Here is a 57,671-nt window from a genome sequence, read left to right as displayed (position 1 = left end):
GGGCTGCCTGTGACCGACAGCTCCGTGATGCGACAGGCGCTCGAATACTCCGCTCACTTCGGCTCGTTCGTGATAAATCACAGCGAGGATTGCTCGCTTTGCCACGGCGGCGTGATGAACGAGGGCAAAGTCAGCGCGATCCTCGGTCTAAAGGGGATGGCGAGCGAAAAAGAGGAGATTATGATCGCGCGCGATCTGCTGCTTGCCAAAAAGACGGGCGGGCACATCCACATCGCGCACGTAAGCTCGGCGTGGTCGCTAAAACTCATCGAGCAGGCTAAGCGCGAGGGTATCCGCGTCACCTGCGAGGCTACGCCGCATCACTTCACCTTCGACGAGCGCGAGCTGATGGGATACGATACGAATTTTAAAATGTCGCCGCCGCTTCGCACCCAAAGCGATGTGCAGGCGATCAGAGAGGCGCTTAAAAGCGGTCTGATCGACGCCATCGTGACCGATCACGCTCCGCATAATACCGACGATAAATTCGTAGAATTTGATCACGCGCCGTTTGGAATTTTAGGGCTTCAAACCCTCGTGCCGCTTACGCTGCGGCTCGTAAACGAGGGGGTCATCAGCCTTGAAGACATGGTGCGCCTCTGCTCGTTTAACCCGGCCAAAATTCTAAATTTAAAGGACAAGGGCGAGATCAAAGAGGGCTTTTTGGCCGACGTCGCGATCATCGATCCGCAGATTTCCTACGTTTACGACGAGGCGCTAAATAAGTCCAAATCGCGCAACTCGCCGCTTCTCGGCAAGCAGCTTACGGGCGCTGCGGTTTGCACGATCAAAAGCGGCCGCGTGGTCTATGAGTTTCCAAACGTCGTAGCGTAGCACGCTTTCGGCGTAGAGCTTGCGAGCGGCGACTTGGCGGGCGCAGCTTGCTGACGGGCGGCATTCGTAGCATAAACGGAGCGATTACTTTATTTTAAATTTAGCTAGTTTGGGCGCAACGGCTCGCTTTTAAAATTTTGCGGTGCGATCGGTTCATTTTAAATTTGGTGGCAGCGTAGGCGCGGCGACTTGTCTTTAAAATTTCATAGCGCGTTTTGCTCGGTATCGGCGCGATCTTTGATCCAGTAGTGCGATCGCCTTGCTTAAATTTATCGGTAGCTCGGTGTGGTAACTTGCTTTTAAAATTTCATAGCGCGAGCGCGATTGAAATTTCTTTAAAGCGGTTTGTCATTTTTAAAGTGCGCGTAAATTTAACGCAAGTCGCCTTGTTTGTGGTATTTGTAGATTTCGGCTTCGGAATTTTATCCGTGCCCGTGTGTGAGCTGCTCTAAATTTATAGCGGTACCTTTTTCGATACGGCAGCTGCTTTTAATTTTATGTTCGCGGTGGTTGTGAATTCTATCTTTGCGCAGATTTGTTTTTGCTTCACGCGCAAATTTTATCGTGATTAAATTTGTCGCTAAGGCGCAAAATTTTAAAATTTTGCCGCCGCTAGCTTTTGGTGCGGAGCATAAATAATCCGCCGCATGAACGGCAGCGATCGAAATTAAAGGATATCTATGAACGGCGAAATATATCTCTCGTGCGCGCTGTGCGTCGCGCTAAAATTAGCTCTGCGCGGCAATCCTAAGCCACTCCTGCAAGATCAAAAATATATAAAATATTTAAATTTTGAGTTTGCAAAGGAGCATTTTCGCACCGCAGAGGGCGCGATCCGCGCAGCGTATGGCGGCGTAAACGACGCAAGTAAAGATGCGTACGGCGCAGTGCAGAGCAGTGCGACGGACAAAGTCGCCGAGAGCGGCGATGTAACGGAGCAAAAGCGCGCGAACGGCAAAGAAGCAGTAAATGAAAAAACGGCGGGTAAAAAAGGCGCCGACGAAAGCACGGGCTCGTCGTTTCTGCAAAAAGAGCACAAATTTTTTACCGAGCAAGTCGCGCAAAAAGAGCGCGAGTTTTTCACCGGACGGCTCGCGCAAAAAGGGCGCGAGGACGAGCCGATCTCCGCACGGCGACGTTGGATAGAGCAGTGCCTAAAGCTCGGTCTGAAGGACGCGGGGCTTAGTATTCCAACTTTCGCAAAAGATAGAGCGCTTTTGGGCTTTTCGGGTATGAGCGTAAACGGCATCGTCTGCCGCTTTGAGGACTTTGATGGCGTTTTTACGCCTGATTGGAAATACGATCGCGATAAAAAGGCTTGGCGCGTGAAATACGTCGAGCGCCTTTGGCGCGGGATGCCGCGGGATGCGCTAAGCGCGCGCGATAACAGCGCAGAATTCGAGAATGTTTTAGTGCAAATCAGGGATTTTGCGAGCAAGATAGGCTGCGAAAACTTTGCGCAGACGTTTGATAATGCGCTTAAGACGCTGCGGGGCGAAGTCGCTGTGGGCGAGTATTACGCCGTTTCGTTTGCAGCGCTGCCGCAGCCGAGCTTGAGGGCGTTTGCCGCAGCGGGGATCGCCGATGTATTCGGTGCGATGGGCTCTTGGGATGATGAGCCGCCGTCTATGGCACAAGAAAAGGGGCTCGGGGGCGAATACGACCGCCTCTCGGATGAGCTCTTGGCGCAGAAAAACTTAGCGATTTTGTTTGCGATAAACGGCTGGTAGGGCTTTGGCACAAGAGCTAGAAAGCGCGCTAAACCTCTATCGTCGCGGGCCTATCAAACGCCGTTACGCTCGGTAGTTCGCCTTTAAATTTCTCGATCTGCACCATGCTTGTGTGCGCGGTGTTGCTTTGCGATAGCTGCGAGCTAGGCACATCCTTGGTTAGCACGTTTATGTTGCCGTGCTTGCATAGGTTACGCTCGCCCCAGACGGCGGGATCGTACCACGCGCCTTCGCTTACGATCACGACGTTATCTTGCGCCGTGTCGCTCACCAGCGCGCCGCAGAGGATCTCGCCTCGGTCGTTGTAGATCCTCACTACGTCGCCCGTTTTGATACCGCGCGCCTTTGCCGTGGCGGGGCTAATTAGCGCGGGTTCGCGGTTAGCGATCTCGGCGTAGTTGCGGATGAGCGAGCTGTTTAGCTGCGAGTGGAGCCTAAATTTAGAGTGCGCGCCGCTGATGGCGATAGGATACTTGCTCACGTCGCCGTCCAGCCACTCAAACGGCTCCATCCACGTCGCGTGCGGCGGGCAGTCGCCGTAACCTAGCTTTTCGACCGCTTCGGAGTAGAGTTCGATCTTGCCCGACGGGGTTTTTAGCGCGTTTTTCTCGGGATCGGCGCGGAAGTCCGCGTAGTTTGTGAAGTACCGCTTTTTCTCGTCGATTTTATCAAATTTAACGTAGCCTTTTTGCCAAAACTCCTCAAATTTCGGCATTGCTATGCCCATGCCTTCGGCTTTTTGGACTGCATCGGCGTAGATTTCCTTCACCCACTCAAGCTCCGTTTTACCCTCGCTAAAGGCCTGCTCGTACTCCTCGCCCCACTGAGCGCAGATGAGCCGCGCGATCTCAAAGTCGCTCTTGCTCTCGCCTGCGGGCTTTACTAGCGGCTTAATCGCAAAAAGATACTCGCTAGTCGAATTTGCGAACTCTATATCCGTGCGCTCGCACTCCAGAGCCGACGGCAGCACGATGTCGCTAAGCCTCGCCGTACTCGTCCAAAACGGTTCCGTGGTGATGATCGCTTCGATCTTTTTCATCGCTGCGACCGCGCGGTTGGTGTCCGGGTGGCGGGTGAAGGTCGAGCCGTTGGCGTTAAACATCACGCGAATGTGCGGCATGACGTACTTTTTGCCGTTGCGCTCGATCTCTTTGCCCGGCTCCATGATCGCGTCTATGAGCCTGCTGTTTGGTATCTCGTGATATTTAGCCTTAGCTAGCTTGCCCTGCGGGGCGATGTATTTTTCGTTTACCGCGGGATTAAAAGCCTGAAGCTTTGGCGCGATGAAGCTAATGTCGGCGTTTTTATGCATCTGATCGTTCATCACGTAGCCGCGCCCGGTCTTGCCGATGTCGCCTAGCATCGCCGCTAGCGTGATCAGCGCCCAGTACGCCATCTCGCCGTGGTGCTGGCGCTGTATCGCGTAGCCCGTGACGATGAGCGTGTCTTTTTTGGCCAGCGTATCGGCTAAATTTTTTAACTCCTTTTCGCTCACGCCGCAAATTTTACTCGCCCATTTTAGATCCTTTTTCACGCCGTCTTTCGCGCCCGTGAAATAATCCTTAAATTTATCAAACCCGACCGTGTAGCGCTCGATAAATTCCTTGTCGTAAAGTCCGTTTTCGTAAAGATATTCGCAAAGCCCGATCAGCATCGCCGTATCGGTGCAAGGGCGCACGGCTAGATACTGCGCGCCGAAATACTCCGCCGTTTCGTTGCGGTAAACGTCGACGCTGTAAATTTTCATCTCGCCTTTTTTAAATTTATCCTTCATAATCTCGTAGTAGGCGTAGGAGTTGTGCATCGGTACGCCGATAGCGATCTTGTTTGAAACGACGGGATTCGTGCCCCAAAACACGATCGTTTTGGCTTCCTTTATCACGCCCTCCCAGCGCGTCGGAGCGTGCGTCGGATCGATAGAGCCCGTCACGTGAGGCAAAAACGCCGTCGCCGCGCCGTAAGAGTAGCCGCCAAGCTCGCTCACGTAGCCTCCAAGCGCGTTTAGCATGCGCTTTGCGGTGCGCTGCGAGTGGCCGACCTTACCGAGGCTGCCCCACTGATAAAGCTGTCCGTAAATGGCCTCCGAGCCGTATTTGTCGAAGTTTTCTTTTAAAATTTTAGCGCTTAGCTTTATCGCCTCGTCCCAGCTAACGCGCACGAAGGGCTCTTTGCCGCGAAGCTGCGGCTTTGGATTTGAGGGATCGGCAAGGAAGCTTTTGCGCACATAAGGGTATTTCACGCGCGTTTCGTTTTGGATGTGATCGCTTAGAGCGTTATTTAGCACCGTTGGCATCGCGTCGCCCTCAAACGGCTCTGTGCCCACGACCCTGCCGCCGATGGTTTGGACGTAAAACGCGCCGAATTTATTCGCGCAAAGCCCCATCTGCTCGTCAAATATCGCCTGCGCCGCCGCGCCTAATTGTTTTGCCTGCGCTGAAGCCGCCGCCAGCGCGCCTAGTTTTAGAAAATCTCGTCTTTTCATGGTTGTCTCCGTTAAATTTAAATTTGATGGTTGATTTGGTTTAAATTTAGCGGGATTTATGGGGTTGAACTTTGCATCGTTTGCCTTTAAACGTATTACGCGACCTCGCGTCTTAGCGGTGATTTTACGAAATTTAGGCTTAATTTGCCATTTATCTATGGCGTCGCGATGGAATTCTATTAGAGCTAAGCACTAGACAAATTCCGCCGCGACTATTTGGGTCAAAAGTTATACGTAAGGCTTAGATTGAAGGTGCGCGGATCGCCGTAGATCATTCGATTAGAACCGATACCCTCAAAATAGCGCTTATCGGTTATGTTATCGACGTTTAGCTGCACATCTAGGTTTTTACTCGCTTTGTAGCCTAGCATTACGTTTGCAATCGTGTAGGCTTTCTGCTCGATCCTGCCGTATGGCGAGTCGGAATAAATCTTTGAGCGATACATCGCGCCTGCGCCGATTCTAAATGTGCCGATCTCATATTTTGCAAAAAGATTTGCGCTGGTGCGGGAGGAGTCGTTGGCGTAGATATTGCCGTCAGCATCTTTGGCTTTGTAGTGCGCTAGCCCTATGCTTAGGCTTAGTGCATCGGTAATTTTACCGTTTACATCCGCTTCAAAGCCCCTGCTGGTTACTCCGCGACCCTGCCTGTAAGCGTAGGAATTTGTGCCCGTGATATACTCGTCGGTGCGGATGCCGAGCTTATCTTGGATGATCTTAAAAACGCCCAGGCTTGCTTGCAGATCGCCGTCAAAATACTCGCCTTTGATGCCCGCTTCGTAGTCCTTGCCTTGGATGGGATCAAGATATTTATTGTTTTTGTCCTTGTAGGTTTGAGGTTTAAAAATACTCGTATAACTTGCATAAAGGGTATGATGATCGTCTAAATCATAGGTGATCCCTGCATATGGAGTAATTTCGCGGGTAAAATTTCTATTATCTGCTCCACCTGTAATTTTATATTTATAGTAACTCATCCGCGTTCCTAATAAGAGCTTTAAATCCTCGGTGATTGAGAGTTTATTCGCGGCATAAATTGCTTTTTGAATAGTTCGATCGGCATTATTTTGATCTACATACGGTAAGCGTGGATCTTCAATATGAAGGTCGTTAAAATTTATTCTAGTACGCGCGGCATAAGCAAGGCCTGCCGGAGTGTTTCGACTATTCCAGTAGCTACTTACGTTATCAGATCCTTTTTTGTAAAGATTATACATCACACCAAATACAAATTCATGATCTTGTTCGAAAAATTCATAAGGGATATTCACATAGGCATCGATATTGTGTATATTCTCTTCGCGCTTGTTAGCATAAACGCTAAGATCGGCGACGTTTCCGATGCCGCCAGGGCCTACCCTGCCGCCATAATAGAGCAAATTTGAATCGGTATGAGCGCGACGAAACGAATAACTCAAGCTTAAACTCGCCTCGTTTGAGAAATATTGTTTAAAATCGGCATAAAAATCAAGCGTAGAGATGTCGTATCGCGTCCAAGGCTGAGAGAAAATTTTGTTTTTGCCGAAGTGCGTGCGCGTACCATCCGAGTTAAACGCGGGCATTCCGCCCCAGCGCGTGCCATGTCGGCGTAGAGTCTGATAAAATGAGCCAAAGCTCAGCCTTGAATCGTCTGTTACATCGATATCTAATACGCCATAAACGGCAGTATTGCGACGATTGTAATAGTCCATATAGGAGTGCGATCGTTCATGCATAAACGCTAGGCGTCCGCGCACCGAACCGCTTTGATTGAGTGGGCTTTGCACATCGGTTTTAAGCCCGTATTTGTCGTATGAGCCGCCGTTTAGACTTATATAACCTTTTGGGATGGTGGAATCTGCGTGCTTACGGATAAAATTTAAACTCGCGGCAGGATTTCCTGCGCCTGCTAATAATCCGTTCGCGCCCTTTACGACCTCGACGCGCTCATACGGTAGCAAATTTAGATCGTTCGCCCCGAGGCTAAAACCTCCGAAGCTAGGCATCGAATCAAGCAGATAATAATCTATGCTAAATCCGCGCGCCGTAGGATAGAGCCTCTCATCCCAACGCCCGCTCGTAATGCCCGCGATATTTCGCATCAGCACCTGATAATCGGTTATCCCCATATCTTTTAGCTTGGCTTCGGTCACCACGGTAAGAGACTGGGGCGTTTCTCTCGCCGTAAGATCGAGCCTGGTGGTACTTTTAACGAGCTTTCTAGCCTCATAATCTCTGTCGTCGCGACGGAGCTTTTGGGTATCTTGCACTTCTATGGTGCCTAAGTCCTCCGGGGTGCTCGCAGTGGCGTTATTTTCCGCATAAAGCGAAGTTAGCATATTTAATGCGACTACGAGCGAAAGAGATACTTTCTTCATAACTTTCTCCTTTTAGAATTTCTATTTTTTAGGGTTATGTAAAATCCGCAAATGCTTAAAAATAGGGGCGCAAGCCCCGCTAAAAACCATATAAGCTTCGTTATTGCGCCGTATGAGCCCGCATGGGCGCGACGAAAGCCGTCTTGAAGTTTGTCCGAAAAATCCGCATCGTTTATAAAGTCCGCTTTTAAAATTTCGCCTGTATCTGATATCGTGATACGGCTCGCGTAAGGGCTTTGCAGCGGGTTTTGCCCCGCCTCGAAGCCGTATACGGTAAAAGCGCCGCCCGGACAGAGCGGAAAGGCGATATAGGTGGAGCGAAATTCTTTAAATTTAACCGCTATCCGCGCTAAAGCCTCATCTAGCGTCGCAAGATTTTGCACCGCTTTCATGCTTACCGCCCCGTTTGATGCTGCGACGGTGGAATTTTGCTCGGTCTTAAAATTCTGCAAGACCGCGCCGCATGGATTTGCGAGCGGCTTGTAAGTTACCGCCCTTAGCTCCCACCATGCTCCGCTTATAGCTATAGCAAACATTACGGGAGTGCTCGCGACTCCGATTAGGCGGTGAGTGCCGCGCATAAAATATATGGCCCGATCTAGCCTCAGCGAGAATAAGTTTTGCCAAAATTTTTTGTAGATAAAAAAGCCGCTAATGCCGATAAGTAGCGCGCTAAGCCCCACGATACCCGTAAAAATTCTACCGCCGCGACCTAAAAACAGCTCCGCGTGCAGTTTATTTATCGCGCCGATAAAGCCCTCATCTCGCGGCATGGGCGCGCCTTTAATCTCGCCGCTAAAAGCGTCTAAGTAAATTATGATCCGCTTTTGCAGTTTCTGAGAGGAAAGTCTGATTTTATCGGTCTTTAAAGGATCTTGCGCGATGCTCCAGCCCATGATCGCGTACTCTTTAAATTTGGATTTTATCTCGGATTGCAAAGCGCTGAATTTCATTCTAACGGGGAATTTCGCCACGCTTTCTTGGGTCCTAAACACCTTGTCTTTCAGCAAAGCTTCATCGATCCGCTCCGCATAGACTAAGACCGAGCCGCTTGCGGATACGATTATAAGGGGTATGCAAAATATCAAAGATAGCCACAAATGAAATTTGCGCGAGATTTTGCGAAAGGATTTAGACAAAATTTTCCTTTTTTTTGAAAATTATTTTAATTAAGACGGCGTGATTTTAATGAAAATTGTATTAAAGCATCTTGAAAGTCGTTATAATTTTATAGCTAAAATTTTACGGCGTAAAATTTGCTTGAATGATTTATCTATAGAAATTTTTAAAAGCTATTTTAAAATTTTAAGAGCCGAGCGAATATTAAAATTTTCGCGCACAGGAGAGTTTAAATTTAAAGCAAATTTCGGATTTTAAAATTTCAATATCACGCAGGGTCGTGTTTGGGTTGCAGGCGTGGACGATCAACGACTCAAGTGGCTTGCAAATTCCGCACTCGCCAAAAAAACTCTGCGTTGCAGCGATTTAAATCTTTTATCGCGAAATTTGCAATCACGCGATTAAAAGAATTTACCGATAAGCGCATATCCCCACAGCGCGGCGTTGAGAAATAGGCTCATCATCACGGCCGTGCTTGCGGTATCTTTAGCGCCCTTGGCTAGCGGGTGGATTTCGCTCGTGGCAAGATCGACCGCACGCTCAATGGCGGAGTTTATGCACTCGGTTGTGAGCGTAAAGACCGCGCCGAAGATCAAAAATAGATTTAGTACCGCGCCGAAATTCCAAAAAAATAGCGACAGCAGAAGCGGGACGAACACGCAAAGCTCGAGTCTAAAGCTACGCTCGCTGCACAGCATCTCGGCAAGACCCGCCATCGCGTAGCCCCAGTTGGCAAAAAATCGGTATTTGGGCTGATTGCGCATAATTTTCCTTTAAATTTAGTCAAAATTTCGTATAATCATACCAAAATTTTTGCGCCAAAGGCTAAATTTGAAACTGATTAGTTGGAATGTAAACGGACTGCGCGCAGTGCTCGGCAAAGACGGCTTTGCGTGGCTTGCGGAGCAAAACCCCGATTTTTTGGGCTTGCAAGAGATCAAGGTGAGCGAAAAGGACGCTCCGAAAGGGCTTTATGAGCTCGGATTTTCTCAGATAGATCTAAATTCCGCCGCTCGCGCGGGCTATTCGGGCGTGGCGAGCCTAGCGAAATTTAAAAGCGAGACGAGCAAGGCGCTGTTTTTCCCAGACGACGAAGGGCGCGTGCTGCAGCACCGCTTCGGCGATGTCGTGCTTTTTAATATCTACTTTCCCAACGGCCAAAAGGACGAGGCGCGGCTAGCCTACAAGATGGAATTTTGCGCGAAATTCCTAGCCTACGCGCGCAGCCTCGCGGAGCAGGGGCTCGGAGTGATATTTTGCGGCGACGTAAATACCGCGCACCGCGAGATCGATCTTGCAAACCCAAAAGCAAACTCCAAAACCTCGGGCTTTTTGCCGATCGAGCGGGCGTGGCTCGATGAGGTGGAGGCGGCGGGCTTCGTCGATACCTTCCGTGCCGTGCGCGGCGAGCTGCGGGACGCCTACTCGTGGTGGAGCTACCGCTTTAACGCGCGCGCCAAAAACGTAGGCTGGCGGATCGATTATTTTTTCATCTCGGCAAATTTGCGCTCGCGGCTAAAGGACGCTTTCATCCTAAGCGACGTGATGGGCAGCGACCACTGCCCCGTGGGCATCGAGATCGAAATTTAGCCGGGGCAAATTTCACGCCTGCAAGCTTTGATTTTGCGCGGCTTGTGGGCAAGGTGCGCATAGCAGCGGCTAATGCGCGGATTTAAAGAGGCGGTGCGTAAATACAGCGCGATAAAATTTTAAATTTAAGGAGAGAAAATGTTGAGCGATATCGAAATAGCAAATGCGGCGAGGCCGGATAAAATTTCAAACGTTGCGAAAAATTTGGGGCTTAGCGAGGATGAGATCGAGCTGTACGGCCACTACAAAGCCAAGCTAAACATCAAGCCGCGATCGCGCGCTTCGAAGCTTATTTTGGTCACGGCGACCAATCCGACGCCGTTTGGCGAGGGCAAGACGACGACCTCCATCGGTCTAGCCGACGCGCTAAAGCGTCTAGGCAAAAGCGTCTGCCTTGCGCTGCGCGAGCCGTCGCTGGGGCCGGTTTTTGGTATCAAAGGCGGGGCTGCCGGCGGCGGGTATTCGCAGCTGGTGCCGATGGATGATCTAAATTTGCACTTCAACGGCGATTTTCACGCGATCACCTCCGCGAATAATCTCATTTCGGCGGTTATCGATAACTCGCTGTATCAAGAAAACCCGCTAAAGATCGAGAAAATTTTATGGAAGCGCTGCATGGATATGAACGACCGCGCGCTGCGCCACATCACCGTAGGACAGGGCGGGCGCACTGACGGAGTGCAGCGCGAGGACGGCTTTAATATCACCGCGGCTAGCGAGATAATGGCAGTGCTGTGCCTCTCAAACGATCTTGCCGAGCTTAAGCAAAACATCGCAAACATAATGGTCGCCTACGATACGCAGGGAGAGCCTATATACGTGCGCGATCTGGGCTGCGCGGATGCCGTGGCGATCCTGCTAAAAGACGCGATGAAGCCAAATCTCATCCAAAGCCTTGAGCATACGCCCGCGCTCGTGCACGGAGGACCCTTTGCAAATATCGCGCACGGCTGCAACTCAATAATGGCGAGCAAGTTAGCTCTAAGTCTTGCCGATTACGCCGTGACGGAGGCGGGCTTTGGAAGCGAGCTCGGGGCTGAAAAATTTATCGACATCAAGTGCCGCCGCGCGGGTATCGCTCCGGACGCCGCGGTGTTAGTTAGCACGATCCGCTCGCTTAAATACAACGGCGGCGCGGATAAAGAAAGTATCGCGAGCCCTGATCTTGCCGCGCTTCAAAAAGGCATCGTAAATTTAGGCGGGCATATTGAAATTTTACAAAACTTCGGGCTAAATCCGGTCGTGGCGCTTAATCGCTTTAGCTTCGATAGCGACGAGGAGATCGCTTTCGTGCGCGAGTATTGCAAGCAGCGCGGCGTGCAGATGGCGATTTGCGAAAATTTCGCCAAAGGCGGCGAGGGCGCGCTTGAGCTAGCCCGTCTCGTCATAGATGAATGCGAGCGCGCTAAGGAGCTGAAATTCGCCTACGAGCTTAGCGACGATACGGCGAGCAAGATCGAAAAGATCGCTACTAAAATTTACGGCGCGAGCGAGGTCGTTTTTGAGCCCGAGGCGCAAAAGGCGCTGCAGCACATCAAGGCCTTGGGGCTTGAGCGGCTAAACGTCTGCATCGCAAAGACGCAGTATAGCTTCAGCGACGATGCCAAGGCACTCGGACGGGCGCGCGGCTTTAAACTCAGCGTCAAAGATCTTCAGATCCGCACGGGAGCGGGCTTCATCGTCGCCGTTTGCGGCAAGATAATGCTTATGCCGGGGCTGCCGAAGGCTCCTAACGCGCTAAATATGAGGATCACGAGCGAGGGGCTCATAAGCGGACTGGCGTGATTTTAAAATTTTATTCTTTGCGCCTCCATTTTTTTTGCGCGCTCGCCTTGGGGTTTAAATTTAGCTCCGGTCTAGTCGCGATTTAAGCTTAGCATTCGTAGGTACTAAGATGAGAGTGGAGTAGAGTTACCGATTTGCAAAATTTGGCTGAATTTGCTCGCTTGCGAGTAAATTTTAAGCGCGGGATTTTGCGGATCGGCTTTTATTTTTAAAAATAGAGGCGAATTTGACGTTAGGTTCGTCTTTTAAAATTTGACGAATTGCCCATAATTTCTCGCCAAAGCGGATAAAATTGCTTGCCTTTTTGGCAAATCGCCACTAATCGTAAATTTGAGATTTTTACGTAAAATTTAAGGGGAAATCGACGTAATGTATTTTGGCGTTTTTAATCAAATTTGTTCAAGCAAGCCCAATAATCTAGAGCGCGACGGCGCTAAATTTTCACCTTTTCCCACGGCTCGATTTCGCCTTCGACCTCTTTAAAAATGCTCGCAATTTCTATATTTTTTACGCTTAAATTTCGCTCGTAAGCCTTGATGTCGCGTGATTTTAGCTTCTCTTGCAAAAATGCGAATTCATACTCTATCTGCCCGCGAGTGACGGCTATTTTGGCTAAATTTCGCTCGTCAAATTCGCCAACTTTTCCTGCATCAAATTTATACCCGCGAGCGCAGCTCTGCGCATAAACCTCCGCCAGATACGCATTTATCGCCTCTAGCGCGTTTTCATACGCGTAAAAGCGGTCAAGCTGCGGGTGATTTTTGTAGCCCTTAGTAAGCCCAGCCAGCACGTTTTTGGCTAGCAGCGCCTCACGCCAAAGTGCGACTAGCCCCTTTGCATCGAGATATTTAAAGCTTATCGTCCAAAGCCTCATTTTTACCTTTCGTTAAATTTCGTCGTCAAATTCGGCGCGCTTTGCGCCGCAGCCTGAGCGGCAATAAATTCGCGCCTTAAATTTGGTCGCGCCCTAGATTAGAGGCTAAATTTTATCTCGCCGCACCTTTAAAATTTACCCGCTCATTGCAGCTTGCCTCTGCATAGCACGGGGATCTTTTCTACGACCTCGCCGCCGCTAACGAGGTAGGCGAACTCGTGTAAATTTACGACGGGGCAGATATGGTTCGGATAAATTTCGAGCCGATCTCCCACGCGCACGGCGTCTCGTAGCGCTCTGTCGTAGATGATCGCGTGCTCGTCGTAAACGCCATTTACCCACACCTCCGTACCCTTTATGCGCCCGAGCCCGGGCGTTGCCGTAAAGCCCTCGGTGCGCCTTTGCTGCGTGAGCCCCTTGGCGCCGACGTCGGTGATGATGCGATCCGCCGTAGGTCTGCTGATGACGGTCGTAAGGATGCTCGCGGCGTTCATCGAATAATCGCCGTACGCCTGCGCCTGCGAGGCATCCATAAAGATATATGTGCCCGGGCGGATCTCGGTGACGCCCTTTAAAATTTCAAAATCGTTGATGAGCGATGGCGTCGAGCCGATACTAACGACGCGTGCGGGCAGAGCCAGCTCGCGCGCGATATCCGCAAACTCCAGCGTGCGGCGCTGCGCGGCTAGGTGGATGCGCTCGCATTCGCTCTTATCGGCGGCTTTGTAGGAGTGACCGTCGTGGGAGAACACGCCGCGAAATTCGATATTTTTACAGCCTTTTATAAATTTTATAAACGCCGTGAAATCCTGCTTTTCTACGAAGCCAGAGCGGTTTTCGCCCACTTCGATCTCGGCAAGCACGCAGGCCTTCGTGCCGCTGCGCTCAAAGGCGCGCTCTATCAGGCCCGCCTGCTCTATGCTGTCGACGCCGAAGCTTAAGTTTATCCCCGCGCGCAAAAGCGCGATGATGCGCTGAAATTTTAGCTCGCCCACGATCTCGTTTGCGATAAATATATCTTTCAGCCCGTTTGCCGCCATGATCTCGGCCTCGCCCGTTTTGGCGACCGTGATGCCCACAGCGCCGATACTTTCTTGCAGCTTCGCGAAATAGGGCATTTTGTGCGTTTTGGTGTGCGGACGCAGGCTCACGCCCGCGGCGTTTGCGTAGTTTTGCATCTTTTGCAGGTTGCGAAGCACGATTTCGCGATCAATCAGCAGCGCCGGTGTGTCGATCTCAGATACCCTCATAAGCTCCCTCCTCTTTAAATTTACGAAATTTTAATTCAGCCGAGCTTGGTAGCTGCGCTAGTTTTGTAGCGCCTAAATTTTAAAATTTAGCGCGACTTGCAAAGGGCGAAATTTACGTGCCGCCTGCGAAAGCGGAATTTGCGCGTCGTAAATTTAGCTTCGTCTGCGAAATGCAGTTTGCGCGCCGTGTAAATCGGTGCCCTTCGCGAAGCGTCTGAATTTGGCGAGTAGATTTGCGTTTCCTTGCCGCACAAAGCAGCGCAGGCAAAAGCAATACCGCGCGCCGCATGAAAAAGTCAAAATAAAATTTTAAAATGCGCCGAGTAAAAATCAATATGCGCGCCGTACCGCTAGGCTCACGGAGTTTTCAGCTCCGCTTCACGCCGTTTTATTCCTAGCGCGTCTATTTTTCTTGCGGCGCATATTCGCGTTAAATTTTTCGGCAAGCGATCCGACGCACTAGCCGTTTTGCGCTGTTGTCTCTGTTTCCGTGCCGTCGCCCGCGTTTTTTGCTAAAGCTCGTTTTGCGCCGCGCGCTGCACATCGCCGCCTATTTTCACACCGCCGCTCGTTTAGCAGCGATACTTCATTTCTGGTGCGCCTCTCTTTGTGATTTTCTATTTTTTGTCCTGAAGCACCTTGTCGCGCCACTTTGAGTTTGCTTTATTGTCGGTCGCTACGTCTTTGGATATCTCGGCTGCCGCTTCGAAATTTTTACTTACACCCTCTTTGGAATTCTCGTATTTTAGGGCATTTTCGCTTTTGATGCCGATGCTTTGCGCCTCACTCGCGGCGTCGATATTAGCGCCCAAAAAGATAAACTCCCAGTCGTATTTTTCCTGCTTGTCGCTAATCATCTTCTTAATCTGCGCTTTGGAGTATTCGCGGCTTGAGTTCTCCATCCCGTCGGTGATGATGACGAAAAGCACGCGATTGTTTTTGGCATAGATGTCGGGTACTCGCTCGATACGCGCTATCGTGCTGCCGATCGCATCTAGTAGCGCGGTATTGCCGCCGGCGTAGTACTCTTTGGACGTTAGGTTTTCGACCTTCTTAAGCGGCGTGCGATCATGGATGACATTAAATTTCGTATCGAAAAGCACGGTCGTGACGCTAGCGTCGATCCCCTCTTTGCGCTCCTTTTCTATCATCGAGTTAAATCCGCCGATCGTATCGCTCTCAAGCCCGCTCATCGAGCCCGATTTATCTAGGATCAGCACCAATTCCAGGTGATTTACGCCGTCTTTATGATCGGGCGGCGTGGCGAGCTCTACGCTTTTGGCAAACAATATGCCCGCAAGCGCGGCAACAAGAAGGATGATTTTTTTCATAGGGGCTCCTTTGTTAAAATTTCATTATTTTACTATTGTATCGCTTAAGCAATGAAATTTTATTGCTAAAGCTTCGCCGCACGCCTCTGCTGGGTAAATTTAATACGAAATTTTAACGTATCCTTGCGCACGGCACCGCAAAGTTCGGCGTGACATAGAATTCTGCATGGCGCAGAATTTCGCTGTGGAATTTTAAAGGCGTAGAATTTTATACGGCACGGAATTTCGCGTGTAAATTTTATGTGGTACGGAATTTTATGACGCAAAATTCCACGTGGCATGGAATTTGCGCCGCCGCGAAATCAAGCGCCTGCGGATCTGCTCCGTTTTGCGCTGAGGTAGCTTCCAATCTCACTTATTAAAACGCCAGATAGGATGAGCGCCGCGCCTAAAATTTGCATCACGCTTAGCCTCTCGCCGCCCACGAATACGCCCATGATGCCCGCCGTTACGGGCTCGAGCGTGAAAAACAGAGCGGTTTTGACGGGCGTCGTGTATTTTTGCATCAAGGCCTGCGCAAAAAAGCCAAAAACCGTTCCCAGCAGGCAGATCACCGCCATCGCGACGAAAAAGCTTTTATCCATCACCGGCACGATGCTGACTCTTTCAAAAAAGATCGCCGCGAAGCAGCAAAGCGCGCTTAGGCAGAGGATCTGTACGTAGGCGATGCCCGCTACGTCGCAGCTTTGCACGAAGCGGTTGGTCAGCACGATGTGAAACGAATACGCGCACGCGCAGACTAGCGCCAGCGCTTCACCCTTGCCCAGGCCTAGCTGCGTGTCGCCGATGAGGTAGAGCCCAGCGATCGCAAGCGCGATGCCCGCGTAGGCGTAGGAGTAAATTTTGTGCCTAAACAGCGCCGCGGCGATGAAGGGTACGAGCGCGACGTTTAGGCCGATGATGAACGCCACGGAGGAGCTTTGCGCAAATTTAAAGGCAAAGGTCTGCGACGTAAAGCCCGCAAATAAAAACAGGCTAAGCACCGCGCCGTGCTTGATCTCGCGCAAAGTTATGGCTTTGAGCTTTGGGAAAAATATCGCGCCTGCGATGATGCTCGCGGCGAAAAAGCGCCAAAATAGCAGCACGAAGACGTTGTTGCTCGCAAGCGCCTGCGAGGTGGGCAGATACCCGAGCCCAAAAGCGATCGCAACGAATAGCATTCCGATGTCGGCTCTGAATTCCAAACTTTTATTCATCTGCATCCTTTTTTGTAAATTAAAAATTGTAATTTTACGAATTTTATGTAAAAAATAAGCTAAATTTAGGCGGAGCGATTTAGAATTTCGGATTTTAAAATCGCGAGTTAAATTTTAAGCGTTCGGCTCATCTTTTTTGGGCTTGCGTTGGGCTTGCGTTGGGCTTGCGTTGGGCTTGGCCGCGCGAACATTACATCGCTTTGCTACGGCTTGTCATAAATGCAGCTACTGCTCGTGATCATTACGTCTCTTCGCCGCAACTTGTCATAAATTTTCACAGCTATTGCTCGCGCGTGGCTAAATTTAAAATTTAATCGCCCGCGCCCTCTTTGTCTTTTTTTAGAATTTCTATGTTTGTGCGCTCATTCGCGCCTTTTAAGCTTATAGTTTTTTTGAGCGCGGATTTAAGGGACTCTTGCCTCTTTTGATTTTATCATCTTATAGCGCCTCTTTCTTATCTCTGCTTCAATAAATTTTATATCTTGCTGTGCGTATGGGAATGAGAGCGTGAAATTTTTTCCGCTTTGCCCGTCTTCTACTATCAAAATCGGCATCTCGCCCCTCATCCCTTTCTCCGTAAGGGCGTTTTCTATATCGATCTTTGTGCTAAATTTAAACGATAAAAATCTCCACTCTTTCCTTGCGGTGCGGCTATCTATGATGACGCCCTTTTCGGATAACGGCAGTATGGCAATTAACATCATTGCAAGACCCATTACGATCACGAGTGCGGTCTCGCCGCCGCCTCTTTGCATATACCCGCCTACGCATAAAGGGTCGTTTGCATCAAAGCATGCAACTTTACCTCCGCCTCTTGTTGTTTTTATCCAAGGCTCATCAAACGCCACCAACGAACCCCAGGATAAAAATAGCACGATAAGCATAGTTTTTGCTATGGGGCTAGGAGGTATGAGCCAGGCGCCCTTTTGCACGGTTTTATAAGAGGCTTTGCTTTTAAAAACCATGCTTTTTAAAATAGCAAGCCCAAACAGTAAAAGATTTATGCCGAATATCAAATATAAAAATATCATGCCGCCGCCTTAAATTTAGATATTTTTAGCGTTAAATTAAGCTCAAGTGTTTCGCTCGGCTGCTTCGGCTTTTGAAATTTCAGCTAGCTTTTCTAATATAAAATTTTGCAAAAAATCTATATCTCTTCGTGCATATAAAAATCCCGCTCCGAATTTAACGCCGCTAATTTTGCCTCGTATGCTGATTATTTTTACGCCTCTTATAAACCATGTGGCGTAGTTCATCTCATCAAAGTATATCTTTTCCGTATGCCTAAACGGCAGAACCTCCCATTCTTTGCAGATGCCGCTTTTATCTATTCTGATTCCTTTTTGAATTAGCACGATAAAGGAAAAAATTATGGCGCAGACAGATATGATTTTGCCGAGTATTAGTCTAGGCTCGCTTATTTGCAGATATCCATCCACACATCTGGGATCGCCTTCTTCGAAGCATCTTAAATTTATGCCCGCCGCTTTATACTCTTGCGAGCAAACTTTATCATGGGTGTAAAAGCAGGGTATGGGATTGCCGTTATGTTTTGCTACGTGCGGGCTGGATAGAGTGACTACACCGAAGCTTAGGCATATTATAAACATAGGTATTTTTAAAAGCGGATCGGTTGGGATAAATAATGTCCCGCGATAGACGGTTTTATACGATCTGTTTGTCTGAAGCAATGAAACAAGAAGGCAAAAGCCTATCGTAACATAAAGGATTATCGTAGCAAACTCGACTATACTTTGCGACATAATAATGACCTTGTTTTTGGATTACGCAAGCTCGCGTCTTTGGCAATTTTAGCGCAAAATTTCTAAATTTACGAGATTCTAAGCGCGCTTTTTATAAATCGCGATTAGAATTTTATCTCGCTAGCGTGATCTTGCCGCGCGAAAGGCGGATTAAATTTTTAGCTTTGATATTCTGAAATATGCAGTTTATGACATTACGCGACGTGCCTAGGCGCTCTTGCGATGCCATAACGTGCCTTAAAATTTCGCATCCTAAATCTTAATGATAATTATCTAAATATTTAAAATCGCACAATATAATTGCGAACCTCAATCAAATAAAGATTAAATTTATCTCGCAAGGATCTACAATGAGCTCGCTTTTGAAGCGCAATAAAATTTTGTTTAACGTCCATCTTATTTTGTCGATAGTTTTTTCTATACCGCTGCTTATCATTGGCGTTACGGGTGCGATTTTATCGTATCAGCACGAGTTTGAGGCGCTAATAAACGCGGGCTCTAAAAAGGTCGAAAAAACGGGCGAAATGCAAAGCGTGGAGAAAATCCTGCAAAGCTTTAGCGAGCAAACGGGCGCTAAGCAGCCCGTAAGGCTCGTCGTGCCCAAAAGCGATGACGAAGCCTTCGTCATTTACGCAAACAGAAATGATGCGTATCTGGTCAATCCATACACCGCGCAGATCATCGGCAAGGATCGCGGCACGGGCTTTGTGCTAACGGTGATGTCGCTTCACCGAAATTTAGGACTAGCGCTAAGCGGCAACAAAACCGCGGGCGAGATCGGCAAACAGATCGTAGGCGCGAGCGCCGTGGCGATGATACTGCTCGTAATAAGCGGCGTCTGGCTGTATTTCCCAAGGCTTAGGCGTAAATTTATCGAGGCGATAAGGCCAAATTTTAAACTCAAAAAATACGCTCTTTTTTACAATCTACACACGAGCCTAGGTTCTTTAAGCGCGATAATTTACCTGCTCATCTGTTTAACCGGGCTTAACTGGTCGTATAGCTGGTATAACGATGCCGTGATGAAGCTTTTCGTAAGTTCGCAAAATTTGCCGCAAGCTAGCGCACCTAAAGCCGCCACTTCTAAAGATCACGCCGCCGCACCTGCTAAAGAGGAGGGCAAAAAGCCCGCTACGTATAAATTTAGCGACGCGCAGAGGGCTTATGAGATATTCAGATCAAGTGGCATAGAGTATAAAGAATTTACCCTAATGCTCGCAGCCGGAGATAAGATGAGCATCAGATACTACGAGCCTGATGCGCCTGCCACTGCGCGTCCAAAAGGCGTGAGCGTGAAGCTAAAGGAGGGCAAGGTCGCGGAGCAGAAGCAGGCGGAGGGCATCACCGCAGATGACGTCAAAAACGCGAACTATCAGCTGCATACGGGCTATTTTTTCGGGCTAGCGGGTAAAATTTTATGGTCGTTCATCTCGCTTTGTATGGCGCTTTTTATCTTTAGCGGCTTTTATATGACGGTAAAAAGGGCGTTTAAGTCAGAAAAGCTCGGCTAAATTTTACTTTGGCGATAGAGGTGCGACGAGCGGCGCAAGAGAGCCAAATATCTACGAATCATTGAGATGAAATTTGCCGAAGCGGATCAAGAAAAGCCCTGATTTAACGATATTTGAGGCATACTAAAATTATCGTAGATTAAGTATATGTGAGGTATATTGCGGAAAATTTTAGGAGCGAAATTTGAAAACGAGATATTATCTGTGCTTGGTCTTCATCATAATAATATGCGCTTTGTGCGCGATACTTTCGATTATCGCGGAGTATAAATACCCAAATTCAGCCGAAAAAATTGAAACCGATCCATATGAATGGGTATGCGATCTAGATGGCAATCTTACGGATATACAGCTTAAAGATAGAGCGTTAAAGTGTATGCTTAAAAAGATGCATGAAAGCGAAAACTTTTCTAAAGAAAAAATCGCTAAAAAAATAGATGATATCCGAATGAAATATAAAAATCTTCACATCGAAGAAGATATTGAAGATCTAGAATTAAAAGATTATTTAACACGCGTCCATAGTAAATGTCATGGGGATAAACGCCCCGATGATAAATGCGAATTTTACAAGATAGATAAAAGGCTAAATTTAGATTATCTTATGGATTTGGGCTCAAAAATTTGTAGAAACGGCAAGGCGATACAAGATGCCGAGACCTATATAGATAAAGAAATTTTTAAAACCGAAGTCGTATATCCTTGGGAAGATAAGGAAAGTTTGGTTTTAGAAAACGGGGATCTAAGATACAATCTATATTTTGCTAGCGAAAGCGACATGAATAAAGCAATAATAAATTATGGAGTTTATAAGTATAAGATAGATCTACAAGATCCAAATATAGATATTAATAATATCGAAGCATCGCTCATAATCCCTATAAATTTATTATTTCTTAATTTATATAAACTACTTAATGGTGAAGAAAATGGAAATTTTAAAAATAATTTGGAAGAATTTTGCATGACTTATAAAATTTATGAAAATAGCGATATAGACACTAGCCGCCCATTCAATAAAATAGCTTTCAAATATAGAGATAATTATGCAACATATGATTTTTATATCATATTGATAGATAAGAGCTTTAAATATATCTTGGGCTACAGAAATATGCTTTTGAGTTATATGGGATACTACTACGATGAAAAAGAGAAAACAATAAAACAAATATCGAATAATGAGCGATAAATGAAAGATATAACTAAATTTTACCTTCGCGGCAAGAGCGGTAAATTTATAAAATTTTACCTCGCTAGCGAAGATAATAAAATTTAAATTTACCCGCCGCGCCTGCTTAAAATTTCTTATTTAGCGCTATTTGCTCCTTGCGCCTCGAGTGATCATCAAGGACTGTTCGTAGAAAATTAGCAGCGTTATTGAAACGCCCGTGCCGAGCGCCAGCGAGATCGAGACCGTGGCGAGGGCGTTGTCGAAAAACGAGATGAGGTGGGCGAGCTTCTGCTGCGCGCCCGCGGCTTTGATATAAGAAAACAGCGCTAAAACCGTCTTGTAAGCGTAGATGCCGGGGATCATCGGAAGCAGCGCGGGAAAGGCGATGATCTCTGCGGGCACTTTGAGGCGCTTGGCGCAGAGCATCCCCAAAACGCCGATCAGAAACGACGCAAAAAGCGTCGCGGCGGCGATCGAGAAAATTTGGCTTTGAATCAGCAAAAACCTGCACGAATGCGCAACTGCCGCAAGCAGCGCCGAGAAAATAAGCGTCTTTTTTGGCGGCATGCACGCATACGCAAACCCCAGCCCCGCCGCAGCGGCAAAGCAAGCGTCTTTAAATACCGAAAGCGCTATATCAAACATTTACAAGCCCCAAATTTGATATGCTAAGCGTCAGAAAGAGCCCGATTGCGATGCAGATGATCAAAAGCCCCGTGTTTAGCCCTCTGCTGATGCCTACGAGCATATTTTCGTTTAGGATGTCAAATACCGAGTTGATCAGCCAGACGCCCGGGATCAAAAAGAGTATGCTCGATCCCACGGCGACGTCGGGCGTGGCGCTAAGCCCGTAGCGAGCCCCTAGCGAGACGATGAAGGAGACTGCGAACGAAACTGCGATGTATTGGATTTTTAGGTTGATTTTAAGCTTGCTAAGCAGATAGCGGGCGCAAATTCCAAAAGCTGTAGCCGCAAAAACGAGCGCCATTGCGCCGCCGTCGCCGCCAAAAAGCTCGCAGAATGCGGCATTTGCGACGCTTAGCAAAATAAGAGTTTTGGCAAAGCTTTTCTTCTGCGAGGCTAAAATTTCGGCAAATGAGGCTCTGGCGCGCGCAAGGGGGATTTTTTCGTCGTAAATTTCCCAGCTAAGCGCGCTTAGCTCCGAGATTAGATCGAAGCTGATCTGCGCCGCAGCGCCCGTTTTGACGTAGGTGCGGCGGATAGAGTTGTCCGCAGGATCCATCACGCTGATGATGAAGTGGCGCACAAAGATCATCAGGCTAGCCTCATAGTCGTAAGCGTCCGCTATCCTGCGCACGCAGTGCTCTATACGCGCGGTGTAAGTGCCGATGCTAAGCATCTTGGCGGTGTATTCGCTAAGAAAATTGGTGAGCTCTTGGATTTGCGGTTTCGCCGCTTCTGCTTCTTTTGCTGCCGCCATTTCTGTTGTCATTATTTCCTCCGCTACCCTTGTAATCTCAATATCGTTTTGCGCTGTTTTCGTCGTTTTTACTTCTACGACGCTCGTTGTAGCTTCCTGTTTTTGCGGCGCCCGCCATCGTTTTTGATGTCGCTATGATGTCCGTCGTCGCGGAATTCTTATTTTTAAAATTTAATGCAGTGGCTCCCGTGGCGGAATTCTCGCTATCTAAATTTGACGTAGAGGCAATATCTATGGCGGCAGAGCTTTGACTGTTTAAATTTAACGCCGCCGCAGAGCTTTCATCGTTCAAATTTGAAGTGGCGAAATTCTGCTCTTTTAAAGAATTCTGCTCATCTAAATTTAAATCGCAGCCTGAATTCTGTCCGCTTAAATTTAAACTTTCGGCATCCTCGCAAGATCCGCTAAATTTAGAATTTCCCCTGCCCACGGCTTACCTCAAGCTGATGAGATCGAGCGGGTTGATGTGGTAGTTCTGCTGCGTCACCTCAAAGGTCAGATCCGAGCCGATGCGCCCGATGATGTAGCCCTTTTTGACGTTGGAGCCGACGCGCACGGTAGGCGGGATCTGATTTAGATGCGCGTAGATCGTGTGGATGCCGCCGCTGTGCTCTAGGATCACGACCTTATCGAGCACGGCGGTTTCTTTAGCAAAGACCACTTTGCCCGGCAGCACCGCTTTAACCTGCGTGTCGCCGCTGTTTGAGCCCAGCACGATATTTTCGTTGAAAAGTTTGATGTTATATACGGGATCGTTGTAGTTGCCGAATTTTCTCTTCAAATACGCGCCGTTCAGAGGCGCTGTGGTCTTGGCTCCGCTGTATTTTTTAACGCGCGAGGATTGATAGCTCGAGCCGTACTGCTTGACCTTTTGGTTGATCTTGCTTACGCGCTCATCCGCCGGCTCGCTCACTTCGGGCTCGGGTTCGCTAGGAGGCGCAGGCTCGGGTTTGCCCGCCTTTTTGGCAGCCGCTTTTGCTTTGGCATACTCTTTTTCGCGCGCCTGGCGCTCCTTTTGCTTCTGCGCTTCAAGCTTTGCTTGGCGTGCCGCTTCCTCCTTTTGCGCTTTGGCTTTTTCCTCGGCGTCGTCGATGATCTTAAGCTCCTGCAGGGTCTTAGATATGGCGTCTTGCTCGTCGTTTATCTTCTCTAGGCGCGCGATGTAGTCCTCTTTGTCCTTTTTCATCTGCGCGAGCTTCTCTTTTTGGGTGGTTTGCTTGGCGTCAAGATCGGTTTTTTTCTTGTCATAGCCCGCCATGCTCGCCTGGATCGATTTGATCTTTTTGTTCTGCTCGTTGATAAAATTTTGATTATTTTCGTAGTCTTTGATTAGCCCTTTAAGCTCGTCGTTCATAACGACGCCGAGCCCCTCTAAAATTTCGCTAGCTACGATAGAATCGGGCGTGGTGGTGGAATTTACGTCGGTGATTAGATCAAATGATAACTCTTGCGAGATCACGCTTATGATCTTGCTCTCCAGATCGTTTTGCACGCTAAGAAGCGTGGCGTTTTGGCTATTTAGCTTTTCAAGCTCCTGCGCTTCGGCGGCGTATTGATCCTTTAGATCTTCGATCGTTTCGCTTAGCTGTTTGATCTCGCCCTCGCGCTTTTTAAAGCCCTCCTGCTCCTTTACGATTTGACCTGCAATCTCGTCGATCTTTTGCGAGAGCTGCATCCCCTCCTTTTGCGAGCTTTTGAGCTCTTGACCCGCTTTGGCGATCTTATCTTTCGTGCTCTGCTGCTTTGCGGGCGCGGCATAAATAAAACCCGCGGCAAGCCCCAGCGTAAGAAGCGGCGCTAAAAAAGCTCTTTTCATGCTCGTTTATTTCCGATTTGCAGCATCACAAAACTTACCGCGATGATAGATAGCGCCAAGGCGACACCCAAAAGAATCAGCGCATCGTAAGGCAGCACTATGGCGGTGCGCAGATCGCCGATACCCTTAAGCGTGGTCGAAAACACCTCCCAGCCTGGAAGCGCTATGTAGAAGCAGGTCACGATCAGCGTAGCGATGAAGGAGTCTATTATCGCCATTCGGTAGAGTTTGCCGCTTTTTATCAGAAACGACGCGCCGAAAAGCTCCATGATCTCGATGCGCTCTTTGTGTTCGTAAACCCAGATACGCATCTGGCGGTGAATTAACATCACGCCTAAAAGCACGATCAGAAACGCAAAGCCGTAAACGAGGCTTTTTATAAGCAGTAAAATTTTAAAAATTTCATCGTGGGTCTTTTTAAAAATTTCAACCCGCGTGAGCGAGCCGATCGACTTTAGATCCTGCTCAATCTTGGCAAGCTGCGCGGCGTCGGGGAAGCTTTCGAGCTTGACGCTATAAAATTTAGGCAAATTTTTACTAAGCTCGGCAAAGGCGTTTTGTGAAATTTTACCCTTCAGTCGCTCGGTGATGCCCGCTGTGGAAATTTCGCTAATCGAGCTGATTTTAGGCACCGCTTTTTGCGCGTCTTGCAAGCTGAGCGAGGTTTTGGAGACTAGCACGATGTTATATTCGTTTTGGATCGAGCGCTCGTAGCTTTTGGTCAGATTGCTCATAAAAATTCCAAACTGCACGGAAAAAAGCAGCGCGACGAGCGAAAAGATCACGCCGAAATGGGTTTTAATCGATTTCATTTACTTTAGCGTCCTTAATCTCAAAATGTCGGTGCCTAAAACGCAGCGTGGCGGGCATTTTGTGCGTTACGATGACGACGCAGGCGTTCCACGACTCGCACGCCGAGCGCAGCAAATTCCAAATAATGGCGCTGGAGTAGTCGTCCAAATTTCCCGTAGGCTCGTCGCACAGCAGTAGGCGCGGATTATGCGCCATCGCACGCGCCAAAGCCACGCGCTGCTGCTCGCCGCCGCTAAGCTCGAGCGGATACTTGCCCATCTTATGCCCGAGCTCGACGTGGCGCAGTAGCTTTTTGGCTTGGTCTTGGCAGACCTGCTGATTGTAGCCCATTATCATTAACGGAAGCATTATGTTGCGCTCGATCGTCCATTCGTTGATCAGGCGGTAGTTTTGAAAGATAATGCCGATACGCTGGCGCAGGGTGCGCAGATCGGAGTTTGTGATGCCCTTTAGATCGCACAGGCAGACGTTCAGCTCGCCGCCGATGATGTCGATGCCGCCGTAGAAGGACTTAAGCAGCGTGGATTTGCCGCTGCCGCTCTTGCCCGTGATGATGACGAAGTCCTTCGCGCCGATGCCGAAACTCGCGTCTTGGATGACCGCGCCCGCCTTTTCGTAGCCCAGCGTGAGGCCCGCTGCGGTGATGATGTTGTAATCGTCCGTTATCTCTGCCATTGTGAAAATATCTCCGAAATTTTTTGATGTGCCGCGTGGTTTTCGCGCGTAGGAAGCGGGCGGCGGATGAAGTAGCGCGTGCCGCTTGCGTTTGCGCGGATGAAACACTGCTGCGGAAAGTCGAATGCCCCGAGCGAAAGCAGGATTAGCACGTCCTGCGGCTCGGCGGCGCATGGCTTGCTTTGCCGTTCGTTTTGCTGCTCGGTACAGCTTGGTTCGCTTTGCCATTCGTCTTGCGACTTAACGCAGCTTGGTTTGCCTTGCCATTGCTGCTCGGCACGATTTAATTTGCCTTGGTGTTCGGCTTGTAGCTCGTCATGGCCTGGCTCGCTTCGGCGACCGACTTGCGATTTGATAGAGTTTGACTTATTTTGTAATTCAGCTTGCGATTCATTTTTGCAAGGTACTGCGCTTATGTTTAGCGCCGCGTTTGCTTCGTTTGTGCGGGCTGCTGCGAACGAGCCGTCCGCATTCAACGCATTGCTCGCATCTATTGCATCGATCGTTGTGGGTGTATTGCCTGCCCCTGTCGCGTCGATAGTTGCAGGCGCCCCCTCTGCGCCGATAGAATTTAGCGCGTTGCTTGCGTCGATTGTTGCGAGCGGGTTATTTGCTTTTGGTGTATCGCTTGAGGCGGCTGCGCTGTTTATCTGCGTACCTTGCTTTGTTACGATCTGCTCGCAGGCTAAAGCGCGTTTTTCGCCAGGGGCAGTGCGGCTAAATTTAGCGCTTACCGCGACAGGAACATCGCTTGCTAAATTTACGCCGTTTGCGCTCAAGCGATCCTCGTTTAAATTTACGCCTGTTTCATCCGCGCGGTTTGTATTTGGTAGAACGCTTGCTTTTTTTAGAATTTGCGTAGCGTTCGTGCAAGCTGAAATTTTATCCGCGGGTGTCGTAGCTAAAATTTTGCCGCCGCCTGACGAAATTTCATCCACGCTTGCGCGCTCGGTTAAATTTTTGCCGCGCATTGCGTCCAAATTTGTAGCCTCGTCGTTCATGACTTCGCCCGCGCCGCTTAAATTTACGCCGCGCTCCGCGCAAGCCCCATCCGCGTCCAAGTCTTTCTGCGCGTCAAAGTAAAAAATTTCCTCAAAATGCACGAAAAAATCCTCGCCTTTGAAGGTAGAATTTTTAAAATTTCGCGCGATTGCCGCCGCGTCAAATTTTAAAAATTCCATCTCAAACTGCTGCGGTTCGTCCACGCCCGCGGTTTTGTTCTCGTAGATCAGATCGTAGATGTTTTTGTCCATTTTGCGCCATCTATCCTCGTATTTGCTCGCTACGGCGGCGTCTCGGTTTTTGAAGTGCGAAATTTCGCCCGCTTTGTGCTGAACGTAGGGCGAGAGCTTTTGCATCGCGTAGAGGAAGTACTCCTCGCTGTCGGTGCGAAGCTCGAAGCGGCCGCTGCGCCCGAGCGTGCGTGCGATCTGCGAGGCGAACTCGTCGCTTATGACGCGGCGGTGCGGCGCGTCGTCCCACGGCACGGGGAAGTGCAAAAATACGCGCTGCAGGCAGCCTGCGGGAAGCAGGCTTAGTAAAACCCGTGCGTCGGTGGCAATCAGCGCAATGTTTTGCAGCCCCTCGCGGATCGCTAGCTTTGCGACCTGTTCGATCGCGGGCTTGTAAATTTCGATGCCGATTAGCAGCGCGTCTTGATTTGAGCGCGCTTGATGAAGCAGGTGTCTGCCTGAGCCGAAGCCGATCTCGATGAAAATTTTATTAAATTTAGAGCTTTTTACGAGGGATAAAATTTCATTCTCGTCCAAAATCAGCGGCGTTTTTTCGGTAAGTGAGCTGTCTTTGTAGGCAAACGCCTGCGAGATGATCTGCCCGCAGAAGCGCTCTTTAAAAATTTCGAGCGCTCGTTGCAGATGGCCGATCTTGGCGGGCTTGGTGATCTTTTCGCCCTTTACTATCACTTTGTCGCCGCTGGGCTTAACGATGATAAAAAACTCGCTATCAAAGCTTTTGGTTCGCACGAGCGTTAAATTTCTACCGCGTGCCGTCTCTAAAAACTCGGTCTCGCCGAGCTTAATCGGCAGCCGCGGCAGGCTCACGCTTTGGGTTATGAAATTCGGCAAACTTTATTCTGCCTGCGCTGCGGCAATGACTGCACTAGGCTTGGACAGCTCTCCGTTTTCGGTTTTGACGGTGATGCGGTATTCGTATCCTTCGCCGTAATCGATATTGTCGATATATTCAGCGCTAAGTCTGCCGCGAACCTCTTTAATCGTGCTCCATGACTCGCCTCCCTTAGGACGGCGCTCGATTAGATAGGAGCTTACGCGAAGATCCGGATGCGGGCGCCAGATGATCTTAACGCGGCCCGGAAGCCCGTAGATCGCCTGCGCAAACGGCACGGACTCTAGCATCTTAGCGGTGCTTGCGATAGCGACCGGAGAAGGAGCCGAAACGCCCTTGGCGCCGTATGTGCGCACCGTGTATTTATACGAAGTGCCCGGCTGCAGCCTCGTATCTACGTAGTGAGTGGAGTATGGGTCTGCGATGGTGGCGATCTTTTTGGCTTCGCCGCCGCTTGCAGGTGCTCGGTAGACGACAAAGCCCAACACGGCGGTATTTGAGTCGTATCTAGGCCACTCAAGCCCGATCTCATCGTCGCTCGTGATCGTCCTGATCCCCTCTACGCGCGGCAGGCTCTCGTCGCTTGCACTAGGCGCGCTAGACATAGCGCAGCCACCCGCTAATATCGCTAAAGTAGCGCTCAACGTTAGTCGGTAAAATTTTTTCATAAATTTCATCCTTTACCTTTTGATTTGTCGTAAAATTTAGAAATTCGCTCGGCAAGCCCGCGCATATTTTCACCTCTTTGCCGCTTCGCGGATGGATGAAATAGAGCAAATAGGCATGGAGCAAAATCCTGCTAATTTTAGCGTTTTCGCTCTTAAATCCGTATAAATGATCGCCCAAAATGTGCCGATTTATCGAGCTTAAATGCACGCGGATCTGATGCGTGCGACCCGTGAAGAGCTTTGCCGCGACGAGATTAAAGCTCTTTAGGTTTATCGGCGGCAACTTATAGTTTTGAGCGGGATTTTTAAAATTTAAAAATTTATTCTCGGCGAGACGGGCGGTGCGGGTTTGATCCGCGCTCATTTTGGCGGTTAAAATTTTATCTGCGCTATCTACGAGATTGTTTGGAATTTTACCTGCGTTGCCCGCGCGGCTGCTTGGAATTTTATCTGCGCTTTGGATTGAAATTTTATCCGCGCTCTGCATGCAGCTATTTGAGATTTCGTCCGCGTTGTCCGCGCCTGCATAGTCGTTTAAAATTTCATCCATGCCCGCGCTCTTGCCCGCAGCCGTACTCGCGCCCGTACTTAAAATTTCATCGCACTTCTGGGCGGAGTTTTGAAGCTCCGTTAGTTCTGTGCCGCTTAGAATTTCATAAAACGCGCTCTTTGCGTTGCGCCCGCCGGGTACGATCCCCATTTTTAGGCGGTTTGCTGGGTTGCGAGCGATCGGGCGCTCGATCACGCAGGGTTCTTTCAGCGGCAGATCGATGAGCGCGAGGTATATCCGCCCCATGCTCTTATCGCTTAGCTGTGCCGATAGCGCGGCATGCGCGGCGTTGTTTTTAGCGACGAGCAGGGCGCCGCTGGTAAGCTTATCAAGGCGGTGCACGATGCCTGCGCGAAGCTCGCCGCCGAGCGTGGAAAGCAGATAGCCGCGAGACTTGAGCCAGTCCACGAGCGTGGGTTCTTTGACGCTTGCGGCGGGGTGGACGGTAAGGCCCGCGGGCTTATTTACCACGAGCAGATCATCGTCCTCGTATAAAATTTTAACGTCGAAATTCAGCCGCTCCGCGCTCGTTTGCTGCGGCGCAGGCGCGGGGTAGTCGATGTGCACGAGCTCGCCTGCAGATAGTTTGTAGCCGGGCTTAGTTTGCACCGCGCCGTCCACTCTGACCGCTGCGGATTTGATCAGGCTTGATATTTGGTTGCGCGAAATTCCAAGCTGCGAGCTTAAAAAAACGTCGAGCCTTTCGCTGCATTGTGCTATTAGATTATCCAAATTTATACCTTTTTTGGCTATTCTTACGTCAAAATTTTAATTAGGATTAAGCGTTGTTTAAAATTGACAAAAAGATTTTAGCATATTTTGATTTCATTCAACCTTTTTTGATCGTGCCGATAGTGGTTTTTTCATACGTTTTAATAAGCGAGGCAAACGACGTACTCTCATCGAAACAGGTCGTTTATTTCGGCGTAGGATTTGCCGTTTTTACTCTATTTTTTCTCTTTCCGATACGCAAATTTTTATATCTGATTCCGATATTTTATTGGACAAATATCATATTGCTGCTCAGCGTCGATTTTTTCGGCGTTAGCAAGCTAGGAGCTAGGCGCTGGCTGGAGATCCCTTTCGTGCATTTTACGCTGCAGCCCAGCGAGGTGATGAAGCCCGCGTTTATCCTGATGCTGATGTATCTTATACATAAAAATCCGCCGCCGAAAAACGGCTACGGGCTGAAGGATTTTTTGCGCCTTAGCTTTTACATACTTCTACCTTTCGTTTTGATCGCTAAAGAGCCCGATCTGGGCACCGCCGCGATACTTTTTTTGACCGGATTTGCTATTCTTTTCATCATCGGCGTGGATAAAAAAATTTGGCTTACGCTGATCATCGTTTTTGTGGCCAGCTCGCCGATTTTGTACGAAAACATGCACGATTATCAAAAAAAGCGCATCGCCGATTTTATCAGCGAGGAGCCCAATTACCAGGTCAAGCAGGCGATCATCGCTATCGGAAACGGCGGCATCTACGGCAAGGATAAGGATGAAGCGACGCAGACGCACTTTAAATTCTTGCCGATTGCGACGAGCGATTTTATCTTCGCTTATACGATCGAGCGCTTCGGCTTCGTGGGGGCTGCCGCGCTGATCGCGCTGTATGCGCTGCTGATACTGCATCTGCTGAGCCTGAACTACGATTTTAAAAGCGACTATCTGATACGGGTCTTTACGAGCGCGCTTGCCTCGCTCATTTTCATCTACACGGGCGTTAATATCTCGATGGTGGTGGGTTTCGCGCCCGTCGTAGGCGTGCCGCTGCCGTTTTTCAGCTATGGCGGTAGCAGCTTCATCACCTTTATGATCCTCTTTGGAATTTTGCAAAATTTGCTGACGTTTAGGATGAAGGATAACTACAAAACCTACAAGATAAGGATGTAAATTTGGTTCTCGCACGGATAAATTTTGAAATTCTACAAAATCGCGCAGGACTTGTTTTTAAGTCGGCGGTGAAATTTGAAGTAGGCGCTAAATTAAAACTCGCTACAAAATCACGCCGATACCGAGCGTAAAAACCACCGCGAAAAGGGCGTATGTAAAGGCAAATTCCAAAGTTTGCGAATTAAAAAATCCGTAGTACAAAACGCTCGTGAAAAACCCGCCCACGAAGGCTACGGCAAAGATCCCGATCCGCGCCGCGACGGGCTTTGCGCCGCAAAATTTGTATAGGTAAAAAACCCCGCAGAAGCTGATCGCAAACCAGATCATCGCAGGCACCGGCCCGCTTATGCGTGTCATGCCGAAGAGATTGGCTAAATTTAAAAGCAGCAAAAATATCACTGCAAGCGCGATCAGCGCGGATTTGATCATCTATCGCGCCTTGCGCCGGGCGCGGAATTTTCACCATCCTGATTGAAATTTTGCACGGAATTTTCGTCCGCGCTACCTTCGCCCGCGCCGCCGTTTAAAATTTTAAAATTTTCGTCGGAATTTTCATCAGCGCGATGCGTAGAATTTTCATCGGCGCCGCTCGCGAAATTTTCACCGAGATCGCCACTAGAATTTAAAATTTCATCCTCGCTTTGAGAATTTGAAATTTCGCCACCGCTTTTAAAGTTTAAAATTTCATCCGCCGCGGCGCTTTTATTTTGCAGCTCCTGCGCCTCTTTTGCGCCGCCGAAATCCGCGTCTTTTAAATTTGCGCTCTCATCTAAATTTCTAGAGCCTTCGTTCGCAGAATTTTTATAAGCTTTGTTTGAAAATCTTTTGTGCCTTATCTGCAGATAAAAGACGAAGGCGACGAACGCTGCCGCCGTGATCGCGATGTAGTAGCGGTTTTCGAAGAGCAGCACGCCCTCTACCAGTCCCGAAAACAGCGCCAGTAGCGAGGCGGTAAGAAACGGAAAGCGCACGAGCTCCTTTTCGCCGATCGCTAAGGCGATGAGCGCGACGCCGAAAATCGTGGCGTTTAGTAGTGCGCCTAGGATTTTGATTTCGGCGAAAAGATTTGGATTTACGCGCGAAGTAACATAAAGCGCGAGCGCAACGGCTGCGAAAAGCAGGATCAAAAATACGATTTTTTTCATTTCAGACCTTTTAAATTTTATCTTTAAATTTACGATTCAGCCGCACCTTTAATGCACATAGAGCGCAGGCATCGGCACGCTGTAATTGCCGCGTTCGCAGCATTACGCAAATATTATTGCGCGTCCTGCGGACATAGAGCGAAATTTCAGGACGCCACTGCGCCGTTAAGCGTGGCTTGAGCGATACACATACTCATAACTTAAACGCAATCCTAATTGCGCGGATGCGGTTTGAAACACGACTTGCGTTAGTGCGACAAAATCGCTATTTTCGCGCGGCTTAAATGCGATTCTGTCGGTAAATTTTACCGCCAGTCGCACTATGCTGAGCAAGTGGTGTCAAGTCCGTGCTTTAAAATTTTACGCCGAGCCGCGTTAAAATTCCGCGCCTAAGCCGTATACATCCCTAGCTCGTGGCGCCGCAAGACGCTCCGTAAAATTTACCTGCCCGTAGTAAATATTTGGCATGCGAGCGAATTTTGCATGCAAACGCCGCACGTTTTGCTTTAAATTTAGCGCTGTGGGCTTTAAAATTTTAAATTTACCGCCTCCGCGCTCTGTTTATCGCAAGATCTGTGCCGCTCACCAAACTTATATCCGCGGAGCAAATCTCGCGCCGAAATAAAATTTCATCCTGCTCTCAGAAAGCGCAGCGCGTGAAATTTCATCACTTGTTTTTCTGAAAGTACGCGTCTACGCCGTTTGCGATGCCTTGGGCGATGCGGTCCTGATAGGCGCTTTTGCCTAAATTTTTACCCTCCTGCGGGTGCGTGATGTAGCCCATCTCCACGAGCACCGCGGGCATCGTAGCGCCCACCAACACCCAAAATGGCGCCTCGCGCACGCCTCCGTCTCTGCTTGAGAAGCTCTTTTTGACCGAGCTTAGCATATAGCTTTGAATATCGATGGCAAGCTTGTTTGAAGAGATTATCTTCTCGCGGTTTAAAAAATTTAGGAAGGTCTGCTTCGAGAAGGTATTCATATCCTCCAAATCGCCCCTGTTTTCGAGCGCGGCGGCGTTTTTGCTGCGCTCGCTTCTAGCCGGGCTTAAGAAAAAGGTCTCCACGCCGCTCATTTTAAGTGCTGAGCTAGCGTTAGGAGCGGCGTTTGCGTGGATCGAGATAAACATATCGGCGTTTTTTTTAGCGGCGAAAGCGGTGCGCGACCTTAAATTTATAAAAACGTCGGTGCTGCGCGTATAAAGCACCTTATAGCCGCGTTTCTGAAGCAATGCGCCGAGCTTTTTGGATGTGGCTAGCACGACATTTTTTTCCTTCAGCCCGTTTCCGACCGCGCCCGAATCGCTGCCGCCGTGACCCGGATCAATTACGATGAGCTTGCCCTTGGTCGATTTGTAAATTTTACCGACGGCCACGGACGCGGTTTTGGCACCTTGCGCATCATCTATCGTGCTGATTTGCGGCTCGCTATCTTGCTCGCGTCTGCGATTGCGCCCTGATTTTTGATCCTTGTTTTTTTCTGCGCGCGCGGATTTTGCGGCTTTTAAGCCTTCAGCCGTACTTAAAATCATCATATTGCCGCTAATTTCAACGTTTGCGTTAAATTCTTTCGGGTCGCTAAGTACGATGCGCACGGTCTTGTCGTTGTATTGCGAGACGCGTACATCGCTAACAAAGCTATCTTTAAGCCGCGTTTTTTGTGACTTTTGCCGCGCGCTAAAATCAATCACGAAGCGAAAATTATCGCTACTTGCGATCGTAAAATCTTTATAATCGCCGCGCTTTAGATCGCGGTTAAACTCAAGCACGATCTCATCCCCATCGCCGCGCAGCGATGCTAAAGCGAGTTTGGCATCGGAGGAGGATTTTTTTACGCTGCTTTTGCGAAGCTCAGAATCTAATCGCTCGGTCGCAGTACTACCTGCTGAATTCTGCGCTTGCGAGGAGTCGTTGGCTCCTGCGGGATTTTCGCTTGAGTCGCTGCTATGCGCATCGTCTGTTGAATTTTTTGCGTCGTCCGCGCCGCGGGGCCTAGTGGAGCGTAAAAATTCCAAATCCTCACTAGATAGCGAGCTTAGATCGGCTTCTTCTGGCGCGCGCGTATTTTTGAGATTTTTGGAAGTGGAATATTTTGAATTTTTAGAATTTTTGGAGGCGGAGGCTTTGGGGCTATGCGCTAAATTTGAAGCGTTTTTCTCGTCCGAGCTTTTGGAATTTTTTGCGTTTTCATCTTTGAGTTTTTTAGAATGCGTGCTGCTATCGCTTGCTTTGCCCTGTAATTTGGCTAGCGCAGATTCATAAGGCGAGGAATCAAGCCCTAAATTTTTCGAGCTGTAAACCAGCCTCTTTAGCGCTTTGATGCGGACTTCTTTATCGGACGCGCCTTGGTAGAGCGATTTTAGCTCCTTGTGCAGCGAGCGCTTATAATTCGGCGTCGCTACGATGAAATCCTTGTCGAATTTCGCAAAAAACGCCTCGCTGGAAGCTCCAAACGCCAATACGCAGCTAAAAGCCGCGATTAGAAAAATTTTAACTATCTTCGCCATTTACAAGTTTTTCTATCAATTCCTTCACGGATATTATCTCGTTTAATCGCCATCCGTTCGCGCCGGTGAAAAACAGGCCGCTTTGCGTTTTGCCCAGATATGCGTCGCTTAGGCGGTCGGCGATGCAGTATCCTACGGCGTTAGCGCCTTTGCCGCGCTCGCATGGGCTTACGCAGTTGCTGATACAGCGGATCTTAGGCGCCGTGCCTGCGGCGATCATATCTTGCAGATTGGTATGAATTCCTCGCGCGGGATAGCCTACGGGCGATTTTAGAAGCCGGATGTCCTCTTTTTTGGCATTAAGAAGCACCTGCTTAAATTCCTCCGCGGCGTCGCATTCAAAGGTGCCGATGAAGCGCGTACCCATCTGCACGCCGTCCGCGCCCAAAGATTTCACGCGATCGATGTCGGTTTTATCCCAAATTCCGCCTGCGACAAATAGCGGGAAGCTGCCCCATTGCGAGATTTCCGCTTTTACTTGCGGGATTAGATTATCCAGCGCAAACGCCGGATCGCCGCACTGCTCGTAGGTAAAGCCCTGATGTCCGCCGCTAAGAGGACCCTCCAGCACTACGGCGTCGGGAATTCTGTCGTAGCGCTGCTTCCAGCGTTTGGCGATGATCTTAAGAGCCTTGGCGGAGGAGACGATGGGCACGAGCGCGACGTTCGGGAAATCTGCCGTAAATTCCGGCAGATTGGTAGGAAGTCCCGCGCCGCTTATGATGATGTCGATACCCGCCTCGCACGAATCCCTTACGATGCGCTCGTAGTCGTTCGCCGCACACATTACGTTCATCCCCAAAGGCGCATTGCCGCAAATTTTACGGGCGTTTCGCACTATCGCAAAAAGCGCCTCTTTGCTATAAAAATTCTCGCTTTGATATGGTCTGCCATCGAGCGATTTTTTGGCAAATTTAAGATTTTCGTAATAGCCGGTGCCGACCGAGCTAATGACGCCTAGACAGCCGTTTAGGCTGACATTGCCGGCTAGCTTGTCCCAGCTGATACCAAGTCCCATGCCGCCTTGAATTATCGGGTGCGCAATCTCGTGTTTGCCTATCTTTATACTCATTAATCCACCTTTAATTTAGCGAATTTCTTCTTCCCTACTTGAAGCGTGTATTCGCCCGAGCTAAGCTGAAGCTGCTCATCTAAAATTTTATTTTGATCGATACTGACGGCGTTTGATTTTATCAGCCTGCGCGCATCCGAGCTAGAGACGGCAAGCTTGCAGCTGATGAGCGCCTTTACGATCCATGCAGGCGAGCTTACGTGGTACTCCTTGATCTCGCTAGGAAGCTCGCCGGCGCCATGGACGCGGTCAAATTCCTGCTTGGCTTCAAAGGCGGTATTTTCGTCATAAAATTGCGTGACGATCTCGGAGGCAAGCTCCTCCTTAACCGCCTTAGGATGGATCGAGCCATCCGCCACGAAGCCTTTTATTAGCTCAATATCTTCGCTGCTTTTTTGGCTTAGCAGATTATACCAATCCCACATTAACGCATCGCTGATACTCATCACCTTGCCGTACATATCATGAGGCGTATCGGTTACGCCGATGTAGTTACCCAGGCTCTTGCTCATCTTATTCGTGCCGTCGGTACCTACCAAAAGCGGCATCATCACGACGCTTTGTTCTTTGCCGACATCATAAATTCTTTGCAGCTGGCGACCCATTAAAAGATTAAATTTCTGATCGGTACCGCCGAATTCTATATCGCATTTCATGCAAACGCTGTCGTATCCTTGCAGTAGCGGATACATAAACTCGCTGATGCTGATCGGCTGCTCGGCCTTGTAGCGCTTCTCAAAGTCGTCGCGCTCGAGCATCCGGGCAACATTAAAAGTGCTTGATAGCTCAATCATACCGCTAGCACCCAGGCGGTTGGTCCATTCGGAGTTAAACATCACCTTAGTTTTTGCGGGATTTAGAATTTTAAAGACCTGCTGCTCGTAAGTTTTGGCGTTTTGAAGCACAACTTCGCGCGCTAGCTTTTTGCGAGTCTCGCTCTTGCCCGTAGGATCGCCGATTTGAGCGGTAAAATCGCCGATTAGAAACTGCACGATCGCGCCGTGGTTTTGTAAAAACGCAAGCTTATTTAGCACGACGGCGTGACCTAGGTGCAGATCCGCAGCAGTGGGATCCATGCCGATTTTGACGTAAAAGACCTCGCCGCTGTCGTAATAGCGCCTAATCAGTGCTTCAATCTGCTCCTCGCCGATGATTTCCGCGACGCCGCGCTTAAAATTTTCCATAATGCTTTGAATGTCAGCCATTTGCTCTCCCTTATTTAGTTTTTATATACGTCCGTAAGCGATACGAAATCCACGATTTTAAAGCGGTTTTTGAGTTTGTCTTTAATCTCCGTAGAGTCTAAATTTTCGTTTAGCTCGATGATAATCTCAAAATAATCCGACGTCGTTTCGCTATTTTCGTTGAGGCTTATCGACACTAGATCGACCTCGAGCTTGACTAAATAGTTCAAAAACGTCGCCAGCGAGCCGCGCTTGTTTTCTAAATTTAATATGATCTTGTAGCGGTGCGGCGCATTACGCGTCCATTTTACGAAGATCATCTCATCGGTTTTGATTAGCTCGCTTGCACGTTCGCACAGCTTATGATGCACCGTCACGCCGTGTCCGTTGCGAAAGCCGATGATGTCGTCGCCACGCTTTGGGTTGCAGCAGTAATCAAACTCAACCTCGTCGATTTTAAAATTTGAATACACCACGATGTTGTCAAATTTTTGCTTCTCGATCTCATACTTGCTGCGAAATTTCATATTGAAAAATTTCTCTTTGAGCGGGTATTTTTTCAGCGCGTTTACGACGTCTTTTAAAAATACCGAGTCGTAGGCAGCTTTGCCGATCTTTTTGCTTAAATTTTCTTTTTCAAGCCAGCTTAGAATGCTCTCCTTACTCGTCGTAAAGATCGCGCATAAAATTTTAATCGCTACTTCAAAATTTATATCTCTGATCTTTTGCTTGCAAAACGCCTTTATCGTTGCGCGCGCCTTGCCCGTTTTTACAGAGCTTAGCCAGCTGCAGCGGTAGTGTGGCTCGCTTCCGGTAATGATATGAACGATATCTCCGTTTTTTAGCTCCGTTAATAGCGGCACCTTGACGCGGTTTATAAAGGCCTCGGTCGCTTTTAAGCCCACTTGAGAGTGTATCTCGTAGGCGTAATCAAGCGCCGTAGCGCCGCGCGGCAATGTAAAAATTCCGCCCTTTGGCGAATACACGGCGATATCCTCGACGTAGAGGCTGTCTTTAGCGTATTCGTAAAGATCCTCGGCGTTGGCGTCGTCCTCTTCCTGCATGCCGATATCGTTTAGCCAATCGAGCTTCGGATTGATTGAGCCGCTATATTTATACTTCCAGTGCGCGGCGACGCCGAATTCCGCGGTGTTATGCATATCGAAGGTGCGGATCTGCACCTCTACGATCATACTTTCGTTAAAAACGGTCGTGTGGATCGTCTGGTAGCCGTTTTGCTTCGGAAGCGCGATATAATCCTTAAAGCGCGATATGAGCGGATTAAATTTAGTATGGATTATACCTAGAGCCAAGTAGCAATCCATCGGCTTTTGCACGATGATGCGGATAGCCAAAAGATCGAGCACCTCCTCGATCGAAATTCCTTTGCGCTGCATTTTTAAAAAGATCGAGTAGTAGTGCTTCATCCGCTTTTGGATCTCAAAGCTGCCCTCGCTAAAGCCGTTTGAAAGCATATACTCCTTGATCTTTTCGCTAAATTTGCTCAAGCTCATCTGAAGCTGCTGCTTATGCTCCTCGACGTAATCGGCGATCGCTGCGTATTCTTTAGGCATAACGTATTTGAAGCTAAGATCCTCAAGCACGTTTTTGATCGATGAAATTCCAAGCCTGTGCGCGATCGGCGCATAAACCAAAAGTGTCTCTTCGCCGATGCGTTTTTGTTTATCGGGGCGAAGTGCGTCTAGGGTTAGCATATTGTGCAGCCTATCGCAGAGCTTTACGACTAGGACGCGCTGATCGTTAATGGAGATCATCAGCATCCTGCGGAAGGTAAGCGCCGTGGTGCGTAGCTTGGCGTTACTATCGCTGGATGGGGCTAATTTATCCTCTCTGATGTTTACGATTTTAGTAAGCCCTTCTACGATTTTGGCTACTTCGTCGCCGAATCTTTGTCTAACCTGCTCGATGCTGTAATCTGTATCCTCTACTACGTCGTGTAGTAGCGCAGATATCACCATTGCGTCGTCTCCGCCCATAAAAGATACGAAGCAAGCTACCAAAATCGGATGGATCGCATACGGCTCGCCACTTTTGCGAAACTGCCCGTCGTGCTGCGCGATGCATAAATTTATAGCATCCACCAGTAACGGAGTAGGCTCTTTTAGATTATAAAGCAGCTGCTTGGCGCTTTGAATGTCTTTGGTATCGACGACATCGTCGATGAGACTTTCTAAGAAGTTATCATTAATCCTTGTCAACGATTCCATCTAATGCGATCTTACCTTCGGCTAGTTCCAAGATTGCTATATCGGCAAATTTCATCCTGCGAGTATCTACGTTCTCTATCAGCGGAGGTTCGCCAGCAGCTAGCTGCTCGGCGCGTTTGCTTATCATCAAAGATAGCTTATATCGGTCTCCGCCCGTTACTTTTAAAGCCTTGGCTACAATTTGTTCGGTTCTCATCAATTCTCCTTAAATTTAAAATTTCAGTTTTTTACGATCGAGCAGGAGCTTAGATCTCCGCCCTCGACGATTTTGTATAAATTTCCGCTCTTAAACATATTGCACACGATGATCGGAAGCGCATTGTCTTTAGCAAGCGCGATAGCTGTATCGTCCATCACCCTGATGTTGTCGTGCAGGGCTTGATCGTAAGTGACTTTGGAAAGCAATTTGGCGTCTTTAAATTTTTGCGGATCCTTGTCGTAGATCCCCATTACCTTGGTGGCTTTTATGATAGCGTCGGCTCCGATCTCGATTGCGCGGAGAGTGCCCGCAGTATCGGTTGTGAAGAACGGATTTCCGGTGCCTGCAGCAAAGATCACGACGCGCCCTTTTTCGAGGTGCCTTTTGGCGCGGCCGATGATGAAGGTCTCGCAGATCGCTTCCATCTTTATCGCGCTTTGGACGCGTACGTCCATACCTGCGTATTCTAGCGCCTCTCTCATCGCGATTGCGTTGATGACGGTGGCTAGCATGCCCATATGATCGCCGCTGGTGCGTTTGATGATACCGCTAGCTGCGGCGCTTACGCCTCTTATGATGTTGCCGCCGCCGATTACGATGCCCACTTCGATGCCGCCCTCTACGAGCTGCTTGATCTCTTTAGCGATAAATTTTAAAATTTCGCTGTCGATCCCAAAGCCGTTCTCTCCCGCTAGCGCTTCACCCGAAAATTTTACGAGTATGCGATTGTATTTAGCCATAAATTTAGCTCCTAATAAAATTTTAAAATATTACCCAAAAGTCGTTTAAAAATAACTTTTTAGGCTATTTTAGATGATCTTTAAGGCGGTTTATCCAGATCTTTTTCGGAGCGATTATCTCGCTAGCGCTGCCGTTTACGGCGTGATAGATCAATGTACCGTGCAAGCTCGCGTAGTAGCGGATTATGAGGCGCTGCAAATAGGGCTCGTAGCTCGGCACGAACCAGCCGTTATTGCTGATCGCTACGACGTATTTGGGCGAGCCCTCGTAAAGCTCTGCGCGCGTAGCCTCGTAGCAAACGGCGCTTCTTACGCTTCGCCCGCCAAGCTCGTAGTCGCTAAAGCCGCTAGCTGTGGAAAAATCGGTCGCGCCGCCTAGCAGCACGCGGTTGATGAAATTTCGCGCGAATTCCGGCAGCGGCACCATTTCGCCAAACGGTACCAAAATGTGCTTATCGAAGCGCTTCATTTCTCCGTTCGCAAAAAGATAGGCGCTGTTGTAAAATTTCCCGTTCTCATACGCTTCCGCGCCCGCTACGATAGTAATTGCGCGCGATTTTTCCTTTAGAGCTCCAACTAGCACGTTTTCTAAATTTAGCGGCATCGCAAAGGCGCTCTCGGGCAGTATTATCGCGTCTTGTCCCTCTGCGATCGCATCATCAATCCGAGCCAAATTTGCCAACGCGGCGGATAAAATTTTATCTTTCGTCCAGATGTCATGCTGCGAAATATCGGTGTTTGCGAGTGAAATTTTAATCGGTAGCGGCTCGGGCTCTTTTTGGCCGAATTGCAGCGCGCAGATCAAAAACGCCGCGAAAATCGAGGCGTTAAGCTTAGCTCTGGCGCCTCGTCCGCGTAGATACAAAACTGCGCAAAGTCCCGCTAAAACAAGAGCCAGCGCGCTAAGATCGGCTCTGAAAATTCCATGGCTTAGCAGCAATTCAAAATTTAGCCAATCAAAGCCGAAAGGATGGATAAATTTTAGAATTAAAAGGCATGCAGCGCGCAAAACGGGCGCGTCAAAGATCGCAAAGATGCGGAAAATAAAGGCATAAACGAGACAAATTCCAAGAATTTCAAGCGGGATCAAAAACGCGAGATTAAAATAGATCAGACTGAAGCTGATCCAGTGCATCCACAGCGCGCCGATAAAAAATCCGCACCAAAACCACTCCGCCTTGCTTGCCTTTAGCAGATAATAAAGCGCCGCTATCGCAATTAAAGGCGAGAAAAATTCCGCCGCTAGAGCGATTAAACCGTCAAATTTAGAGCTTAAAATTTCTACGAAAATAAAATTTGAAAGCGCAAGGGCAAGAACAAAGCCTTTATTTATGTAACTTAATGTAAAATAGCTACTTTTTAAATTTCTAATGAAGGAAACACATGGAACAAGGAAACTTCTTTGCATCAATCCTGCCTATCGTCGTAATCTTTGCGATTATGTATTTTTTGATTATCAGACCGCAGCAAAAACAGGCCAAGGATCATAAAGCGATGGTCGATGCGCTCGGCAAAGGCGATAAGATCATAACTAGCGGTGGCATAAAATGCACGGTCGTGAAAACAAACAATGATTTTATCACAGTTAAGCTTAACGATGAGGTCATGGTTGAGCTAGATAAACAATTCGTAGCAAGAAAATTAGATGAGCAGTAAAATTTCATACCGCCTGCTGATCTTTTTGGCTGCGGTAATTTTTTCGGCGATTTTTGCCGCGCCTTCGATCTTTCAGACCGAAAAGGGAAGCAAGATAAACTTGGGTCTGGATCTGCAAGGTGGCCTGCATATGCTTTTGGAAGTTCAAAGCGACGAGGCGGTCGTTTCAAAGATCAAATCGATCGCTGCGAGCGTCAATTACGCCGCCAAGCGCGATGATCTGCTGATGGACGGGCTAAAATTGGAAGGCGATTCGTTTGAGTTTGAAATTTTAGACGCAGACGAGGCTTCTAAATTTGATGCGATTTTGCATAGCGCCGCAAGCGGATTAGACATTCAAAAATCGGGCGAAAAATATCGCGTTACGCTAACGCCCGAGGAGGTCGAAGCGACTAAAAAGTACGCGATCGAACAGGCTGTAGAAACTATCCGAAACCGCTTGGATCAATTCGGACTTGCGGAGCCGACGGTAGCAAAGCAGGGCGAGAGTTATATTTTGGTTGAGCTTCCGGGCGTCAAAAGTGCGGCGGATGAGCAGCGCGCCAAAGATCTGATCGCCAAAGCGGCTCACTTGCAGCTTATGGCGGTGGACGACGTGCGCCAAGACCGCGCGCAGACTATCAGTGCAGCGGATGCCAGAGCTTACGGCGACGTGATCTACCCGGACGTTAAAAATCCGAATTACAAGTATCTCATAAACGAAATTCCGGTGCTTGATGGCGCGATGCTAGTTGATGCGAAGGTAGCTTTCGATCAGCACACCAACCAGCCGATCATAAATTTTACGCTGAACTCTCAAGGCGCTCAAATTTTTGGCGATTTTACCGGCAAAAATGTCGGTAAGCGCCTTGCGATCGTCCTTGATGGCAAGGTTTACTCCGCACCGCGCATTAACGAGCGCATCGGCGGCGGCAGCGGTCAGATCAGCGGCGGATTTAGCGTCGAGGAGGCGCACGACGTAGCGATCGCGCTTAGAAGCGGTGCGCTTTTAGCTCCGGTTAAAGTATCCGAAACGCGCAGCATCGGCCCTAGCCTAGGACAAGATAGCATCGATAAAAGTATGGCGGCGCTTAGTCTTGCAGCGGTTGCGATTTTGATCTTTATGATTTTCTACTACGGCGTAGCGGGGCTTTTTGCCGACATCGCGCTTGTGGTAAATATCTTGTTTTTGATCGCTTGTATGGCGCTTTTTGGTGCAACATTAACGCTTCCTGGAATGGCGGGAATCGTGCTAACTATCGGTATGGCGGTAGATGCGAACGTAATCATTAATGAGCGCGTTAGAGAGGTGCTAAGGACGGGAGTTTCAATCCGCCAAAGTATAAATAAAGGCTATGAAAACGCGATGAGCGCGATCGTGGATTCAAATATCACTACGCTAATTACTTCTGCTGCGCTTTATGCTTACGGCACGGGTCCAGTGAAGGGCTTTGCCGTCACGATGAGTATCGGTATCGTAGCGTCGATGATAACGGCTATTTTAGGCACCCACGGAATGTTTGAGCTAGTAATGGATAAGATGGAAAAGAGCAAAAATACCGCGCTTTGGCTCGGTTATAAAGTAAGAGGAGGCGCAAATGCAAGTGTTTGATAAGGGCAAAATTTATGATTTTATGAAATTTAGATATTTTACTTTTGCGCTTTCTGCTGTTTTGATAATAGGCTCCATTGCGCTGTTTTTCATTAAGGGCATTAATTACGGCATCGATTTTAGCGGCGGTACGCTCATTCAGGTTAAATACGACGCTAAAGCACCGCTTGATGAGATCAGAAAACGCTTCGAGGCGGCAAATTTAGGCAATATCAACGTTACAGAATTCGGCAGCGATCAAGAAGTTACGATTAGATATTCAGGCGCTGCGAGTGAACTGGGCGATAATCCTGCTTTAGCGGCGCAAAAAATTTTGCAAGGCAGCGGAAATTTCGACATTCGCAAGGTCGATATCGTAGGTTCTAAAGTCGGCGAGGAGCTTCGCACAAACGGAATTTTAGCGGTATGCGTGTCGTTTGCGCTCATTTTGGTTTATATCACCCTGCGGTTTGAATGGAGATTTGCGATTGCGGCCGTATTATCGGATCTGCACGACGTCGTAGTTGCCGTAGGTGCGATGATTTTAGCCGGCGTGGATTTCAACCTTGAAATTTTAGCTGCGCTTCTAACTATAATGGGCTACTCGCTTAACGATACCATCGTTGTTTTCGATAGAATTCGAGAAGGTGTAAAAGATAGTAAATCGATTAAGCTTGATGAGGTTATAAACGAATCGATCTCTCACACGCTATCGCGTACGTTGCTTACTTCGCTTACGACTCTCATCGTCATTGTGATTTTATTCGTTTGGGGTGGTGAGATGATCCACGGCTTTAGCTTCGTGATGCTAATAGGCGTCATAGCAGGAACATTCAGCTCTGTATTTGTAGCTGCTCCGATGCTGATTTTGTTTAAATTTAATGTCGAGAAGTACCGCGCGTTTTTAGCCGAAAAACAGCGCCGTATCAAAGAGAAAGAAAAGAATCGCGCCATGTATGAAAAAGGCACGGTGTAAGGATAGAAGATGAACTGGGGAAGGGTAATTTACATATTTTTTGCGCTGATGAGTATGACTACGATAGGCGGGTTTTTGTATGAGAAGAATGAAATTTTACTTTTCATAGCAACCAGCGTGAATGCAGTCTCGACGCTTTTGAAGGTAGGCGTGCGAAATATGCTAGCAGCCGAGCTTTTTGCAAGCTCGCTCGTAGCGGATCTGCATCTCATACCGGCGTTCGTTTTGATTGTAGTAGCGCCGGGAGATCTATCGATCGTGACCTCGCTTGCGATCGGCGCGCTACTTGCAAACTTTTTCTCGCTAATTTTAATAGCGATCGAGTCAGCAAAAACTAAAGACGAATTCTAGGAGCGCAAAATGCCTTACGATAGTAAAAGTATTGAGCTTAAATGGCAGAAAATTTGGGATGAAGAGGGAGTTTTCGAGCCTAAGGACGATTATAGCCTGCCTAAAAAATATATCCTTTCGATGTTTCCTTACCCAAGCGGCCGCATCCACATGGGGCACGTGCGAAACTACAGCATCGGCGACGCGCTAAGCCGCTACTACAGGCTGCGCGGATACAACGTGCTTCAGCCGATCGGCTTTGATAGCTTCGGCATGCCTGCGGAAAATGCGGCGATCAAACACGGCATTCACCCTAAAACTTGGACTTACGAAAATATCGATTATATGAAAAAGGAGCTGCACCGCCTTGGCTTTAGCTTTTCGGCTCGCCGCATGCTCGCTACCTCCGATCCGCTTTATACGCGCTGGGAGCAGGAATTTTTCATCAAACTTTTTGAAAAAGGGCTTATCTATAGAAAAAGCGCCGTGGTAAATTGGTGCGAGCACGATCAGACGGTGCTTGCCAACGAGCAGGTCGAGGAGGGCAGGTGTTGGCGCTGCGGCAACGAGGTCGTGCAAAAGCAAATGCCTGGCTACTACCTAAAAATCACCGCCTACGCGCAGGAGCTTTTGGATTGCCTAAAGCAGCTTGAGGGCAAGTGGCCCGCTCAGGTGCTTACGATGCAGGAAAACTGGATCGGACGCAGCGAGGGTTTGGAATTTAGCTTTAAATTTGACGAGCAAAGCAGCGCCAAACTTGGCGGCATCGAGGGCTTTAAGGTCTTTACGACGCGCCCCGATACGATCTATGGTATGAGCTACGCGGCGCTTGCGCCGGAACACGAGGTCGTAAAGAGACTTTTGGATAATAATTTACTTGACGCCGAAGCTGCGGCGAAGGTGAGAGAAATTTTAAATCAAAGCCCGCGCGAGCGCCAAGCAAGCGATAAAGACGGCGTGAGCCTCGGAATCAGCGTGCTTCATCCGCTAAGCGGCAAAAAAATCCCCGTTTGGACCGCAAATTTCGTCCTAGCAGAATACGGCGGCGGTGCGGTCATGGCGGTGCCTGCGCACGATGAGAGAGACTTCGAGTTTGCAAAGAAATTTAACCTGCCGATCATTCAAAGCATCGCTTCTAAAAGCGGCGATTACGACGCTAGCAAAGCTTACGTCGAGAGCGGAGTTTTGGTAAATTCCCAAGAGTTTAGCGGCATGGATAGCGAGAAGGCAAAAAGCGCCGTCATCTCAAAATTTGAGGAGCTAGGGCTCGGACGCCGCGTGGTAAATTTTAAACTGCGCGATTGGGGAGTGAGCCGCCAGCGCTACTGGGGCGCGCCGATCCCGATGATCCACTGCCCAAAATGCGGGCTGGTAAGCGAGGAAATTTCAAATCTGCCCGTAGAGCTTCCGCAGGATATTAAGATCACCGGCAAGGGCAATCCGCTGGATACGCATCCTAGCTGGAAGTTTTGCAAATGCCCTAAATGCGGCGGCGACGCGGTACGCGAGACCGACACGCTCGATACATTTTTTGAAAGCTCATGGTATTTCGCGCGCTACGCAAGCGACGAACGGACGTGGCAGCAGCGGGCGTTTGACGAGCAAAGCGTGAACTACTGGATGAACGTCGATCAGTATATCGGCGGCATCGAGCACGCGATCTTGCACCTTTTGTATGCGAGATTTTTCCAAAAGGCTCTTCGCGACATAGGCTATCTGCGCGATAGCGAGCCGTTTGAGCGGCTGCTAACTCAGGGTATGGTGCTAAAAGACGGCGCAAAGATGAGTAAAAGCAAAGGAAACACCGTCGATCCGGACGACATCATCGAGACCTACGGCGCCGATACGGCGAGGCTTTTTATACTTTTTGCCGCGCCGCCGCAAAAGGAGCTTGAGTGGAACGACAGCGCGGTAGAGGGCGCGTATAAATTTCTTAGCCGCCTCTACGATCGCGCCGAAAACGCTTATGCTACGGATAAAATTCCGCAGATCGACCACGCCGCTTTAAATAAAGAGGAAAAATACGCCCGCCTCAAAGTTTACGAGGCGCTTAAGAAATCGCAGCAGGTTTATGAGAGCAGTTTTGCTTTTAATACCCTAATCGCCGCGTGTATGGAGGCGCTAAATGCGCTAAATGCGCAGAGCAACAAAGACGTATTTACTGAGGGTTACTTTGTGATTTTAAACCTGCTCGAGCCTATCGTGCCGCATATCTGCGCTGAGCTTAGCGAGAAGCTGTTTAAAAGGCGGAATTTCGGCGAGCTGAGAGTTTGCGAAGAGGTCTTTGAGAGCGATACGATCAAGCTTGCCGTCACGATTAACGGCAAAAAACGCGCCGAGTTTGAAGCGGATGCAGGCCTAAGCGAGGGCGAAATTTTAAGCCTTGCAAAGCAAAACTGCGCCAAATGGCTAGAAGGCAAGAGCATCGTAAAAGAAATTTATGTCAAAAACAAGCTTGTAAATTTGGTGGTAAAGTAGGCGAAGATGAGAAAAGTTTTAACCGTTTTTTGTTTGATTTTTTTAATCAGCTGCGGCTACAAGCCCGTTTCAAGGATCGCGAAAGAGACGATGAGTGGAAGCGTATTTGTGGATGTGATGATGAGCAAAACTGATCCGCAAAACACCGTCGCGATCAAAGATGCGATCAGACAGGGTATAGTCCAGCGCCTAGGGATGAGCCTTGCGGATAAAAACTCGGCGCAGACGATCGTAGTAGCGAGCATAAAAAGCCTAAGCTTTAGCGAGCTTTCATACGATCAGTTCGGCTATGTCACTAGCTACCGCGCAAATCTCATCGTAAATTTTAGCACCAAGCTTAAAAACGGCGAGGTTTTCAGCAAGGATTGCGTGGGCGATTACGATTTTAAAGTTAGCCGCCTAGTCAAAAATAGCTACGATACGAGCTCGATCATTAGCGATAAGGACCGCTACAAGGCGATCGAAAATGCCTCCGCGCAGGCGTTTGACGAGTTTATTTCGGCGCTTGCGATTAGGGGATTCAGACTTGAGCGGGCGCAGCATTAAAGAATTTTTGCAAAATCGCCCGATTTATTACAAAAAAATCGACTACGAGCGCTTCCCGCGGGCATATGCCGCCATTAAAGATAAAATTCCGCTCAGAAATGTCATTCAGATCATCGGCACCAACGGCAAGGGTAGCACCGGGCGGTTTTTGGCTAACGCGATCGCCGCAGCGGGCTTTAGCGTAGGGCACTACACCAGCCCGCACGTTTTTAGGCTCAACGAGCGCATCTATCTAGGCGGACGGATCGCGCAAAACCCCGTTTTTGCGTTGAATTCCGACGCTTCAAATTTTAAAAACGAGCAAAATTCCGCTTTGGCGCCAAATTTTACGGAAAAACAAAATTCCATAAAGATGCAAAATTTTGCGAACAGAGAAAATTCCGCCTCTCAAATTTCTATTTCTAATTTGCAAAATTCCACCACGCAGGATTTTATCACCATGCAGGATTCGCATGGTGAGCAGAATTCTGCCCTGCAGAACTCCGTTTATACCATGCAAAATTTTTGTAGCAAGCATAATTTCATCGCGCAAAATTCTACTTCTACACAAAATTTATGGAATTCTCAAGATCTCAAATCGCCGTCTGAGCAAAATTTAAAATTCTCGCCAGAGCAAAATTTTAAATCTCAGCTAAGATCAAATTTTAAATCCACTCAAAGCTCGCTTCCCATTTCGCTAGGGCGCGATGCTACGGATGAGGAGCTTGATTTCGCGCATGAGTTTTTGCAAGAGAGCTTGCCCGCGGAGTTTAAAGATAGCCTGTCGTATTTCGAGTATCTCACTCTTGCGGCGGCAGTGCTTTTTAGGGATTGCGATTACTGCGTGATCGAGGCTGGGATGGGCGGCGAGTTTGACGCTACGTCGAGCTTTGGACGCACGCTGTCGCTTTTTACACCGATCGGCACCGATCATTTAGGCATGCTAGGACAAAATCTAGAGCAGATCGCCCACACCAAGCTCATTACGATGGATAAGGAGGCGATTTTAAGCGATGAGATGAGCGAGGTTCCGCTTCGTATCGCGCAGCAGATCGCAGAGCAAAAAGGAACTCATTTGAGGTTTGCAGCAGAGCTTTTAAGCAAGAGCGAGCAAGCGCAGATCGCGGAGTTTTGCGCGTGCAATAATCTACCTAAATTTCAAATTTCAAATTTAGCCCTAGCGCTTGCCGCGATGAAATTTTTAAATTTGAAATTTGAAATTTCACAGCTGCCGCCTCTAAATTTACGCGGCAGGATGGAAGTTTTGGCGCCAAATTTATGCGTGGATGTCGGACACAACGAGCTTGCGGCGCAGCAAGTCGCCCGTGAAATTACCGAAATCTACAGGGGCAGAAAGATCGTGCTGATTTACAACGCCTTTGCCGATAAGGACGTAGCTGCTGTGCTGCGGACTTTAGCGCCCGTGGTAGAGCGCGTGGAGATCTTTAACTACGAGGTTGCGGATCGCGAAATGGCGGCAGAGGCGATAACCCGTGCGCTTGACGCGCTTAAAATTCCGCATTCGCCGTTTCGCGGCGAGCTTAGAGCGGACGAGGAGTATTTGGTTTTTGGCTCGTTTCATTTGGTAGAAAATTTCATTTTATGGCTTGAGGCGCGCCGTGGCTAAAACTAAACTTACCCTAAGCGATCACTTTGGCACCAAGACGCTGTATTTTGGCGAAAATTTTAGATTTCAACTTAAAATTTTATCCGCGTTTTTTGTAATTTTTCTGCTTGTTTTGTTTTTTGCGATATTTAAACTCGCGAGCGACCGTTCAAATTTAAAAGAGCTAAACAAAACCCTATACGCCGAAAATCTCGCGCTAAAAGAGCAAAATATCGCGCTTGAGGGCAAAAATGAGGAGGTGCTTGCCAAGCTGGACGGACGCGAAGACGATGGAGGCGGGCTGGATAGTGATATCCAGGTAATGCTTGCGATGAATGAGATGAAAAAGGAGCGCAAAAAGGGCTCCGGCGCGCACATCGCAGCTAGCGAAAAAACGGCGAGCGTGATCCTTAGCGCCGTGCCTAACGGCCTTCCGATGCAGTATCGCGGCGTTACTAGCCCTTTTGGGATGCGCACTCATCCAATCAGTGGCGTTATGAGGATGCACCACGGCATCGACCTGCGAGCGAGCGAGGGCACTCCGGTGTTTGCGACGGCAGAGGGCTTCGTGCAGTTTGCAGGTGGTAGCGGCAGCGGATATGGAATTTTAGTGATTCTATCGCACAATTACGGCTTTGAGACCCGCTACGGCCACCTTAGCTCCGCGGTCGTAACGCCCGGTTCTTGGGTTAAAAAGGGCGATCTCATCGGCTATAGCGGTAACACCGGCTACAGCACCGGTCCGCACTTGCATTACGAAGTTAGGTTTTTGGCTCAAAGCGTTGATCCTGCAAATTTTATGAGCTGGAACGCGCAGAATTTCAAAAATATCTCAACCTTGGAGCCTAACGTATCGTGGCAGGAGATCGCAAATGTCGTGCAACACCAGATCGAAAGGTTTAAATAATGCAAGCCGAGGTTTACGAATACTTTTTGCAAAACCAAAAAGAGCTTTTGATCTGCGAGGACGATAAAGAGGCTGCGGCGTGCGAGCAGGTGCTTAAATTTATGGGCTACGCGACCTTTTGCCTACCCGATTTTAGAGCGAGCTTCGGCGAGGATCTTCGCAGCTACATGGGCGAGCTTGCGGGTATCAGCACCGCTCTTAGCGCGTTTTATAAAACAAGCGACAAAAAAATTTTAATCTCTCCCGTCCGCACGATCCTAAATAAACTCCCCGCCGCAAGCCATCTGCGCCCGCTAAATTTAAAATTTGGCGAAGAGTTAAACTTAAGCGAGCTGAAAGATGAAATTTTGCGCCTGGGATACGACGTGCGCGACATCGTCGAAAGCATGGGCGAGGTTAGCTTCCGTGGCGAGATCATCGATGTTTTTTCGGTAGGGAGCGAAAGCGCGGTTAGAATTCTACTCGACGGCGAGACGGTTGAGAGTATCAGGCGCTTTGACGTCGCGACGCAAAAAAGCGAAAAAGATGAGCTTGCGCAAGCCGAGATAGCGCCGTTTTTAGCAAATTTAAGCGAGGACGAGTTTGAGAGCGTGAGCGAAAAGATATCGCGCGCGGACAGCGACGCGTTAGCTCGCGATCTGGGCTCGCTCGGGTTTTGGTTCATTGAGGACTTCGTCGATTACACGAGCGCGTTTGATTGCATCTTGTTGCACGAGATCAAAAAGGATGAAATTTTTTCCGAGCGCAATTTGGATTTTTTAGACGCGATCGAGGTATTGCCTGCGGCGCGTAAATTTAAAGACCTCGCCGTGACGCCGTCGCAGGAATTTTTTGAATTTCATCGCAGCGAGGCTATCACGCTGATCGCGCGAAACGACGCACTGCTCGCGCCGTTTGATCTTGGCGGATTTAGCAATATCGAAATTTTACGCGAGGATTTCGTCGTAAATTTAATAAGCGCCGAGCGAATCATTCTTTCGCTAAACAAAGCGACGCCTAAAAAGCGCGTGCGAAGATCGAGTCTGGCTCTAGATGAGCTAAACGTGGGTGATTTCGTCGTGCATGAAGATCACGGCATCGCTAAATTTAACGGGCTTGAGCTCATCGAGGTGATGGGGCGCAGCAAGGAGTTCGTATCCCTGCTCTACGAGGGCGGCGACAAACTGCTGCTGCCGGTAGAGTATCTAAATAAGATCGATCGCTACGTCGCAAGCGGCGGCGCCGTGAGCTTGGATCATCTGGGCAGGGCGAGCTTTTCAAAAATTAAAGAGAGAGTGCGCGAAAAGCTCTTCGCGATCGCTTCAAAGATCATCGCGCTGGCGGCAAAGCGCGAGCTGGTGCGGGGGCTCGTCATCAAAAACGAAAGCGCGGATTATGCGAAATTTCTAAGCGCAAGCGGCTTTAACTACACGAGCGATCAGCAAAAGGCGGTGGGCGCGATTTTGGCGGATCTGCAAAGCGGCAAGGTGATGGACCGCCTGCTTAGCGGCGACGTGGGCTTTGGAAAGACCGAGGTTGCGATGAATGCGATCTTTGCTTGCATCCGCAGCGGCCATTCAGTGCTGTTTTTTGTGCCTACGACGCTGCTTAGCTCGCAGCATTACGCTACGCTTAGCGAGCGCTTTAGGGAGTTTGAAATTCCCGTTTTCAAGCTCGATCGCTTTAGCAGCGCGCGACAAAAGAGCGAGATTACAAAGCGCCTGCAAAGCGGCGAGGCGATCGTCGTGGTCGGCACGCACTCGCTTTTAAATTTAAACCCCGCAAATTTAGGGCTCATAATCATCGATGAGGAGCATAAATTCGGCGTTAAGCAAAAGGAGCGGCTCAAAGAGAAAAGCGCCGCCTCGCACCTGCTTAGTATGTCTGCCACGCCGATACCGCGCAGTCTAAATATGGCGCTAAGCTCGATTAAAAGCTACTCCACGCTGCTTAGTCCGCCGCAGGATCGCCTGGACGTGCGCACCTTCGTCAAGCAGTGGGACGAAAAGATCATAAAAGAGGCGATCTCGCGCGAGCTGCGACGCGGCGGGCAGATTTTTTACGTCCACAACCACATCGCGACGATGCAAAACGCCAAAAAGAAACTGCTTGAAATTTTGCCGAGCCTTAAAATTCTAATTTTGCACTCCAAGATCGACGCTAAAACTACGGAGGATGAAATTTTAAAATTTGTAGCAGGCGGATACGATCTGCTACTTTGCACCAGCATCGTAGAAAGCGGCATTCATATGCCGCGCGTAAATACAATCATCGTCGAAAACGCTGATAAATTCGGCATCGCCGATCTGCACCAGCTGCGCGGCCGCGTCGGACGCAGCAACAAACAGGGCTTTTGCTACTTTTTGATCGAGGATAAAACCGCTCTTACGCAGGACGCGCTAAAACGGCTCGTAGCGCTTGAGAGCAACTCGTTTTTGGGCAGCGGCTCGGTGCTAGCGTATCACGATCTAGAGATTCGCGGCGGCGGAAATCTGCTCGGAGAGGCACAGAGCGGGCATATCGAAGCGATCGGCTACTCGCTTTATCTAAAAATGCTCGAAGAGGAGATCGGCAAGCTGCTAAGCAGAAAGAGCGCCGCTGCGAGCGTGGAGCTTAAAATTTCCGTAAACGCCTTTTTAAACTCGGAATTTATCAGAGAGGATCGCCTGCGCCTAGATCTTTACAGGCGGCTTAGCAAGTGCGCCGAGGCGAGCGAAGTGCTTGAAATTTTCGGCGAGATCGAGGACCGCTTCGGGCGTGCGGACGTCTACACCAAGCAATTCATCGACGTGATGATGATTAAGGTTTTGGCTACGAAGCTTGGCTTGCGCGTGATTTCGAGCATGGACGAAAATATCTTGATCACCCTTGCAAACGGCGATAAGGTGCGATTAAAGGCACAGACGCGCGACGATGACGACGTGATAAACGAAATTTTAATCTATCTGCGAAGGGAGCTAAAAAATGCGAACTTGCGATGAAAATATCAAAAAAAGCGCGAGCAAAAGCAGAAGCGAAGGGCTAAATTTAGACTCGGTAAGCGGTTTGAATTTAGCGCCGCAAGCCATCCTAAAAAGTGCGCAGAGCGGCACCGGCGAGCAAATTTATTTCAGCGATTTTAGCGCGATTGATTGGCGCACGGTACAGGTCGCCGTCTTTCGCGCAAATAAAAAGGCGCTAAAGATCGTCCGCGATATCGATTTCACGGGTATTGACGCGCTTGTGGGGCTAGAGAGCCAAAAATCAGCTCTTATAAAAAACACTGACGCCTTCCTGCGTGGCGCGAGCGCCAATCACGCACTACTATGGGGCGAGAGCGGCTGCGGCAAATCAAGCCTTGCGAAGGCGGTTTTTTCTAAATTTATCCCGCAAGGCCTTAAGATCATCGAGATCGGCAGGGACGATCTGGGCTATCTCGTGGATATAATCGACGCGATCCGCGAAACAAATTTTAAATTTATCATCTTTTGCGATGATTTGAGCTTTGAGCTCGGCGAGAGCGGCTACAAGCACCTAAAACCGCTGCTAGAAGGATCCTTAGAGCGCGCGCCGCGCAACGTGCTGATGTATGCGACGTCCAATCGCCGCCACATCGTAGGCGAATGCGCAAGCGATAACGACGCCGCGCAGATCAGTCGCGGCGAGCTGCACCTAAGCGACGCGGCGAACGAGCGAATCAGCCTGAGCGAGCGCTTCGGACTGCAGCTAAGCTTTTACGGCGGGAGCATGCGGGAGTATTTGGGGATCGTAGATGCCTATTTTGCGGCTGCGAAAGGTATGAGCGCGGCGGAATTTCGCTTGAGCTTTGCTGCAAATTTAGACGCGCTGCACGCAAAGGCGAGGGAGTTTGCGATGCTTCGCGCAAGCCGCAGCGGCCGCGCGGCAAAGCAGTTTTTCTTGAGCTTTAGCGAGGAATTTTTTACAAATTTAAAAGGCGGCGGCAGATGAATACGGCGCGAGAATTTCAAAATGTCGTAAGCGAGCTTAGTTGCGGCGTAAAGCGGCTTCTGGAGCGAAGCAGGGCAGCGGCTGCACTAAAATTTAAAGTTGCCGCTACGTGCGCGACGATCGTTAAATTTAAGCCTAGCGGTGCGTCGAAATTCCTTCTCATCGCAGGTGTCTTGCAAGAACAAACCCCGTTTGCGTCTGTTTTTGCAACGCATAAATTTCAAATTTTTATGCGTTGCACGGCACTCTTTAAGCGAAATTTAAAAATTATTTCGGCGTATGCATCGCTTGTCGCAAGATGCGGCGAGGTACGGATTATAGAACCGAAATTTGATGCTCCCAGCGTCCTTGGAGACGGCAGATGAGCGCGACCGAGCTTTTTATCGCGCTTTTTCGCGCCGTGAAAATCAAGGATTTTCGCTGGTGGCCCGGATTTGGAAGCTTTGAGGTGGTCGTGGGGGCGATTTTGATCCAAAATACGGCGTGGCGCAATGCTGATGCGGCACTGCAAAACCTGTGTAGCAAGGGGCTTTTGAGTCTAGATGGGATCGCCGGGCTAGATGAAGCGGAGCTTGCGGAGATCATCAAAGTAAGTGGATTTTATAATCAAAAAGCTAGACGCCTAAGCTTGCTTTGCAAAGCGATAATCGCGGATTTTGGGGATTTTGAGAGCTTTAAATCGGGCGTTAGCCGCGAGTGGCTGCTAGCGCGCAAGGGGATCGGCGCGGAGAGCTGCGATGCGATCTTGTGCTATGCGTGCGAGCGCGCGGTGATGGTCGCGGACAGCTACTCGGCGCGGCTGCTCGGGGCTTTGGGCTATGAGTTTGAAAGTTACGACGAGCTTAGCGCGTGGCTCGGCGAACTGGAATTTGAGCGGATCTATGAGTTTGTAAATTTCGCTAATTTTCCCTGCGATGCGGCGGCAAAAGCAGATAAGCTGGAGAACGAAAACAGCACGTATGTGTTATTTCATGGACTCATCGTGGAATTTTGTAAAGCGCATTTGAAAGGTAAAATTTTCGATGATTTTGCGATGGAATTTTTTGATAATTTAAAATAAATCTTAGCCGTCTTTGAAGCAAAGAACATTCTATACCATCTAAGTAGCGATAAATAGGTGATTTTATGTATTGTTAAGCGCCGATATAGCAAAATTTAATTAAAATCACGGCGATAAATTTGGTTAAAAAATCGATATATAGGGGAGTTTATGACGAAAAGAAAAATTTTGATAGTATTTGGAACGCGCCCGGAGGCCATTAAGATGGCTCTGTTGATAAAGGAATTTCAAAAGCATGCGGAATTTGAAGTGAAGGTTTGCGTTACGGCGCAGCACAGGCAGATGCTCGACCAGGTGCTTGAATTTTTTGAGATCAAGCCGGATTTTGATCTAAATTTAATGAAGCAAGGGCAGGATCTGTACGACATTACGTCAGGCGTTTTGCTTGGTATGCGCGATGTATTTAGCGAATATACCCCGGACATCGTGTTTGTGCATGGAGATACGACTACTACTTATGCCGTTTCTTTAGCGGCGTATTATCAAAAGATCGACGTGGCACATGTCGAAGCTGGACTTAGGACGCATGATATCTATTCGCCGTTTCCTGAAGAGATAAATAGGCAGATGACGGGGCTCATCGCTAAATATCACTTCGCGCCGACTGCCGACGCAAGAGATAATCTATTAAAAGAAGGCAAAGATTCAAAAAATATAATCGTTAGCGGCAACACTGTTATAGACGCGCTTTTGTGGACGATAGATAAAATCGAAAACAACGAGCTGCTAAAAAATAAAATTTTATCCTTTATAAATTCCAAATATAAGCTTAGTGATAGAAAATTTATTCTCGTTACAGGACACAGACGAGAGAATTTCGGAGAAGGCTTTGTTAATATTTGTGAGGCTTTACGTGAAATAGCGCTAAAAAATGAAAATATCGACATCGTTTATCCCGTGCATCTAAATCCAAATGTAAGAAAGCCTGTGGGAGAAATTTTATCGGGCATTTCGAATATATTTTTAATTGATCCGCTAGAGTATGATAGTTTCGTCTATCTTATGAGCAAGTCATATATGATAGTAACAGATAGCGGCGGCATCCAAGAGGAGGCGCCGAGCCTTTGCAAGCCCGTTTTAGTTATCAGAAAAACTACCGAAAGACCTGAAGGGATAAGAGCAGGATGTGTGAAGCTTATCGGCACCAAGCGCGAAAATATCATAAAAGAGGTGCAAAAATTATTAAATTTAAAAGATGAATATGATAAAATGAGTAAAAGTGTAAGCCCGTATGGCGACGGTAAAACTTGCAAAAAAATACTGGAATTTTTAAAAGGAATATTATGAAAAAAGTTTGCATCTTAGGTCTTGGGTATATAGGGCTACCGACAGCAGCACTTTTGGCAAATAGGGGCTATAAAATCCACGGCGTTGATGTAGTGCAGAGCGTCGTAGATACGATCAATGAGGGTAAAATTCATATCGTAGAGCAAGGGCTTGGGGAGCTTGTAAAAAAATCAGTAGAAAGCGGAAATTTAAAAGCAGACGTTAAGCCTGATTTCGCAGACGTTTTTATCATAGCTGTTCCGACGCCGTTTCGAGACGGATACGTGCCAAATATCGATTATGTCATAAGTGCGGCAAAATCTATAATACCATACGTAAAAGACGATAATATGGTCGTTTTAGAATCCACTTCACCGATAGGTACCACCGAAAAGATAGGCGAAATTTTAAAAAATGGCGGTGTTGATATTTCTAAAATTTATATCGCTCACTGCCCTGAGAGAGTTTTGCCCGGTAAAATTTTAAAAGAACTTACGCAAAACGATAGAATCGTGGGTGGAACTACAAAAATTGCTACTAAAAAGATAGCGGAATTTTATAGGGAATTCGTTAGTGGTAGCGTTTTGCAGACGGATTCTAAGACTGCAGAGATGTCAAAGCTTACAGAGAATTCTTTCCGCGACGTAAACATAGCCTTTGCAAACGAACTTAGCATTTTGTGCGATAAATTCGGCATTAACGTCTGGGAGCTTATCTCGCTAGCAAATCGCCATCCGCGAGTTAATATTTTAAGCCCGGGCTGCGGCGTAGGTGGGCACTGCATAGCGGTCGATCCATGGTTTATAGTGCATGCGGGCGGCTACGAAGCGAGGCTGATCAAATCCGCAAGAGAGGTGAATGATCATAAAGCTGATTGGTGTATAGAAAAGATCAAAAAAGCCGCTTTGAAATTTGAGCTGCAAAACGGCAGAAAGCCAAAAGTAGCGTGTATGGGGCTTGCTTTTAAGCCGGATATCGACGATTTGAGAGAGTCGCCAGCGCTAAATATAACCAGGCGCCTGATCGCAGACGGTATCGATGTGATCGCCGTAGAGCCCAACATCAAGGCTCACAAAGATTTTGAGATAGCGGATTATAAAAAGGCTATTGAAATTTCGGACATTATCGTATTTTTGGTCGGACATAAGGAATTTAAAGGGCTGAAAATAGAAAAAGAAGTTTTGGATTTTTGCGGCGTGCGAAATACTAATATTTAATATTTTTCAAGGTATGGTTAATGATACAAGCAATAGTTAAAAAAGGTAAGGTTTTAGCGGAGCAGATCCCCGCTCCGAGCGTTTCAAAGGGATGCGTTCTTATAAAAGTAGTAAATAGCTGCATATCGGCGGGCACCGAGATA

49 protein-coding genes (1 of these 49 running past the window's edge) are annotated in these 57,671 nt (G+C 48.6%); 21 read left to right on the top strand and 28 right to left on the bottom strand.

Annotated features, from left to right (window positions below):
* On the top strand, positions 1 to 834 hold the 3' portion of the coding sequence (locus Q0140_RS01925; protein WP_297961139.1) for a dihydroorotase. The gene continues 447 nt to the left of window position 1, outside the view; 834 of the gene's 1,281 nt are visible here — the last part of the coding sequence; the start codon falls outside the window, past its left edge; it ends in the stop codon at positions 832 to 834.
* A 680-nt stretch (positions 835 to 1,514) separates the two neighbouring features.
* A complete protein-coding gene (locus Q0140_RS01920; RefSeq protein ID WP_297961136.1) occupies positions 1,515 to 2,564 on the top strand; it encodes a hypothetical protein in 1,050 nt (349 codons plus the stop codon).
* A 28-nt stretch (positions 2,565 to 2,592) separates the two neighbouring features.
* Here Q0140_RS01920 and Q0140_RS01915 read toward each other — a convergent pair whose 3' ends face one another.
* From Q0140_RS01915 to Q0140_RS01900, 4 genes are all read right to left on the bottom strand, one after another.
* Positions 2,593 to 5,046, bottom strand: coding sequence for a molybdopterin-dependent oxidoreductase (locus Q0140_RS01915; protein WP_297961133.1), 2,454 nt, complete (start codon positions 5,044 to 5,046; stop codon positions 2,593 to 2,595).
* Between the two features lie 221 nt (positions 5,047 to 5,267).
* Positions 5,268 to 7,403 carry a TonB-dependent siderophore receptor gene (locus Q0140_RS01910; RefSeq protein WP_297961130.1) on the bottom strand — a complete coding sequence of 712 codons (2,136 nt, stop codon included), beginning with the start codon at positions 7,401 to 7,403 and terminating at the stop codon, positions 5,268 to 5,270.
* Positions 7,400 to 8,542: a PepSY-associated TM helix domain-containing protein gene (locus Q0140_RS01905; RefSeq protein WP_297961127.1), complete on the bottom strand. Its 1,143-nt coding sequence runs from the start codon at positions 8,540 to 8,542 to the stop codon at positions 7,400 to 7,402. Before Q0140_RS01905 ends, Q0140_RS01910 begins: the two co-directional genes overlap by 4 nt.
* A 381-nt stretch (positions 8,543 to 8,923) precedes the next feature.
* Positions 8,924 to 9,286 (bottom strand): diacylglycerol kinase, encoded by a 363-nt coding sequence (locus Q0140_RS01900; RefSeq protein ID WP_297961123.1) that lies wholly within the window; start codon positions 9,284 to 9,286, stop codon positions 8,924 to 8,926.
* Positions 9,287 to 9,353: 67 nt separating this feature from the next.
* Between Q0140_RS01900 and Q0140_RS01895 the strand changes: the two genes are divergently transcribed.
* Both Q0140_RS01895 and Q0140_RS01890 read left to right on the top strand, forming a co-directional pair.
* Positions 9,354 to 10,112 carry an exodeoxyribonuclease III gene (locus Q0140_RS01895; protein WP_297961120.1) on the top strand — a complete coding sequence of 253 codons (759 nt, stop codon included), beginning with the start codon at positions 9,354 to 9,356 and terminating at the stop codon, positions 10,110 to 10,112.
* A 138-nt stretch (positions 10,113 to 10,250) separates the two neighbouring features.
* The gene (locus Q0140_RS01890; protein ID WP_297961117.1) at positions 10,251 to 11,897 is read left to right on the top strand and encodes a formate--tetrahydrofolate ligase; all 1,647 of its coding nucleotides are present in this window, start codon (positions 10,251 to 10,253) and stop codon (positions 11,895 to 11,897) included.
* A gap of 433 nt (positions 11,898 to 12,330) precedes the next feature.
* Here Q0140_RS01890 and Q0140_RS01885 read toward each other — a convergent pair whose 3' ends face one another.
* The 6 genes from Q0140_RS01885 to Q0140_RS01860 form a co-directional block, all read right to left on the bottom strand.
* Positions 12,331 to 12,771, bottom strand: coding sequence for a pyrimidine dimer DNA glycosylase/endonuclease V (locus Q0140_RS01885; RefSeq protein WP_297961114.1), 441 nt, complete (start codon positions 12,769 to 12,771; stop codon positions 12,331 to 12,333).
* Positions 12,772 to 12,914: 143 nt separating this feature from the next.
* Positions 12,915 to 14,021 (bottom strand): alanine racemase, encoded by a 1,107-nt coding sequence (locus Q0140_RS01880; RefSeq protein ID WP_297961111.1) that lies wholly within the window; start codon positions 14,019 to 14,021, stop codon positions 12,915 to 12,917.
* A 617-nt stretch (positions 14,022 to 14,638) separates the two neighbouring features.
* Positions 14,639 to 15,352, bottom strand: coding sequence for a vWA domain-containing protein (locus tag Q0140_RS01875; protein ID WP_297961108.1), 714 nt, complete (start codon positions 15,350 to 15,352; stop codon positions 14,639 to 14,641).
* Between the two features lie 302 nt (positions 15,353 to 15,654).
* Positions 15,655 to 16,548 (bottom strand): DMT family transporter, encoded by an 894-nt coding sequence (locus tag Q0140_RS01870; RefSeq protein WP_297961105.1) that lies wholly within the window; start codon positions 16,546 to 16,548, stop codon positions 15,655 to 15,657.
* 404 nt (positions 16,549 to 16,952) lie between these two features.
* Entirely contained in the window at positions 16,953 to 17,579 is a 627-nt protein-coding gene (locus Q0140_RS01865; RefSeq protein ID WP_297961103.1) for a hypothetical protein, read from the bottom strand.
* A gap of 42 nt (positions 17,580 to 17,621) precedes the next feature.
* Positions 17,622 to 18,311: a hypothetical protein gene (locus tag Q0140_RS01860; RefSeq protein WP_297961100.1), complete on the bottom strand. Its 690-nt coding sequence runs from the start codon at positions 18,309 to 18,311 to the stop codon at positions 17,622 to 17,624.
* Positions 18,312 to 18,661: 350 nt separating this feature from the next.
* Here Q0140_RS01860 and Q0140_RS01855 point away from each other — a divergent pair, with 350 nt between their 5' ends.
* Together Q0140_RS01855 and Q0140_RS01850 are read left to right on the top strand one after the other, a co-directional pair.
* Complete coding sequence (locus Q0140_RS01855) at positions 18,662 to 19,822, top strand: PepSY-associated TM helix domain-containing protein (RefSeq protein WP_297961097.1); 1,161 nt, start codon at positions 18,662 to 18,664, stop codon at positions 19,820 to 19,822.
* A gap of 184 nt (positions 19,823 to 20,006) precedes the next feature.
* Positions 20,007 to 21,014 (top strand): hypothetical protein, encoded by a 1,008-nt coding sequence (locus Q0140_RS01850; RefSeq protein WP_297961095.1) that lies wholly within the window; start codon positions 20,007 to 20,009, stop codon positions 21,012 to 21,014.
* 126 nt (positions 21,015 to 21,140) lie between these two features.
* Here Q0140_RS01850 and Q0140_RS01845 read toward each other — a convergent pair whose 3' ends face one another.
* Genes Q0140_RS01845 through Q0140_RS01805 form a run of 9 tightly spaced genes read right to left on the bottom strand, consistent with a single transcriptional unit; the run spans position 21,141 to position 29,797 of the window.
* On the bottom strand, positions 21,141 to 21,632 hold the full coding sequence (locus Q0140_RS01845) for a threonine/serine exporter family protein (RefSeq protein ID WP_297961209.1): 492 nt from the start codon (positions 21,630 to 21,632) through the stop codon (positions 21,141 to 21,143).
* A gap of 1 nt (position 21,633) precedes the next feature.
* Complete coding sequence (locus Q0140_RS01840) at positions 21,634 to 22,449, bottom strand: threonine/serine exporter family protein (RefSeq protein ID WP_297961092.1); 816 nt, start codon at positions 22,447 to 22,449, stop codon at positions 21,634 to 21,636.
* A 25-nt stretch (positions 22,450 to 22,474) separates the two neighbouring features.
* Positions 22,475 to 22,867 carry a hypothetical protein gene (locus Q0140_RS01835; protein ID WP_297961089.1) on the bottom strand — a complete coding sequence of 131 codons (393 nt, stop codon included), beginning with the start codon at positions 22,865 to 22,867 and terminating at the stop codon, positions 22,475 to 22,477.
* Between the two features lie 3 nt (positions 22,868 to 22,870).
* Positions 22,871 to 24,253: a peptidoglycan DD-metalloendopeptidase family protein gene (locus Q0140_RS01830; RefSeq protein WP_297961086.1), complete on the bottom strand. Its 1,383-nt coding sequence runs from the start codon at positions 24,251 to 24,253 to the stop codon at positions 22,871 to 22,873.
* Positions 24,250 to 25,065 (bottom strand): hypothetical protein, encoded by an 816-nt coding sequence (locus Q0140_RS01825; protein WP_297961083.1) that lies wholly within the window; start codon positions 25,063 to 25,065, stop codon positions 24,250 to 24,252. Before Q0140_RS01825 ends, Q0140_RS01830 begins: the two co-directional genes overlap by 4 nt.
* Positions 25,052 to 25,741, bottom strand: coding sequence for an ATP-binding cassette domain-containing protein (locus Q0140_RS01820; RefSeq protein ID WP_295152369.1), 690 nt, complete (start codon positions 25,739 to 25,741; stop codon positions 25,052 to 25,054). Before Q0140_RS01820 ends, Q0140_RS01825 begins: the two co-directional genes overlap by 14 nt.
* Positions 25,729 to 27,825 carry a tRNA (guanosine(46)-N7)-methyltransferase TrmB gene (trmB, locus tag Q0140_RS01815; protein ID WP_297961080.1) on the bottom strand — a complete coding sequence of 699 codons (2,097 nt, stop codon included), beginning with the start codon at positions 27,823 to 27,825 and terminating at the stop codon, positions 25,729 to 25,731. Before trmB ends, Q0140_RS01820 begins: the two co-directional genes overlap by 13 nt.
* Positions 27,826 to 27,828: 3 nt before the next feature.
* Positions 27,829 to 28,494, bottom strand: a complete 666-nt coding sequence (locus Q0140_RS01810; RefSeq protein WP_297941755.1) for a fibronectin type III domain-containing protein — start codon at positions 28,492 to 28,494, stop codon at positions 27,829 to 27,831.
* Positions 28,424 to 29,797, bottom strand: a complete 1,374-nt coding sequence (locus Q0140_RS01805; RefSeq protein ID WP_366112826.1) for an RluA family pseudouridine synthase — start codon at positions 29,795 to 29,797, stop codon at positions 28,424 to 28,426. The genes Q0140_RS01810 and Q0140_RS01805 overlap by 71 nt, the downstream gene beginning before the upstream one ends.
* A 32-nt stretch (positions 29,798 to 29,829) precedes the next feature.
* Here Q0140_RS01805 and Q0140_RS01795 point away from each other — a divergent pair, with 32 nt between their 5' ends.
* On the top strand, positions 29,830 to 30,936 hold the full coding sequence (locus Q0140_RS01795; protein WP_005872296.1) for an FtsW/RodA/SpoVE family cell cycle protein: 1,107 nt from the start codon (positions 29,830 to 29,832) through the stop codon (positions 30,934 to 30,936).
* Between the two features lie 102 nt (positions 30,937 to 31,038).
* Here the strand turns inward: Q0140_RS01795 and Q0140_RS01790 are convergent, their stop codons facing one another.
* From Q0140_RS01790 to Q0140_RS01750, 9 genes are all read right to left on the bottom strand, one after another.
* Positions 31,039 to 31,365, bottom strand: coding sequence for a hypothetical protein (locus Q0140_RS01790; protein WP_297961077.1), 327 nt, complete (start codon positions 31,363 to 31,365; stop codon positions 31,039 to 31,041).
* Entirely contained in the window at positions 31,362 to 32,081 is a 720-nt protein-coding gene (locus Q0140_RS01785; RefSeq protein WP_297961075.1) for a hypothetical protein, read from the bottom strand. Before Q0140_RS01785 ends, Q0140_RS01790 begins: the two co-directional genes overlap by 4 nt.
* A gap of 667 nt (positions 32,082 to 32,748) precedes the next feature.
* Positions 32,749 to 34,587, bottom strand: a complete 1,839-nt coding sequence (locus Q0140_RS01780; RefSeq protein WP_297961072.1) for an N-acetylmuramoyl-L-alanine amidase — start codon at positions 34,585 to 34,587, stop codon at positions 32,749 to 32,751.
* The gene (locus Q0140_RS01775; protein WP_297961069.1) at positions 34,571 to 35,659 is read right to left on the bottom strand and encodes a nitronate monooxygenase; all 1,089 of its coding nucleotides are present in this window, start codon (positions 35,657 to 35,659) and stop codon (positions 34,571 to 34,573) included. The genes Q0140_RS01780 and Q0140_RS01775 overlap by 17 nt, the downstream gene beginning before the upstream one ends.
* A complete protein-coding gene (tyrS, locus tag Q0140_RS01770) occupies positions 35,659 to 36,864 on the bottom strand; it encodes a tyrosine--tRNA ligase (RefSeq protein ID WP_297961066.1) in 1,206 nt (401 codons plus the stop codon). The genes Q0140_RS01775 and tyrS overlap by 1 nt, the downstream gene beginning before the upstream one ends.
* Positions 36,865 to 36,878: 14 nt before the next feature.
* Positions 36,879 to 39,071, bottom strand: a complete 2,193-nt coding sequence (locus Q0140_RS01765) for a RelA/SpoT family protein (RefSeq protein ID WP_297961063.1) — start codon at positions 39,069 to 39,071, stop codon at positions 36,879 to 36,881.
* Positions 39,049 to 39,267, bottom strand: coding sequence for a DNA-directed RNA polymerase subunit omega (locus tag Q0140_RS01760; protein WP_291935955.1), 219 nt, complete (start codon positions 39,265 to 39,267; stop codon positions 39,049 to 39,051). The genes Q0140_RS01765 and Q0140_RS01760 overlap by 23 nt, the downstream gene beginning before the upstream one ends.
* 23 nt (positions 39,268 to 39,290) lie before the next feature.
* The gene (pyrH, locus tag Q0140_RS01755) at positions 39,291 to 40,010 is read right to left on the bottom strand and encodes a UMP kinase (RefSeq protein ID WP_297881798.1); all 720 of its coding nucleotides are present in this window, start codon (positions 40,008 to 40,010) and stop codon (positions 39,291 to 39,293) included.
* 64 nt (positions 40,011 to 40,074) lie between these two features.
* Positions 40,075 to 41,418 carry an apolipoprotein N-acyltransferase gene (locus Q0140_RS01750; protein WP_297961060.1) on the bottom strand — a complete coding sequence of 448 codons (1,344 nt, stop codon included), beginning with the start codon at positions 41,416 to 41,418 and terminating at the stop codon, positions 40,075 to 40,077.
* Between Q0140_RS01750 and yajC the strand changes: the two genes are divergently transcribed.
* The 14 genes from yajC (at position 41,394) to wecC (ending at position 57,528) form a co-directional block, all read left to right on the top strand.
* Positions 41,394 to 41,666 (top strand): preprotein translocase subunit YajC, encoded by a 273-nt coding sequence (yajC, locus tag Q0140_RS01745; RefSeq protein ID WP_005872282.1) that lies wholly within the window; start codon positions 41,394 to 41,396, stop codon positions 41,664 to 41,666. The two genes, Q0140_RS01750 and yajC, sit on opposite strands and share 25 nt — an antisense overlap.
* A complete protein-coding gene (secD, locus tag Q0140_RS01740; RefSeq protein ID WP_297923402.1) occupies positions 41,656 to 43,257 on the top strand; it encodes a protein translocase subunit SecD in 1,602 nt (533 codons plus the stop codon). Before yajC ends, secD begins: the two co-directional genes overlap by 11 nt.
* Positions 43,244 to 44,212: a protein translocase subunit SecF gene (gene secF / locus Q0140_RS01735; RefSeq protein ID WP_297961057.1), complete on the top strand. Its 969-nt coding sequence runs from the start codon at positions 43,244 to 43,246 to the stop codon at positions 44,210 to 44,212. The genes secD and secF overlap by 14 nt, the downstream gene beginning before the upstream one ends.
* A 9-nt stretch (positions 44,213 to 44,221) precedes the next feature.
* Complete coding sequence (locus Q0140_RS01730; RefSeq protein ID WP_005872279.1) at positions 44,222 to 44,563, top strand: DUF6394 family protein; 342 nt, start codon at positions 44,222 to 44,224, stop codon at positions 44,561 to 44,563.
* Between the two features lie 9 nt (positions 44,564 to 44,572).
* A complete protein-coding gene (gene leuS / locus Q0140_RS01725) occupies positions 44,573 to 47,020 on the top strand; it encodes a leucine--tRNA ligase (protein ID WP_297961054.1) in 2,448 nt (815 codons plus the stop codon).
* Between the two features lie 6 nt (positions 47,021 to 47,026).
* Positions 47,027 to 47,566 (top strand): LPS assembly lipoprotein LptE, encoded by a 540-nt coding sequence (gene lptE, locus Q0140_RS01720; RefSeq protein WP_297961050.1) that lies wholly within the window; start codon positions 47,027 to 47,029, stop codon positions 47,564 to 47,566.
* Positions 47,547 to 49,172: a bifunctional folylpolyglutamate synthase/dihydrofolate synthase gene (locus Q0140_RS01715; protein WP_297961047.1), complete on the top strand. Its 1,626-nt coding sequence runs from the start codon at positions 47,547 to 47,549 to the stop codon at positions 49,170 to 49,172. Before lptE ends, Q0140_RS01715 begins: the two co-directional genes overlap by 20 nt.
* Entirely contained in the window at positions 49,165 to 50,058 is an 894-nt protein-coding gene (locus Q0140_RS01710) for a M23 family metallopeptidase (RefSeq protein WP_297961044.1), read from the top strand. Before Q0140_RS01715 ends, Q0140_RS01710 begins: the two co-directional genes overlap by 8 nt.
* Positions 50,058 to 53,018 carry a DEAD/DEAH box helicase gene (locus tag Q0140_RS01705; protein WP_297961041.1) on the top strand — a complete coding sequence of 987 codons (2,961 nt, stop codon included), beginning with the start codon at positions 50,058 to 50,060 and terminating at the stop codon, positions 53,016 to 53,018. The genes Q0140_RS01710 and Q0140_RS01705 overlap by 1 nt, the downstream gene beginning before the upstream one ends.
* Entirely contained in the window at positions 53,002 to 53,985 is a 984-nt protein-coding gene (locus tag Q0140_RS01700; protein ID WP_297961037.1) for an ATP-binding protein, read from the top strand. Before Q0140_RS01705 ends, Q0140_RS01700 begins: the two co-directional genes overlap by 17 nt.
* Positions 53,982 to 54,350 carry a hypothetical protein gene (locus tag Q0140_RS01695; protein WP_297961034.1) on the top strand — a complete coding sequence of 123 codons (369 nt, stop codon included), beginning with the start codon at positions 53,982 to 53,984 and terminating at the stop codon, positions 54,348 to 54,350. The genes Q0140_RS01700 and Q0140_RS01695 overlap by 4 nt, the downstream gene beginning before the upstream one ends.
* The gene (locus Q0140_RS01690) at positions 54,347 to 55,045 is read left to right on the top strand and encodes a 3-methyladenine DNA glycosylase (RefSeq protein WP_297961031.1); all 699 of its coding nucleotides are present in this window, start codon (positions 54,347 to 54,349) and stop codon (positions 55,043 to 55,045) included. The genes Q0140_RS01695 and Q0140_RS01690 overlap by 4 nt, the downstream gene beginning before the upstream one ends.
* Positions 55,046 to 55,195: 150 nt before the next feature.
* Positions 55,196 to 56,332: a UDP-N-acetylglucosamine 2-epimerase (non-hydrolyzing) gene (gene wecB / locus Q0140_RS01685; RefSeq protein WP_297961028.1), complete on the top strand. Its 1,137-nt coding sequence runs from the start codon at positions 55,196 to 55,198 to the stop codon at positions 56,330 to 56,332.
* Complete coding sequence (gene wecC / locus Q0140_RS01680; protein ID WP_297961025.1) at positions 56,329 to 57,528, top strand: UDP-N-acetyl-D-mannosamine dehydrogenase; 1,200 nt, start codon at positions 56,329 to 56,331, stop codon at positions 57,526 to 57,528. The genes wecB and wecC overlap by 4 nt, the downstream gene beginning before the upstream one ends.
* Positions 57,529 to 57,671: the final 143 nt, after the last annotated feature.

Source organism: uncultured Campylobacter sp., assembly GCF_938045405.1.
GTDB lineage: Bacteria > Campylobacterota > Campylobacteria > Campylobacterales > Campylobacteraceae > Campylobacter_B.
This window is presented reverse-complemented; position numbering and strand designations above follow the sequence as displayed.

Excerpts from the sequence above, each read along its gene's own strand:
- Q0140_RS01920 (WP_297961136.1), top strand. The coding sequence starts at position 1,515 with ATGAACGGCGAAATATATCTCTCGTGCGCGCTGTGCGTCGCGCTAAAA.
- Q0140_RS01915 (WP_297961133.1), bottom strand. The coding sequence starts at position 5,046 with ATGAAAAGACGAGATTTTCTAAAACTAGGCGCGCTGGCGGCGGCTTCA.
- Q0140_RS01910 (WP_297961130.1), bottom strand. The coding sequence starts at position 7,403 with ATGAAGAAAGTATCTCTTTCGCTCGTAGTCGCATTAAATATGCTAACT.
- Q0140_RS01900 (WP_297961123.1), bottom strand. The coding sequence starts at position 9,286 with ATGCGCAATCAGCCCAAATACCGATTTTTTGCCAACTGGGGCTACGCG.
- Q0140_RS01890 (WP_297961117.1), top strand. The coding sequence starts at position 10,251 with ATGTTGAGCGATATCGAAATAGCAAATGCGGCGAGGCCGGATAAAATT.
- Q0140_RS01885 (WP_297961114.1), bottom strand. The coding sequence starts at position 12,771 with ATGAGGCTTTGGACGATAAGCTTTAAATATCTCGATGCAAAGGGGCTA.
- Q0140_RS01880 (WP_297961111.1), bottom strand. The coding sequence starts at position 14,021 with ATGAGGGTATCTGAGATCGACACACCGGCGCTGCTGATTGATCGCGAA.
- Q0140_RS01875 (WP_297961108.1), bottom strand. The coding sequence starts at position 15,352 with ATGAAAAAAATCATCCTTCTTGTTGCCGCGCTTGCGGGCATATTGTTT.
- Q0140_RS01870 (WP_297961105.1), bottom strand. The coding sequence starts at position 16,548 with ATGAATAAAAGTTTGGAATTCAGAGCCGACATCGGAATGCTATTCGTT.
- Q0140_RS01865 (WP_297961103.1), bottom strand. The coding sequence starts at position 17,579 with ATGATATTTTTATATTTGATATTCGGCATAAATCTTTTACTGTTTGGG.
- Q0140_RS01860 (WP_297961100.1), bottom strand. The coding sequence starts at position 18,311 with ATGTCGCAAAGTATAGTCGAGTTTGCTACGATAATCCTTTATGTTACG.
- Q0140_RS01855 (WP_297961097.1), top strand. The coding sequence starts at position 18,662 with ATGAGCTCGCTTTTGAAGCGCAATAAAATTTTGTTTAACGTCCATCTT.
- Q0140_RS01840 (WP_297961092.1), bottom strand. The coding sequence starts at position 22,449 with ATGACAACAGAAATGGCGGCAGCAAAAGAAGCAGAAGCGGCGAAACCG.
- Q0140_RS01830 (WP_297961086.1), bottom strand. The coding sequence starts at position 24,253 with ATGAAAAGAGCTTTTTTAGCGCCGCTTCTTACGCTGGGGCTTGCCGCG.
- Q0140_RS01825 (WP_297961083.1), bottom strand. The coding sequence starts at position 25,065 with ATGAAATCGATTAAAACCCATTTCGGCGTGATCTTTTCGCTCGTCGCG.
- Q0140_RS01820 (WP_295152369.1), bottom strand. The coding sequence starts at position 25,741 with ATGGCAGAGATAACGGACGATTACAACATCATCACCGCAGCGGGCCTC.
- Q0140_RS01810 (WP_297941755.1), bottom strand. The coding sequence starts at position 28,494 with ATGAAAAAATTTTACCGACTAACGTTGAGCGCTACTTTAGCGATATTA.
- Q0140_RS01790 (WP_297961077.1), bottom strand. The coding sequence starts at position 31,365 with ATGATCAAATCCGCGCTGATCGCGCTTGCAGTGATATTTTTGCTGCTT.
- Q0140_RS01785 (WP_297961075.1), bottom strand. The coding sequence starts at position 32,081 with ATGAAAAAAATCGTATTTTTGATCCTGCTTTTCGCAGCCGTTGCGCTC.
- Q0140_RS01780 (WP_297961072.1), bottom strand. The coding sequence starts at position 34,587 with ATGGCGAAGATAGTTAAAATTTTTCTAATCGCGGCTTTTAGCTGCGTA.
- Q0140_RS01775 (WP_297961069.1), bottom strand. The coding sequence starts at position 35,659 with ATGAGTATAAAGATAGGCAAACACGAGATTGCGCACCCGATAATTCAA.
- tyrS (WP_297961066.1), bottom strand. The coding sequence starts at position 36,864 with ATGGCTGACATTCAAAGCATTATGGAAAATTTTAAGCGCGGCGTCGCG.
- Q0140_RS01765 (WP_297961063.1), bottom strand. The coding sequence starts at position 39,071 with ATGGAATCGTTGACAAGGATTAATGATAACTTCTTAGAAAGTCTCATC.
- Q0140_RS01760 (WP_291935955.1), bottom strand. The coding sequence starts at position 39,267 with ATGAGAACCGAACAAATTGTAGCCAAGGCTTTAAAAGTAACGGGCGGA.
- pyrH (WP_297881798.1), bottom strand. The coding sequence starts at position 40,010 with ATGGCTAAATACAATCGCATACTCGTAAAATTTTCGGGTGAAGCGCTA.
- yajC (WP_005872282.1), top strand. The coding sequence starts at position 41,394 with ATGGAACAAGGAAACTTCTTTGCATCAATCCTGCCTATCGTCGTAATC.
- Q0140_RS01750 (WP_297961060.1), bottom strand. The coding sequence starts at position 41,418 with ATGCAAAGAAGTTTCCTTGTTCCATGTGTTTCCTTCATTAGAAATTTA.
- secD (WP_297923402.1), top strand. The coding sequence starts at position 41,656 with ATGAGCAGTAAAATTTCATACCGCCTGCTGATCTTTTTGGCTGCGGTA.
- secF (WP_297961057.1), top strand. The coding sequence starts at position 43,244 with ATGCAAGTGTTTGATAAGGGCAAAATTTATGATTTTATGAAATTTAGA.
- Q0140_RS01730 (WP_005872279.1), top strand. The coding sequence starts at position 44,222 with ATGAACTGGGGAAGGGTAATTTACATATTTTTTGCGCTGATGAGTATG.
- leuS (WP_297961054.1), top strand. The coding sequence starts at position 44,573 with ATGCCTTACGATAGTAAAAGTATTGAGCTTAAATGGCAGAAAATTTGG.
- lptE (WP_297961050.1), top strand. The coding sequence starts at position 47,027 with ATGAGAAAAGTTTTAACCGTTTTTTGTTTGATTTTTTTAATCAGCTGC.
- Q0140_RS01705 (WP_297961041.1), top strand. The coding sequence starts at position 50,058 with ATGCAAGCCGAGGTTTACGAATACTTTTTGCAAAACCAAAAAGAGCTT.
- Q0140_RS01700 (WP_297961037.1), top strand. The coding sequence starts at position 53,002 with ATGCGAACTTGCGATGAAAATATCAAAAAAAGCGCGAGCAAAAGCAGA.
- Q0140_RS01695 (WP_297961034.1), top strand. The coding sequence starts at position 53,982 with ATGAATACGGCGCGAGAATTTCAAAATGTCGTAAGCGAGCTTAGTTGC.
- Q0140_RS01690 (WP_297961031.1), top strand. The coding sequence starts at position 54,347 with ATGAGCGCGACCGAGCTTTTTATCGCGCTTTTTCGCGCCGTGAAAATC.
- wecB (WP_297961028.1), top strand. The coding sequence starts at position 55,196 with ATGACGAAAAGAAAAATTTTGATAGTATTTGGAACGCGCCCGGAGGCC.
- wecC (WP_297961025.1), top strand. The coding sequence starts at position 56,329 with ATGAAAAAAGTTTGCATCTTAGGTCTTGGGTATATAGGGCTACCGACA.